Annotated in this window: 54 protein-coding genes (2 of these 54 running past the window's edge); 29 read left to right on the top strand and 25 right to left on the bottom strand. The window is 65.2% G+C overall.

Going from position 1 to position 56,197, the window contains the following annotated elements; translation table 11 throughout:
• On the top strand, nt 1–1,010 hold the end of the coding sequence (locus GEV02_RS20460) for a TonB-dependent receptor (RefSeq protein ID WP_174999197.1). Its footprint begins 1,744 nt before the window's first position; only the last 1,010 of its 2,754 coding nucleotides appear in the window; the start codon falls outside the window, past its left edge; it ends in the stop codon at nt 1,008–1,010.
• Between the two features lie 66 nt (nt 1,011–1,076).
• Nucleotides 1,077–2,237, top strand: coding sequence for an o-succinylbenzoate synthase (menC, locus tag GEV02_RS20455; protein WP_152839812.1), 1,161 nt, complete (start codon nt 1,077–1,079; stop codon nt 2,235–2,237).
• A gap of 336 nt (nt 2,238–2,573) precedes the next feature.
• Here menC and GEV02_RS20450 read toward each other — a convergent pair whose 3' ends face one another.
• The 3 genes from GEV02_RS20450 to GEV02_RS20440 all read right to left on the bottom strand — a co-directional run bounded on the left by GEV02_RS20450 (nt 2,574) and on the right by GEV02_RS20440 (nt 8,075).
• Nucleotides 2,574–3,794, bottom strand: a complete 1,221-nt coding sequence (locus tag GEV02_RS20450; RefSeq protein ID WP_408014860.1) for a cyanophycinase — start codon at nt 3,792–3,794, stop codon at nt 2,574–2,576.
• 81 nt (nt 3,795–3,875) lie between these two features.
• Complete coding sequence (locus GEV02_RS20445) at nt 3,876–5,198, bottom strand: cyanophycinase (RefSeq protein WP_152839810.1); 1,323 nt, start codon at nt 5,196–5,198, stop codon at nt 3,876–3,878.
• 108 nt (nt 5,199–5,306) lie between these two features.
• Complete coding sequence (locus tag GEV02_RS20440; protein ID WP_152839809.1) at nt 5,307–8,075, bottom strand: TonB-dependent receptor; 2,769 nt, start codon at nt 8,073–8,075, stop codon at nt 5,307–5,309.
• Between the two features lie 159 nt (nt 8,076–8,234).
• On the opposite strand from GEV02_RS20440, the gene GEV02_RS20435 reads away from it, so the two are divergent.
• Nucleotides 8,235–9,374, top strand: a complete 1,140-nt coding sequence (locus GEV02_RS20435) for a succinylglutamate desuccinylase/aspartoacylase family protein (protein WP_152839808.1) — start codon at nt 8,235–8,237, stop codon at nt 9,372–9,374.
• An 11-nt stretch (nt 9,375–9,385) separates the two neighbouring features.
• Entirely contained in the window at nt 9,386–10,780 is a 1,395-nt protein-coding gene (locus tag GEV02_RS20430) for a YfcC family protein (RefSeq protein ID WP_235922849.1), read from the top strand.
• A gap of 76 nt (nt 10,781–10,856) precedes the next feature.
• Here GEV02_RS20430 and GEV02_RS20425 read toward each other — a convergent pair whose 3' ends face one another.
• Nucleotides 10,857–11,282 carry a GNAT family N-acetyltransferase gene (locus tag GEV02_RS20425; protein WP_152839806.1) on the bottom strand — a complete coding sequence of 142 codons (426 nt, stop codon included), beginning with the start codon at nt 11,280–11,282 and terminating at the stop codon, nt 10,857–10,859.
• A gap of 107 nt (nt 11,283–11,389) precedes the next feature.
• On the opposite strand from GEV02_RS20425, the gene argH reads away from it, so the two are divergent.
• The gene (gene argH / locus GEV02_RS20420; RefSeq protein WP_152839805.1) at nt 11,390–12,787 is read left to right on the top strand and encodes an argininosuccinate lyase; all 1,398 of its coding nucleotides are present in this window, start codon (nt 11,390–11,392) and stop codon (nt 12,785–12,787) included.
• A gap of 2 nt (nt 12,788–12,789) precedes the next feature.
• Entirely contained in the window at nt 12,790–13,446 is a 657-nt protein-coding gene (locus tag GEV02_RS20415; RefSeq protein WP_152839804.1) for a DUF6445 family protein, read from the top strand.
• A gap of 4 nt (nt 13,447–13,450) precedes the next feature.
• On the opposite strand, the gene GEV02_RS20410 is transcribed toward GEV02_RS20415, so the two are convergent.
• A complete protein-coding gene (locus GEV02_RS20410; protein ID WP_008452237.1) occupies nt 13,451–14,107 on the bottom strand; it encodes a hypothetical protein in 657 nt (218 codons plus the stop codon).
• A 771-nt stretch (nt 14,108–14,878) separates the two neighbouring features.
• Between GEV02_RS20410 and GEV02_RS20405 the strand changes: the two genes are divergently transcribed.
• The 12 genes from GEV02_RS20405 (at nt 14,879) to GEV02_RS20350 (ending at nt 29,050) form a co-directional block, all read left to right on the top strand.
• Nucleotides 14,879–17,419, top strand: coding sequence for a M4 family metallopeptidase (locus GEV02_RS20405; RefSeq protein WP_152839803.1), 2,541 nt, complete (start codon nt 14,879–14,881; stop codon nt 17,417–17,419).
• A 115-nt stretch (nt 17,420–17,534) separates the two neighbouring features.
• On the top strand, nt 17,535–18,737 hold the full coding sequence (locus tag GEV02_RS20400) for a type II secretion system F family protein (protein WP_152839802.1): 1,203 nt from the start codon (nt 17,535–17,537) through the stop codon (nt 18,735–18,737).
• A complete protein-coding gene (locus tag GEV02_RS20395) occupies nt 18,734–20,428 on the top strand; it encodes a GspE/PulE family protein (RefSeq protein WP_152839801.1) in 1,695 nt (564 codons plus the stop codon). Before GEV02_RS20400 ends, GEV02_RS20395 begins: the two co-directional genes overlap by 4 nt.
• Nucleotides 20,415–21,386, top strand: coding sequence for a hypothetical protein (locus GEV02_RS20390; RefSeq protein WP_328595876.1), 972 nt, complete (start codon nt 20,415–20,417; stop codon nt 21,384–21,386). Before GEV02_RS20395 ends, GEV02_RS20390 begins: the two co-directional genes overlap by 14 nt.
• Nucleotides 21,383–21,943 (top strand): hypothetical protein, encoded by a 561-nt coding sequence (locus GEV02_RS20385; RefSeq protein ID WP_152839800.1) that lies wholly within the window; start codon nt 21,383–21,385, stop codon nt 21,941–21,943. The genes GEV02_RS20390 and GEV02_RS20385 overlap by 4 nt, the downstream gene beginning before the upstream one ends.
• Nucleotides 21,931–22,527 carry a hypothetical protein gene (locus GEV02_RS20380; RefSeq protein ID WP_152839799.1) on the top strand — a complete coding sequence of 199 codons (597 nt, stop codon included), beginning with the start codon at nt 21,931–21,933 and terminating at the stop codon, nt 22,525–22,527. The genes GEV02_RS20385 and GEV02_RS20380 overlap by 13 nt, the downstream gene beginning before the upstream one ends.
• Nucleotides 22,524–23,081, top strand: coding sequence for a hypothetical protein (locus GEV02_RS20375; protein ID WP_152839798.1), 558 nt, complete (start codon nt 22,524–22,526; stop codon nt 23,079–23,081). The genes GEV02_RS20380 and GEV02_RS20375 overlap by 4 nt, the downstream gene beginning before the upstream one ends.
• Nucleotides 23,078–25,036 carry a secretin and TonB N-terminal domain-containing protein gene (locus GEV02_RS20370; protein WP_152839797.1) on the top strand — a complete coding sequence of 653 codons (1,959 nt, stop codon included), beginning with the start codon at nt 23,078–23,080 and terminating at the stop codon, nt 25,034–25,036. Before GEV02_RS20375 ends, GEV02_RS20370 begins: the two co-directional genes overlap by 4 nt.
• Nucleotides 25,037–25,038: 2 nt before the next feature.
• Nucleotides 25,039–25,539, top strand: coding sequence for a type II secretion system protein (locus GEV02_RS20365; RefSeq protein ID WP_152839796.1), 501 nt, complete (start codon nt 25,039–25,041; stop codon nt 25,537–25,539).
• Nucleotides 25,540–25,543: 4 nt separating this feature from the next.
• Entirely contained in the window at nt 25,544–25,918 is a 375-nt protein-coding gene (locus GEV02_RS20360; RefSeq protein WP_070272447.1) for a type II secretion system protein, read from the top strand.
• Entirely contained in the window at nt 25,893–26,396 is a 504-nt protein-coding gene (locus GEV02_RS20355) for a type II secretion system protein (RefSeq protein ID WP_152839795.1), read from the top strand. The genes GEV02_RS20360 and GEV02_RS20355 overlap by 26 nt, the downstream gene beginning before the upstream one ends.
• Nucleotides 26,397–26,524: 128 nt before the next feature.
• Nucleotides 26,525–29,050 (top strand): M4 family metallopeptidase, encoded by a 2,526-nt coding sequence (locus GEV02_RS20350; protein WP_152839794.1) that lies wholly within the window; start codon nt 26,525–26,527, stop codon nt 29,048–29,050.
• 10 nt (nt 29,051–29,060) lie between these two features.
• On the opposite strand, the gene GEV02_RS20345 is transcribed toward GEV02_RS20350, so the two are convergent.
• Nucleotides 29,061–30,689, bottom strand: coding sequence for a CehA/McbA family metallohydrolase domain-containing protein (locus GEV02_RS20345; protein WP_152839793.1), 1,629 nt, complete (start codon nt 30,687–30,689; stop codon nt 29,061–29,063).
• A gap of 155 nt (nt 30,690–30,844) precedes the next feature.
• Here GEV02_RS20345 and GEV02_RS20340 point away from each other — a divergent pair, with 155 nt between their 5' ends.
• The 3 genes from GEV02_RS20340 to GEV02_RS20330 all read left to right on the top strand — a co-directional run bounded on the left by GEV02_RS20340 (nt 30,845) and on the right by GEV02_RS20330 (nt 32,770).
• Nucleotides 30,845–32,074, top strand: coding sequence for a M24 family metallopeptidase (locus tag GEV02_RS20340; protein ID WP_152839791.1), 1,230 nt, complete (start codon nt 30,845–30,847; stop codon nt 32,072–32,074).
• An 85-nt stretch (nt 32,075–32,159) separates the two neighbouring features.
• Nucleotides 32,160–32,414, top strand: coding sequence for an AbrB/MazE/SpoVT family DNA-binding domain-containing protein (locus GEV02_RS20335; protein WP_152839790.1), 255 nt, complete (start codon nt 32,160–32,162; stop codon nt 32,412–32,414).
• Nucleotides 32,411–32,770, top strand: a complete 360-nt coding sequence (locus GEV02_RS20330; protein ID WP_152839789.1) for a type II toxin-antitoxin system PemK/MazF family toxin — start codon at nt 32,411–32,413, stop codon at nt 32,768–32,770. The genes GEV02_RS20335 and GEV02_RS20330 overlap by 4 nt, the downstream gene beginning before the upstream one ends.
• 8 nt (nt 32,771–32,778) lie before the next feature.
• On the opposite strand, the gene GEV02_RS20325 is transcribed toward GEV02_RS20330, so the two are convergent.
• The 3 genes from GEV02_RS20325 to GEV02_RS20315 form a co-directional block, all read right to left on the bottom strand.
• Nucleotides 32,779–33,207, bottom strand: a complete 429-nt coding sequence (locus GEV02_RS20325; protein ID WP_152839787.1) for a hypothetical protein — start codon at nt 33,205–33,207, stop codon at nt 32,779–32,781.
• Between the two features lie 92 nt (nt 33,208–33,299).
• Nucleotides 33,300–33,911: a nitroreductase family protein gene (locus GEV02_RS20320; protein ID WP_152839786.1), complete on the bottom strand. Its 612-nt coding sequence runs from the start codon at nt 33,909–33,911 to the stop codon at nt 33,300–33,302.
• A gap of 34 nt (nt 33,912–33,945) precedes the next feature.
• The gene (locus tag GEV02_RS20315; protein WP_152839784.1) at nt 33,946–34,818 is read right to left on the bottom strand and encodes an EamA family transporter; all 873 of its coding nucleotides are present in this window, start codon (nt 34,816–34,818) and stop codon (nt 33,946–33,948) included.
• 78 nt (nt 34,819–34,896) lie between these two features.
• Between GEV02_RS20315 and GEV02_RS20310 the strand changes: the two genes are divergently transcribed.
• Nucleotides 34,897–35,409: a MarR family winged helix-turn-helix transcriptional regulator gene (locus GEV02_RS20310; protein WP_152839782.1), complete on the top strand. Its 513-nt coding sequence runs from the start codon at nt 34,897–34,899 to the stop codon at nt 35,407–35,409.
• A gap of 16 nt (nt 35,410–35,425) precedes the next feature.
• On the opposite strand, the gene paaZ is transcribed toward GEV02_RS20310, so the two are convergent.
• The 12 genes from paaZ to paaA all read right to left on the bottom strand — a co-directional run bounded on the left by paaZ (nt 35,426) and on the right by paaA (nt 47,366).
• On the bottom strand, nt 35,426–37,471 hold the full coding sequence (gene paaZ, locus GEV02_RS20305) for a phenylacetic acid degradation bifunctional protein PaaZ (RefSeq protein WP_152839780.1): 2,046 nt from the start codon (nt 37,469–37,471) through the stop codon (nt 35,426–35,428).
• Between the two features lie 20 nt (nt 37,472–37,491).
• On the bottom strand, nt 37,492–38,103 hold the full coding sequence (gene paaY, locus GEV02_RS20300) for a phenylacetic acid degradation protein PaaY (RefSeq protein WP_152806901.1): 612 nt from the start codon (nt 38,101–38,103) through the stop codon (nt 37,492–37,494).
• Nucleotides 38,104–38,115: 12 nt separating this feature from the next.
• On the bottom strand, nt 38,116–39,321 hold the full coding sequence (pcaF, locus tag GEV02_RS20295; protein ID WP_328595875.1) for a 3-oxoadipyl-CoA thiolase: 1,206 nt from the start codon (nt 39,319–39,321) through the stop codon (nt 38,116–38,118).
• 9 nt (nt 39,322–39,330) lie between these two features.
• A complete protein-coding gene (paaK, locus tag GEV02_RS20290) occupies nt 39,331–40,641 on the bottom strand; it encodes a phenylacetate--CoA ligase PaaK (RefSeq protein ID WP_152839778.1) in 1,311 nt (436 codons plus the stop codon).
• 13 nt (nt 40,642–40,654) lie between these two features.
• Nucleotides 40,655–41,050 carry a hydroxyphenylacetyl-CoA thioesterase PaaI gene (gene paaI, locus GEV02_RS20285; RefSeq protein WP_235922859.1) on the bottom strand — a complete coding sequence of 132 codons (396 nt, stop codon included), beginning with the start codon at nt 41,048–41,050 and terminating at the stop codon, nt 40,655–40,657.
• Nucleotides 41,051–41,132: 82 nt separating this feature from the next.
• Nucleotides 41,133–42,725 (bottom strand): 3-hydroxyacyl-CoA dehydrogenase PaaH, encoded by a 1,593-nt coding sequence (gene paaH / locus GEV02_RS20280; RefSeq protein WP_152839774.1) that lies wholly within the window; start codon nt 42,723–42,725, stop codon nt 41,133–41,135.
• Between the two features lies 1 nt (nt 42,726).
• On the bottom strand, nt 42,727–43,518 hold the full coding sequence (gene paaG / locus GEV02_RS20275) for a 2-(1,2-epoxy-1,2-dihydrophenyl)acetyl-CoA isomerase PaaG (protein ID WP_152839772.1): 792 nt from the start codon (nt 43,516–43,518) through the stop codon (nt 42,727–42,729).
• Between the two features lie 22 nt (nt 43,519–43,540).
• Nucleotides 43,541–44,620 carry a 1,2-phenylacetyl-CoA epoxidase subunit PaaE gene (paaE, locus tag GEV02_RS20270; RefSeq protein ID WP_152839770.1) on the bottom strand — a complete coding sequence of 360 codons (1,080 nt, stop codon included), beginning with the start codon at nt 44,618–44,620 and terminating at the stop codon, nt 43,541–43,543.
• A 7-nt stretch (nt 44,621–44,627) separates the two neighbouring features.
• Nucleotides 44,628–45,218, bottom strand: a complete 591-nt coding sequence (gene paaD / locus GEV02_RS20265) for a 1,2-phenylacetyl-CoA epoxidase subunit PaaD (RefSeq protein WP_152839768.1) — start codon at nt 45,216–45,218, stop codon at nt 44,628–44,630.
• Between the two features lie 13 nt (nt 45,219–45,231).
• Nucleotides 45,232–45,984 carry a 1,2-phenylacetyl-CoA epoxidase subunit PaaC gene (paaC, locus tag GEV02_RS20260; protein WP_328595874.1) on the bottom strand — a complete coding sequence of 251 codons (753 nt, stop codon included), beginning with the start codon at nt 45,982–45,984 and terminating at the stop codon, nt 45,232–45,234.
• Nucleotides 45,985–45,996: 12 nt separating this feature from the next.
• Nucleotides 45,997–46,281, bottom strand: coding sequence for a 1,2-phenylacetyl-CoA epoxidase subunit PaaB (paaB, locus tag GEV02_RS20255; RefSeq protein WP_008452288.1), 285 nt, complete (start codon nt 46,279–46,281; stop codon nt 45,997–45,999).
• A gap of 98 nt (nt 46,282–46,379) precedes the next feature.
• Complete coding sequence (gene paaA, locus GEV02_RS20250; protein WP_070359752.1) at nt 46,380–47,366, bottom strand: 1,2-phenylacetyl-CoA epoxidase subunit PaaA; 987 nt, start codon at nt 47,364–47,366, stop codon at nt 46,380–46,382.
• A 177-nt stretch (nt 47,367–47,543) separates the two neighbouring features.
• On the opposite strand from paaA, the gene paaX reads away from it, so the two are divergent.
• A complete protein-coding gene (paaX, locus tag GEV02_RS20245; protein WP_152839766.1) occupies nt 47,544–48,473 on the top strand; it encodes a phenylacetic acid degradation operon negative regulatory protein PaaX in 930 nt (309 codons plus the stop codon).
• Here the strand turns inward: paaX and GEV02_RS20240 are convergent.
• Nucleotides 48,470–48,754, bottom strand: a complete 285-nt coding sequence (locus GEV02_RS20240) for a DUF2442 domain-containing protein (protein ID WP_152839764.1) — start codon at nt 48,752–48,754, stop codon at nt 48,470–48,472. The genes paaX and GEV02_RS20240 overlap by 4 nt on opposite strands.
• Nucleotides 48,726–48,965, bottom strand: coding sequence for a DUF4160 domain-containing protein (locus GEV02_RS20235; protein ID WP_152839762.1), 240 nt, complete (start codon nt 48,963–48,965; stop codon nt 48,726–48,728). Before GEV02_RS20235 ends, GEV02_RS20240 begins: the two co-directional genes overlap by 29 nt.
• A gap of 152 nt (nt 48,966–49,117) precedes the next feature.
• Here GEV02_RS20235 and GEV02_RS20230 point away from each other — a divergent pair, with 152 nt between their 5' ends.
• The 3 genes from GEV02_RS20230 to GEV02_RS20220 all read left to right on the top strand — a co-directional run bounded on the left by GEV02_RS20230 (nt 49,118) and on the right by GEV02_RS20220 (nt 52,698).
• Nucleotides 49,118–50,248, top strand: a complete 1,131-nt coding sequence (locus GEV02_RS20230; RefSeq protein WP_152839760.1) for a M14 family metallopeptidase — start codon at nt 49,118–49,120, stop codon at nt 50,246–50,248.
• A gap of 97 nt (nt 50,249–50,345) precedes the next feature.
• The gene (locus GEV02_RS20225) at nt 50,346–51,458 is read left to right on the top strand and encodes a hypothetical protein (RefSeq protein ID WP_152839758.1); all 1,113 of its coding nucleotides are present in this window, start codon (nt 50,346–50,348) and stop codon (nt 51,456–51,458) included.
• Nucleotides 51,459–51,546: 88 nt separating this feature from the next.
• A complete protein-coding gene (locus GEV02_RS20220; RefSeq protein WP_152839756.1) occupies nt 51,547–52,698 on the top strand; it encodes an NHL repeat-containing protein in 1,152 nt (383 codons plus the stop codon).
• A 53-nt stretch (nt 52,699–52,751) separates the two neighbouring features.
• Here GEV02_RS20220 and pmbA read toward each other — a convergent pair whose 3' ends face one another.
• Nucleotides 52,752–54,104: a metalloprotease PmbA gene (gene pmbA, locus GEV02_RS20215; protein WP_152839754.1), complete on the bottom strand. Its 1,353-nt coding sequence runs from the start codon at nt 54,102–54,104 to the stop codon at nt 52,752–52,754.
• Between the two features lie 94 nt (nt 54,105–54,198).
• On the opposite strand from pmbA, the gene yjgA reads away from it, so the two are divergent.
• The 3 genes from yjgA to GEV02_RS20200 are packed head-to-tail and all read left to right on the top strand — an operon-like array spanning nt 54,199 to nt 56,082.
• A complete protein-coding gene (yjgA, locus tag GEV02_RS20210) occupies nt 54,199–54,807 on the top strand; it encodes a ribosome biogenesis factor YjgA (RefSeq protein ID WP_152839752.1) in 609 nt (202 codons plus the stop codon).
• A complete protein-coding gene (mog, locus tag GEV02_RS20205) occupies nt 54,797–55,405 on the top strand; it encodes a molybdopterin adenylyltransferase (protein ID WP_152839750.1) in 609 nt (202 codons plus the stop codon). Before yjgA ends, mog begins: the two co-directional genes overlap by 11 nt.
• A gap of 8 nt (nt 55,406–55,413) precedes the next feature.
• On the top strand, nt 55,414–56,082 hold the full coding sequence (locus tag GEV02_RS20200; protein ID WP_152839748.1) for an alpha/beta hydrolase: 669 nt from the start codon (nt 55,414–55,416) through the stop codon (nt 56,080–56,082).
• On the opposite strand, the gene GEV02_RS20195 is transcribed toward GEV02_RS20200, so the two are convergent.
• On the bottom strand, nt 56,079–56,197 hold the 3' portion of the coding sequence (locus GEV02_RS20195) for a serine hydrolase domain-containing protein (RefSeq protein WP_152839747.1). The gene runs 883 nt beyond the window's last position; 119 of the gene's 1,002 nt are visible here — the last part of the coding sequence; its start codon lies beyond the right edge, outside the window; its stop codon occupies nt 56,079–56,081. The two genes, GEV02_RS20200 and GEV02_RS20195, sit on opposite strands and share 4 nt — an antisense overlap.

Genomic DNA, 56,197 nt, shown 5'->3' with positions numbered 1-56,197 from the left:
TCGCCATCCGCCACGACCGCTACAAGGGCGTGCATGATCCGCTGACCGGCATCACCACGCCGGAACTGAAAACCACCAATCCGAAGATCGCCGTCAGCTATCGCCCGAGCAAGGAGCTGCTGGGCCGCGCTTCCTACGGCACCGGCTTCCGCGCACCGTCGATCGGCGAGCTGTTCCTGCCGGTCCGTTCCGGCACCACGGCCAGCTTCGTCAAGGATCCGGTGTCGGGCGAGATCGCCCAGTTCGATCTGGACCGCTATGGCAACCCGCTGCTCAAGCCGGAGAAATCCAAGCAGTTCTCAGCCGGTCTGGTGATTCAACCCAACAAGAACTGGAACGGCAGCCTGGACTACTGGATCATCCACAAGACCGACATCATTTCCGAAATCGGCGAGCAGACCGTGTTCGACAATCCGATCTACTACAACGATCCGAACATCGTCGTGCGGGACAGCGACGGCGCCGTTTCCTATCTCCAGTTCAAAAAAGAGAACCGGGGCAAGCTCAACACATCCGGCCTGGATATCGCGATCAACTGGCAGGGCGATACGGGTTCGTGGGGCCGCTTCAGCGCCAGCCTGTCCGGCACCCTGATCACCGAGTACAAGTTCCAGTCGGATCCGAACTCGCCGATGACCAATGGCCTTGGCGTCTTCCGCGACGACAAGGCGGTACAGCGCTGGCGCCACAAGCTCAATGTCGATTGGACCCAGGGTCCGGTCAATCTGAGCCTGGGCAACACCTTCCTCTCCAGCTATCGCGACCAGAACATTCCGGGGCTGGCCGATCAGGGCTGGAACGACCGCGATGTCAAAGCCTATTCGCTGTGGGACTTGACGGGCAGCTATGCGTTCACCAAGAGCCTCAAGCTGCGCGCCGGCGTCATCAACCTGTTCGATACGGCGCCGCCGTTCACCAACCAGTCGCGCTACTTCGAAGTCACCTGGGATCCAACCTATGGCGATCCGCGTGGCCGCTCGATGTTCGCCAACCTGCAATACAAATTCTAGTCTTGCCCGCTGCGCTCAGCCCCCGTTGGCTGAGCGCCGGGGCGGCATCACTTTGACTGCGACTCCATGGACCATCAATACCTGCATAGCGCCGTTCCCATTTCGCCTGCGGCGCAGGCACGCATCCCCGCGCTGCAAAGGATAGACCTGATTACGGTGCGCCTCCCATATCTGCGGCCGTTTTCCACCAGCGTGCACACCTGGGCGGCCAAGGAAGCCTTGCTGCTGCGCGTGGAAGCGGACGGCGTGGTGGGCTGGGGCGAATGCGTGGCCGACCCCGATCCCTTCTACGCCAGCGAAACCACGCAGACGGTAAGGCATGTGTTCAAACAGTTTCTGCTTCCGCTGGTGCAGCCGGGTCTGACGCTGGGCGAACTGCTGCATAGCTGGAGTCCCGTGCGGGGCCACGGCATGGCCAAGGCCATGGTGGAAAACGCCCTGCTGGACCTGATCGCGCGCCAGCAAGGCCTGCCGCTGCATCGGTTGCTGGGTTTGGCGGCGCGCCCCATCCAGTCGGGCGTCGCGCTGGGCATACAGCCGTCCATCCCTGCGCTGCTGGACGCCGTGGCCGACGCCATGAGCCGGCCGTACCATCGCGTCAAACTGAAGATCATGCAGGGCAAGGATGTCGAATGGGTGGCGGCCGTGCGCGAGGCTTTTCCGGATCTGGCGCTGATGGCCGACGCCAACGGCGACTACCGGCTCGAACACGCGCCCATCCTGCGCGCACTCGACGCCTTCAATCTGAGCATGATCGAACAGCCGCTGTCGTATAGCGACATCGTCCAGCATGCGGCGCTGCAAAGCCAGCTGGCGACGCCGCTGTGTCTCGATGAATCGATCCATGATCTGGACGACGCGCGTTCGGCGCTGGCCCTGAAGGCTGCGCGCATCATCAACATCAAGCAAGGACGGGTGGGCGGCATGATCGAATCGCTGCGCATCGCCGCGCTGTGCGAGCAGGCCGGCATCGGTGTCTGGTCCGGCGGCATGGACGAAACAGGCATAGGCCGCGCCTTCAATATGCAGTTGCAGGCAGCGCCAGGCTTCACCCTGCCCGGCGACACAGCGGAAACGTCGCGCTACTTCAAAGAGGACATCGTCGATCAAGCAGTGGTACTGGGCGACGATGGCTATATAGCGATGCCCGGCGGGCCTGGCATCGGCGTTACCGTACTGGAGGAGCGAGTGACCCGCTACACGCTGAACCGCGAGCGCATCCTCTGAGATGGCCCCCACGGGCTTGGGTATTCCAAATTACAACTTAGTCTAATTCAGTTTGATGCTTTACCGAACAACAGCAAAGGCGCGCAATCAAAGAGGTTGATGCATCCGAATTGGTCTAAACCGTCTTGGCGGAGAGTCTAATTCGGTCCAGAGATTGCTTTGCAGAGTCGATTTCAGTCTAACGAATTTGGCATCCAGTCGATTTCAGTCTAAAGAACTGGACCTCCCACCGATTTTTAGACTCCACTAGACTGAATTAGCGCGGTTTTGACCGAATTAGACTTTATAGCCAAAAAGAATACCCGCCCCTCCGGGTGCGGGCTTACCTTGAAGTACCTAATTCTTCTGCGTCAGCGACTGGCCGATATCGAGCGGGCGGATATCGAGCCGCATGTTCAGTATCGAATAGCTTTGCGGCGCGGCTGATGCGTAGCCAACGCTGTCGCGCGTTTTGCTGAAGGTGAACTGGAAGCCCAGCTCCGGCAGCGCCGTATTGCGCCCGCTGGTGGCGATGCCGATCGCCTCGCTGCGGCGGTTGTTCATCAGACTCTCCATCAACTCCACCACCGCGTTCTTGCCCAGGATATCAGCCGAGAACACCGGATCGCGCAGCACCGCCGCATGCGCCTTCAACTTGCCCGACGCCTTGGACTCCGAAGGTGTGAAGGTATGCGTACCCAGATCGTACTTGTCGCCCCGGTCCAGATAGCTGATGACCGCATTGGAGACATTGAAGCCGCCGCTGGCAGGATCGGTAGTCGCGCGCGACAGGTCGATCAACAGCGCGCCCTTGTGGCCGACGATCTCCACCCTGCGCCGGCTATCAACCACCATCGCCGTATTCTCATCGATGCCCAGCCCGAACTTGTAGCCCTTCTTGAGCATGGCCGGTATCATGCGCGCAAAGCGGCCGCGCACCAGCAGGTGCTGGTCGACGAACACGTCGTCGCCGATGAAGCCCAGCCCCGGCGCGATCTCCCTGCCCTCCGTGACGCCGCCGCGCAAGGTGGCGAACACCGTATTCGGCGCATAGAACATGGTGCTGCTCATGATGGCCGCGCCGGCGCTGCTGCCCGCCACCACGCCGCCGTTGCGGTACAAATCCCACACCGCATCCAGCACCGCGCTGCGGCTGCCGTCCTCGCGCACCAGCGCCTGCGTGATGCGGGCCTGGTCGCCGCCGACGAAGAACACGCCGCCGGCGCCGCGCACCGCCGCCGCCAGCTCCGGATCGTCAGCCACCTTGCGGAAATCGCTGTCGGCCAGCTTGACGGCCAGCGGCACCAGGAAGGCGTCCGCGCCGTACTCCTTGAGCCGGGCGACGATGGCCTCGCCCACCGGCGCCGGATCGGCGGCGGCCGACGGCAGCACCGCCACCCGCGAGCCCGGCCCGCCCGCCAGCAGCACGATGCGCTGCCAGACATCGGCATTGTCAGCCCGCAGATTGCCGCCGATGATGACCAAAGAACCTTTGGGCGCAGGCGTGGCCGCCAGCGCCCCGCCCAGCGGCACCGCCAGCATCAGCGCCGCCTGTAGGCAGTGCTTCAAGATTGACATCCGCATAACCGCTCCCGCAATGAAAAATGGGATGGCGCCCGAGGCACCATCCCATCCAATATACCTGATTTCCTGCCGCCGCTAGCGGTAGCGGTAGAGCGGCTGCTGCAGCTGTATCGGGCGGATATCCATGCGCAACTTGAGCACCGAATACGCCTCGACTTCGGTCGAGCTGTAGCCGACGCTGTTGATGGTTTTACTGAAGCGGAACTCGAAGCCAAGATCAGGATAGGCGTCGCGCGGATTGCCGAAGGCGATGCCGATGGCTTCCTGCTGCGCGTTGTCGATCAGGTTGACCATCAGGTCCAGCACCGCGTTGTTCCCCAGGATGTCGTTGGTGAACACCGGCTCGCGCGTGTCGGGCTGGTTGGGATCGAGCTTGTTGTCCGCCTTGTCGGCCGACGGCGTGAACTCACGCGACACCAGATTGAACTTGTCGCCCCGGTCCAGATAGCTGATGGTGGCGTTGCTGATGTTGAAGCCCTTGATGCCGCGATCCGTGATCGCCGCCGACAGGTCCAGCAGCAGCGCGCCGCTGTAGCCGATGATCTCCACATCACGCTTGGCGTTGACCACCATCGCACTGTTCTCATCGATGCCCAGGCCGATCTGATAGCCCTTCTTCAGCATCACCGGGATCATGCGCGCGAAGCGGCCGCGCACCAGCAGGTGCTGGTCGACGAACACGTCGTCGCCGATGAAGCCCAGGCCCGAAGCGATTTCATGGCCGTCGTTGACGCCCTGCTTGAGCATGTCCAGCGTCGGCTTGGCGTCGTAGAACATGGTGGTGCTCATGATGGCCGCGCCGGCGCTGCTGCCCGCCACCACGCCGCCGTCGCGGTACACGTCCCACACCGCGTCCAGCGCCGCCGTGTGCTTGCCGTCCGGGCGCACCAGCGCCTTGGTGATGCGCGCCTGGTCGCCGCCGGTGAAGTAGATGCCGGTGGCCGAATGGATGGCCGCCACCACTTCCGGATCCTCGGCCGCCTTGCGATAGTCGCTATTGGGCAGCGTTACGCCCAGCGGAATGAAGAAAGCCTGCGCGCCATACTGATTGAGCTTGTTGACGGTGTTCTGGGCCGATTTCTCGGGATTGATCGAGGCCGATCCGAACACGCCGATGCGCGCGCCCTTGCCGCCGGCCAGCATGACGATGCGCTGCCAGACTTCGGCGTTGTCGGCGCGCAGGCCGCCGCCGATGATGACCAGGTTGCCCGCCGGCGGCGCCAGCACGGGCTTGGGAGGCGGCACCGCCTTGGCCGGTTTGCTGGACTTGACCAGCACCTGCGGCGTCTTGCCGGCCGGCGTGGAAACCGCCACCTGCGCCGCGCACACGCCGCCGCCGACGAATACCAGCAGCCATAGCATGACGAGACGCCGCAGCGTAAAACCTGTTAATTTCATGTTGCCCTTCCGATGAAAACCGGCGCCAGGGCTCTCGCCCGGCGCCGTCGATAATGCAGATGATACCAATCTATTACTGAATACGGCTTAAACCATCATTACGTTACATTACTTGAAGGCGTAATTGGCGCTGGCGTAGAAGCGGCGGCCGCGCGGATCGGTGTAGGTCGGATCATAGCCGGAGATGAAGAACTTGGCCTGGTTCGAGTACGGCGGCGCGGTGTTGAACAGGTTCTGCACCCCGGCGCGCAGCTTGAAAGCCTTGCTGACCTGCCAGGCGCCCGACATGTCCCACAGCGAATACGCCTTCACGCGGTTGGGCGCCACCACCGTGCCGCCGGTGGTGTCGATCGCCGAGTTCTGGTCTTCATAGCCGGCCGACCAGGTGTTCGACAGGCTGGCCGAGTACGGGCCACGATCCCAGTCGAAAGTGACGGTATGGCGCCAGCGCGGCACCACGCCGTCGGTGACGAAGCGTCCCAGATTGCTCACATAGGGATCGCCGACCACGTTCTGGATCTTCGAATTGAGCACATAAGTGCCCGACAGGTGGCCGCCGAAGCTGCCGGCCCAGGTGTTCACGCCGCGGAAATCCAGCACCAGGTCCAGGCCGGAGGCCAGCTGGGCGCCGCGGTTTTCCTTGTGCATTTCGATGTAGTCGATCTGGCCGTTGTCCAGGCGGTGCACCAGATTGCCGTACTTGGCCAGGTTACCCAGGATGATATCGTCGCCGATCTCGCTGATCAGGTCCGTGCGCTTGATGTTCCAGTAGTCCAGCGTCATCGACGCCTGCTTGGTCGGCTCGATCACCATGCCCACCGAGTACTGGCGGCTGTGCTCAGGCTTCAGGTTGGCGTTGGAATAGCGGTGGGTTTCCCAGGCATCGGCGCAATCGGCGTAGTTGTTGTCCACCGTGGCGCAGTAGGCCGGATCGGGCAGCGTGGCGGTGCTGCTGACCTGCGTTGGGCGGTACAGGTCCGACATCGACGGCGCGCGGAAGCCGCGGCCGGCCGAGGCGCGGAACAGCATGGTCTTGACCGGCGTGTAGGTGATGCCCACTTTCGGACTGGCCGCGCCGCCAACCACCTGATAGTGATCGTAGCGCGCCGACAGCTGCGCTTCCCACTGCTTGGTGAACGGCAGCAGCAGCTCGCCGTACACCGCTTGCACGGTGCGTTTGTCGCTGGTCGGACGGCCGCCGTCGGGCGCGCCGTCATTGTTGATGTTATCGCTCAGCAGCAGCGCCGACGGCGTGAAGTCGGTGCGCTCGTGGCGCACCTCGCCGCCCACCGCCAGCGCCGCCTCGCCGCCGGCCAGCGTGCCGACCGCGTGCGAGACCTTGAAGTCGATCGAATCCATCACGCCGCGCGCATGGCGCACGTCGTCGTTGACCTGGATGCTGTCGAGCAGCGCGCGGCCGGCCGCGTCGGACGGGCCGAAGGGATTGATCACGCCGTCGTAGATGCCCTTCACCAGCTTGTCGTACAGCAGATAGCCGTGGGTGTCCTTGTCCTTGATGGTGTTGACGCTGTGGTTCAAGCCGACGTCGTAGTCGAAGCCGTTGGCGCTGCCGGTCAGGCCGACCACGTAGCGCTGGCTTTCGCTGGTCAACTCGCTGGTGCGGCGGCCGCCGTCGTTGAGGCGGACGCGCAGCGTGACGTCGCCGACCACGTCGTCATCGGCGCTGGCCTCGTCCGAATCCAGGTTGTATTTGGCCAGCGCCGGAATCTTCTTGTAATTGATCTTCGCCTGCACCCGCGCCGACGAGGCCACATAGGAAGTCTTCGAGCGGCTCAGCGCCACCTCGGCGAACAGCTGGTTGTTGGCGTTCAGTTGCAGCACGCCGCGGCTCAGCAGGTTGGCCTTGTCCGACTTCGGATACAGCTCGGTGTCGCCCATGTAGTTGTAGGTGCAGGCGTCCGAGCCGCCTACGCCTGTCGGCAAATACAGGTTGGCCGGCGCCGAGCAGCCCGGCACCGACGGATTGATGGTGCGGCTGGTGATAGGCTTGCCGTTGATGGTGAAGCCCTGTTCCTGCAGATAGTCGCGCTGGGCGCCGGTCAGGCGGATGTTGGCCGGCGATACGTAGCCGGACAGCAGGTGCGGCAGGCGCTCGGGGATGTGCAGGTTGTCGATGAACTTGCGCTGCGAGGTGCTCAGCGCGTCGGTGCGCTGCAGGTCCACCACCGCGAACACGTTGTAGCCATCCTTGGCCACGTCGCCGGTGCCGGCGGTCAGCGTGGCGGTGCGCTTGCCGGCGCCGCCCTCCTTGGTCTTGCTGCCGTAGGCGTTCAGCTCCACGCCCTGGAAGTCCTTGCGGGTGATGAAGTTGATTACGCCGCCGATGGCGTCGGTGCCGTACAGCGCCGAGGCGCCGTCCAGCAGCACTTCGACGCGCTGGATGGCGGCGGCCGGGATGTTGTTCAAGTCGACGCCGGTGTCGTCGCCGGGCGAGGCGAAGTTGGCCATGCGGCGGCCGTTGAGCAGCACCAGCGTGGACGAGGTGCCGATGCCGCGCAGGTTGGCGCTGTTGAAGCCGCGCTGGTCATGGCCGTCGGTGATGCTGGCGCCGTCGGTCAGGCCGCCGACGTTGGCCGACACGCGCGCCATCAGTTCCGAGGCGGTGGTGACGCCGGCCTTCTCGATCTCCTCGCGGGTGATGACCTGCACCGGCAATGCGGTTTCCGATTCGATGCGGCGGATCGCCGAGCCGGTGATCTCCACCTTCGGTATAGTCGCGGCGCTGGTGGCGGCCGGCGCATCCTGCGCCACTGCCGGCTGGGCCAGCGCCAGCAAACCCGTCACCGCGCCCACGCTCAAGGCCAGTCGCACCGATTGCGCCATCGTCGTTACCCGCATGCTGTCTACTTCACCCATAATTTTCTCTCTGGCGGTTATGTAAATAATTCTATTAAACTAACTGTACGCACATCGCCGCGAAAACTCAAGAAACCGGGCCCCCTTTCGCCGCCCAGCGATTTACTTTGTGAAAATAGTGCTACATACTCAATCTTTGTCGAAAAAGTCCGCCCCGCCATGCAAGTACACAAACATCCCCTCTCCGGCCCGCACAGCAACGCCGCCTTCGAACTGACCAGCCTACACTTCGGCGCCGCGGGCGCCGGCAAGAAGGTCTACATCCAGGCCTCGCTGCACGCCGACGAAGTGCCCGGCATGCTGGTGGCGCAGTATCTGCGCAAGACGCTGACGGCGCTGGAAGCGGCCGGCCGCATCACCGGCGAAGTGATACTGGTGCCGGCCGCGAATCCTATCGGCCTGGCGCAAGCCATCCACGGCGCCGCCTTCGGCCGCTTCGACCTTACCACCGGCATCAACTTCAACCGCTCGTACAAGCACGTGGCGGACGACCTGAAACAATCGCTGGCCGGCCTGCTGGGACAGGACGCCGACGCCAACGTGCGCCTGATCCGCGAACACGCGCGCGCCTCGATCGCCGCGTGGCAGCCGTCCACCGACGCCGACACGCTGAAGAAAACTCTGATGACGCTGGCGGTCGACGCCGACATCGTGCTCGATCTGCATTGCGACAACGAGGCCGTGCTGCACATCTACGCCGGCACGCCGCTGGCCGAAGGCATCGCGCCGCTGTCGGCCATCATGGGCGCGCACGCGCTGCTGCTGGCCTACCAGGCCGGCGGCGAGCCGTTCGACGAAGCCTGCAGCCGCCTGTGGTGGGACCTGGACCAGCACTTCGAAGGCCGCTACCCAATACCGGCAGCCTGCCTGTCGACCACCATCGAACTGCGCGGCGAAATGGAAGTGAGCTATGCGCTGGCCGAGCGCGACGCCGCGGGCCTGATCCAGTTCCTGACGCTGAACGGCGTGCTGCAGGCGGAAGACGCCGCAGCCGCGGCGGCGGCCGCCGTGCTGCCCGCGCCGCTGTGCGCGGCCACGCCGCTGGAAGGCGTCGAGCCGCTGTACGCGCCGCACGCCGGCATCCTGGTCTACACCCGCGAGCTGGGCGCGCACGTGGCGCCGGGCGACGCCGTGGCCGACCTGATCGACCCAGTCAGCGGCGAGACCACGACCATACGCGCCGGCGTGGCCGGCGTGTTCTTCGCCCGCAGCGCACACCGCCACGTCATCCGTGGCATGAACGTCGGCAAAGTCGCCGGCGCCCAGGCATACCGCGCCGGCGATCTGCTGAGCCAATGACATCGACTCCCATGACCACTAAAAAATTCAAGCTGCCGCACACCTTCGTCCTGCTGTTCATCATTCTGGCATTGATCGCGGCGGCCACCTGGCTGGTCCCCGGCGGCAAGTACGACACCCACCTGGTCAACGGCAAGCAGCTGATCGATCCGTCCAGCTTCCACTACATCGCCAGCGCGCCGCAGGGCCTGACGGCGCTGATGAAGGCGCCGATCAAGGGCTTCGTCGACGCCGCGCTGATCATCGGCTTCGTGCTGATCGTCGGCGGCGCCTTCTCCGTGCTGCAGAAGACCGAGGCGGTCGACGCGATGATCAAGTCGCTGGCGCGCGCGCACGAAAGCTCGGTGTTCATCCAGAAGGCGTTGATACCGGTGTTCGTCACCATGTTCTCGATCGGCGGCGCCACCTTCGGCATGAATGAAGAAGCCATACCGTTTATATTGATTTTCGTGCCGCTGGCGCTGGCGCTGGGCTACGACACCGTCACCGGCGTATCGATTCCATTCCTCGGTTCGCAGGTCGGTTTTTCGGCCGCGTTCCTGAATCCTTTCAACGTCGGCATCGCCCAGGGCATCGCCGGCGTGCCGGTGTTCTCGGGCTGGGCCTACCGGCTGATCGTGTGGGTCATCGCCACCGCCATTACCATCGCGTTCCTGATGTGGTACGCCGCGCGCGTGAAGAAGACGCCGGAGCTGAGCCCGACCTACGCGCTGGACCTGGAAAAGCGCCGCGAGCAGCCGCACGGCCTGGGCGAGTTCCACGGCATGACGGGCAACCACAAGCTGGTGCTGGCGATCTTCGTCGGCTCGCTGGCGATCATGGTGGGCGGCGTGGTCGGTTACGACTGGTACATCGACGAGATCGCCGCGCTGTTCCTGACGATGGGCATCGTCATCGGCCTGGTGGGCAAGCTTGATTCGACGCAGATCGTCGAAGCCTTCATCCAGGGCGCGCGCGACCTGGTGGGCACGGCGCTGGTGATCGCGCTGGCGCGCGGCACCATGATTTTGGCGCGCGACGCCCATATCATCGACACCATGCTGCACGCGCTGATGCCGCTGGTGCAGTCGTCCAGCCCCGTGTTCGCGGCGTGGAAGATGTTCGGCATCCAGACCGTGATCAACTTCTTCATCCACTCCGGCAGCGGCCAGGCCGCGCTGACCATGCCGATCATGGCGCCGCTGGCGGACCTGGTGGGCGTGACGCGCCAGACCGCGATCCTGGCCTTCCAGTTCGGCGAGTTCACCACGCCGATGATCCCGACCTCCGGCATCACCGTCGGCGTGCTCGCGCTGGCGCGCATCCCCTGGATCACCTGGGCCAAGTGGATGGTGCCGCTGCAGCTGATCTACGCGGCGCTGGCGCTGGCGCTGCTGGTGCCGCCCTGCCTGATGAACTGGCAATAACGTCGCTCCCGCGAAAGCGGGAGTCCATACTGAGCCAGCGTTCCATGGACTCCCGCCTGCGCGGGAGTGACAGCGGTCAGTTAGCGTAAATATTCGGGAAGTAGCGCTCCATCAGCGTCCCCGGCCGGGACGGCGGCGTAAAGCCGAATTTCTCGTACAGGCCGTGGGCGTCGCCGGTCGCCAGCGTGAAGCGGCGCAGGCCCTGCAAATCGGGATGCGCCAGCACCGTCTCCATCAACTGCTTGCTGTAACCCCGCCCGCGAAACTCCGGCAGCACGAACACGTCGACCAGGTTGGCGAAGGTGGCGCAATCCGTCACCACGCGCGCGAAGCCGATCTGCCGTCCCTCCAGATACGCGCCGAAGCACAGCGAATTGTCGATCGCCCGCTCCAGCACCGGCAGCGGCATGCCGATCGCCCACGTCGACTGCTCGCTGATAAATTGATGAATCAGCGGCACGTCCAGGTCCGCCTTGTTAGTGCTGATGTGCAGAGTCGTCATGATTTCGATAATCAAAAAGCTAATGTTGACATATTTTTGAGCAGCTTGCGGTTTATAATCGCTGCTGACATTACTCATATCACTCACGCGCACAAGCCTTCCCCACTATGACTGCACAACTTTCCAAAAAAAGCGAAGCCTGGTCGGCCCGTTTTAACGAACCCGTTTCGGACCTGGTCAAACGCTACACCGCCTCCGTTTTCTTCGACAAGCGCCTGGCCAAGGCCGACATCCAGGGCTCGCTGGCCCACGCCGAAATGCTGGCCGCGCAAGGCATCATCAGCGCCGCCGACCGCGCCGAGATCGAGCGCGGCATGGCGCAGATCTCGTCCGAGATCGAAGCCGGCCAGTTCGAATGGCTGCTGGATCTGGAAGATGTGCACCTGAATATCGAAAAACGCCTGACCGAACTGGTAGGCGACGCCGGCAAGCGCCTGCACACCGGCCGCTCCCGCAACGACCAGGTGGCCACCGACATCCGCCTGTACGTGCGCGCCGCCATCGACGACGTGGTCGAGCTGCTGGGCGCCCTGCGCGGCGCCCTGACCGACCTGGCCGAGAAAAACGCCGACACCATCATGCCGGGCTTCACCCACATGCAGGTGGCGCAGCCGATCACCTTCGGCCACCACATGCTGGCCTATGTCGAAATGTTCGGCCGCGACGCCGAGCGCATGGCCGACTGCCGCAAGCGCGTCAACCGCCTGCCGCTGGGCGCCGCCGCGCTGGCCGGCACCACCTTCCCGATCGACCGCGTGCGTGTCGCCAAGACGCTGGGCTTCGACGATGTCTGCCACAACTCGCTGGACGCCGTCTCCGACCGCGACTTCGCGATCGAGTTCACCGCCGCCGCCTCGCTCATCATGACCCACGTGTCGCGCATGTCGGAAGAACTGGTGATCTGGATGAGCCCACGCGTTGGCTTCATCGACATCGCCGACCGCTTCTGCACCGGCTCGTCGATCATGCCGCAAAAGAAAAACCCGGACGTGCCGGAACTGGCGCGCGGTAAAACGGGCCGCGTGTACGGCCACCTGATGGGCCTCCTGACCCTGATGAAGGGCCAGCCGCTGGCCTACAACAAGGACAACCAGGAAGACAAGGAACCGCTGTTCGACACCGTCGACACCGTGGTCGACACGCTGCGCATCTTCGCCGACATGGCCGGCGGCATCAGCGTCAAGCCGGAAGCGATGCGCGCCGCCGCGCTGCAGGGCTACGCCACCGCGACCGACCTGGCCGACTACCTGGTCAAGAAAGGCCTGCCGTTCCGCGACGCCCACGAAGCCGTGGCCCACGCCGTGCGCGCCTGCGACGACCTGAAGATCGACCTGGCCGAAATGTCGCTGGACCAGCTGCGCGCCTACTCGACGCTGATCGAGGACGACGTCTTCGCCGTGCTGACGCTGGAAGGCTCGGTCGCCGCGCGCGACCACGTCGGCGGCACCGCACCCAACCAGGTGCGCAAGGCCATCGCCCGCGTGCGCGAACAACTCGCCAAGTAAGCATGGCGCGCCCTACGCTCACCTATCGCAAACCGCAGCTGGGGCGCGATTACTGGGTCATGGATAACATCCTGCCGAACGCGGAGGAAGTGGCCCAGCGCTGCTTCGCCCGCGAGGACTGGGAGCTCGGCGCGCCGCACCGCCCGGAACCATGGCCCGGCATGCGCAGCAAGGGCGCGCTGCTGCCGGACGAACTGGCGCAGGTGGAAGCCTGGGTCAAGAAAGTCACCGGCGCGAAAAAGCTGTGGCAGGAAGCCACGCCGTCGGGCAGCACGCTCAATCACAACTACGTGCAGCTGGTGGGCGGCATCGAGTCCGGCCCGCGTCCGCATACCGATTCGCTCAAGCTGTGCCGCTACGCGGCGGTGATCTACCTGTCGCCCGAGCCGCTGCCGGAGGCCGGCACCTCGTTCTACCGCCTGCGCTATCCGGACGGCACGCTGGGCGGCAATTACTGCAGCCCGCCGCACGCCAACCTGCGCGAAGCGCTGGGCGTCACCAGCCTGCCGCCGCAGGCCTGGCATGAAGAACACCGCGTCGACAACCGCTTCAACCGCATGCTGCTGTACCGCGCCAACATGGTGCACTCGGCCAGCGGCTACTTCGGCTGCGACCATGACGACAAGCGCATGACCGCAGTCTTCTTCTGGATGGCCTGAGCCCTTACTGCGTCACGATCTTCGACAGCACCGTGAAAGCGGCGCCGGTCTGGTTCTGCTCCAGCAGGATGGTCAGCTCGGTGTAGGTGCAGATCATGTTGACCAGGTTGATCTTGTCCCACGCCAGCTGCTTGAGGATTGCATGATAGATGCCGGGCGTGCGGCTGGTGTCCGGATTCAGATGCAGCGTCACCGCGTTCAGGTTGTCCTGCCGCGCCAATAGCCGCTCGTTGGCGAACACCTCCTCCACCATCCCCGTCAGCACCCGGCTGCAAATCACCATCACCTCATTGACGCCGCGCGTGACGGTGACGAAGGCGCCGCGCATCGGCTCCGCCTTGGACAGCAGCTGGCGGTGGCATTCGTTGATGCTGTCCGAATAGCGGTAGGTGTACTCGGTCAGCTCGGTGCGCGTGGTCAGTTCGCCGGTCTTCTGCGCCAGCGCCATTTCGTGGCGGCTCACCTCCGGCAGGCGCTCGGCCACGCGGCGCAGCGCCATCACCACCGCCGCCTGGCCGACCGGTTTCCACATATCGCTTTCAAGCTGCGGCTGCAGCTGGCGCGCCAGTTCCGACAGGTTGATCAAATTGCGCCGCAACCCTTCCGTGAGAAAGGACGACTCCATGACGATGCGTTCTACTTTGGTAGCAATCGACAGCATACAAGCTCCCCCTGTCCGCGCGCCGGCGGACAAAAACAAAACAGATAGCAGGCGCTGGGCCGTGCAGCACGCCGTGGTCGGCGGCGGCGCGGCGACGCGATCCCCGGCCGCCGTCCCGGGTGGGGTGCGGCGGCTGACTGGATGCGGCAAGCGGTGTTAAATGGAGACTAGGCTAAAGCGGGGGCGGCGCCGTGGTGTGAGCGGCGCGCAGTGCGCGGGCGGAACTGACGTTGTGCGTTGGGTGTGCGGTCATTTTCTTCTTCCTGTGGTTCCCGTTGCGCTTATTACCAAGGGTCGTGCCCTGCGCTTTTTATATGCCAGTCACGAATGTTATTTGCGCTGGCGTCAACTAGTTTAATTCGCAATATTAGAACTCTGCAACCACGATTTGCTGAATTTTTGGGCATTGTGTTGTGAAGCCACCGAAAATAGAGCTCAGCATCTACTTCGTTGTTGATATAAGACAAACCCCGTCTATCGTGCGCGTTGTAGCCGCGCGCATCTGGTATGCAGCGCGATTTTTGCTCCCCTTGCGCATCGTTCGGTGCCTCGTGGAATTGTCTAAATTCGGACATTTTTTTATTCCGTGACTAATTTTCCAAGTTTTTTGACTTCGTGATCTCGACAGGAATAGTGTCGCCCCTACTCGCCGTTTTGCCTCAAAAAAAACGCTGTCCGGTCATCGCCGGCACGGCGCTGGGAACGCCGGGTTGGCCACTATCCCGGCCAAGGCTGCACCACGCGAAAACACACAGACCCCATGGAGAAGAGATGACTTTACGTAAGACCCTACTTGCTGCTTCCATCGTCGCCGCACTGCCGATGATGGCGTCCAACGCAGCCCAAGCGGCGGCACAGCTGATGTCCGCACCGGTGGCCCAGGCCTCTCCACAAGAGAGCGCCGGGCTGGTGGCCAAACTCGCCGCACTGGACAACCAGCGCGGCCTGAGCGCAGACCACAGCTTCCGCATCGCCAGCCAGCATCCCGGCGTGATCGGCGAGAAGATCACCCGCGCCAACCACACGTACAAAGGCTTGCGCGTGTTCGGTTCGGAATCGGTGGTCGTCACCAACGACGCCGGCGACATCGTCAGCGAATCGGTGGCGGACCGCCGCGCCAAGCTGGACGCGCCTGCCGCATCGGCTGGCGGCCGCACGAGCACCATCGCACAAGCCGACTGGACCCCGACGCTGAGCACCACCGACGCCATCGCGCAAGTGGTCAAGGCCGTCGCGCCGACCGGCACCCACCGCTGGGAGCCGAAAGCCGAACTGCTGATCTATCCGGTGATGAAATCGGTGCGCGTGGCCTCGGCCCTGAACAAGTCCGAATCGGCGCTCAACGCCACGGACCTGGAAGAAGTGGTCGACCACTATGAGCTGGCCTACTACGTGCAGACCCGCATGGCCGACAAGGGCAAGCTGGTCTACTTCGACACCATGGTCAACGCCAAGACCGGCGCCGTGATCGCCCAGTGGAAGGCGCTGCAAACCGTGGTCGGCACCGGCAACAGCCAGTACAACGGCGCCGTGCCTATCCAGACCTCGCAGTCGGGCAGCACCTACAAAATGCTGGACTCCACGCGCGGCACCGGCGGCACCTACGGCGGCATGGCGATCACCAACGCCAACCACAGCTCGGCCAACAACCCGAACGCCGGCAGCATCTACACCAACACCACCAACACCTGGGGCGACGGCCAGCAGTACATCAACGGCGGCAGCACCACCAACGCCAACGGCCAGACCGCCGCGGTCAACGCGCTGTGGGGCTTGATGAACACCTACGACGCGCTGAAAAACGTGCTGGGCTGGCAGTCGCTGGACGGTAACAACACCGCCACCTACATCGCTGCCCACGTCGACACCCAGTACGACAACGCCTTCTTCGAACCTGGCTGCAAGTGCATGTACATCGGCGACGGCTCCAGCTTCTACAGCCTCGGTTCGATCGACGTGATCGGCCACGAGATGTCGCACGGCGTCACCGACGCCACCTCCAACCTGACCTACTCCGGCGAATCGGGCGGCTTGAACGAATCGAACTCGGACATCGGCGGCGAGATGGTGGAAGCCTACGCCCGCAACGGCGGCACCGGCAACGTGATCCCGGCATCGGGCAACGACTGGATGATGGGCAAGGAGATCAGCAAGTCCGGCCAGCCGCTGCGCTGGATGTACAAGCCGAGCAAGGACGGCGGCAGCCCGGACGCATGGAGCAGCACGATCAAGAACCTCGACGTGCACTACTCCAGCGGCCCTAACAACCGCATGTTCTACTTCCTGTCGCAAGGTTCGAACGCCAGCTCGTCGAGCGACTACTACTCGAAATACCTGGTCAAGAGCCCTGCCGCCATGACCGGTATCGGCAACGACAAGGCGTTCCGCATCTGGTTCAAGGCGCTGACCACCAAGTTCACCTCATCGACCAACTACGCCGATGCCCGCACCAAGGTACTGGCCTCGGCGACGGAGCTGTATGGCGCCGGTTCGAAAGAAGTCATCGCCGTGACGCGCGCTTATGCGGCCATCAACGTCGGCGCCGACGTCGACGAAGCACCGGCACCGGGCGGCGTGTCGATCACGACCCAGCCGGCCAACGTCACCGTGGCGGCCGGCGCGACCGCGTCGTTCAGCGTGGGCGCCACCGGCGGCACCGCACCTTACAGCTACAAGTGGTACCGTAACGGCGCCGCCATCTCCGGCGCCACCTCGGCCACCTACTCGCTGACGGCGCAAACCGCCGACAACGGCGCGGTGTTCAACGCCGTGGTCAGCGACTCGTCGTCGCCGGTCAAAACCGCCACTTCGGGCAACGCCACGCTGACCGTCGGCTCCGGCGGCGGCGGCACCGAGCGCGTCACCAACGGCGGCTTCGAATCGGGCGCCACCGGCTGGAGCGGCACCACCGGCGTGATCGGCAACTACAGCGGCCAGACCGCCTACGAAGGCAGCAAGTTCGCCTGGCTGGGCGGGAACGGCACCACCGCCAGCGAAACCATCACCCAGGCTGTGACGATCCCTTCGACCGCCACCTCGGCCACGCTGACCTTCGCGCTGCACATCGACACCGCTGAAACCGATCCTACCGCTTACGACAAGCTGGTGGTCACGGTGAAGAACAGCGCCGGTTCGGTGCTGAGCACCCTGGCCACGTACAGCAACGTGAACGCCGCCAGCGGCTATCAGGTGCGCACCTTCAACCTGAGCGCGTACAAAGGCCAGACCGTGACGCTGTCGTTCGCAATGACGGAAGACTCGTCGCTGCAAACCTCGTTCGTGGTGGACAAGGTCAGCCTGATCACCCAGTAAGCTGAAGTAACGCAGCCCCGCCTGACCCGACGGGGCTGTTTTTTTACGGGGGCGGCAGCCCGTCTGCCGCCTCGTTTTTTTTGGCTGATCGAATGTTTAAGGCAGTACGCATGCAATGCAGTTCCATCTCCAAGTGCAGGGTGGGCCGTCCGGCCCGCAAACCATAGCGATAGACGCCGCCAGCGAGGCCGAAGCGATCCGCCAGGCGGCGCGCAACGGCTGGCGCGTGCTGGCCATCGGCAGTACCGAATCCACCGGTGCGGGGGCGAGCGCGCCCACGCGCCTGAGCAAGCAGCCCTTCCCGCTGCTGCAATTCAGCCAGGAGCTACTGGCCCTGCTCGAAGCAGGCCTGAACCTGAGCGAGGCCACCGCCACCTTGCTGAACAAGGAAACCCGCAGCGGCGCGCGCGCCACGCTGGCCGCCATCCAGCGCTCGCTGCAACAGGGGAAAAGCTTCTCCGACACGCTGGCCGACTTCCCCGCCGTCTTCCCCGATCTGTATGTCGCCACCGTGCACGCGGCCGAGCGCTCGGGCAATCTGCCGGAGGCGCTGGCGCGCTTCGTCGGCTACCAGTTGCAGTTCGACGCCATCCGCAAGAAGCTGGTCTCGGCCGCCATTTATCCGACCATGCTGCTGGTGGTGGGCACGCTGGTCACGCTGTTCCTGATGGGCTATGTGGTGCCCAAGTTCAGCGTGGTGTACGAAAGCTCGGGGCGCGAAATCCCTTGGGCCTCGCAGCTGCTGCTGTCCTTCGGCCAGACGCTGGCCGCGCATCCGTGGCTGTGCGCCGGCGCGCTGGGCGCGGTGGTGCTGGGCGTGGTGCTCGGCCTCGGTAACGCCGCCATGCGCAAGCGCCTGGTGCTGGCCATCCTGCGCCTGCCGGTGCTGTCGGCCAAGGCTGCCGAATTCCGCCTGGCGCGTTTCTACCGCGCGCTGTCGCTGCTGCTGCATGCGGGCATACCGCTGTCGAAGGCGCTGGCGATGACCAACGCCATGCTGCTGCCCGAGCAGCAGGTGCAACTGGTGCAGACGCGCCGCGCGGTCGAACAGGGCCTGCCGTTTTCCACCGCGCTGGAACAGAACGCGCTGGCCACGCCGGTGGCGCAATCGCTGCTCAAGGTCGGCGAGAACACCGGCCGCCTGGGCGACATGCTTGAGCGCTCAGCCAAATTCCACGACGAAGAATTCGCCCGCTGGGTGGACTGGGCCTCGCGCCTGCTCGAACCTGTGTTGATGACGCTGATCGGCGTAGTGATCGGCGGCGTTGTCGTATTGATGTACATGCCGATCTTCGAATTGGCGGGGAGCCTGTCATGAACGCACGCGAACCGGCTGTGCTCAGCCCCGAGATGCTGCACGGCGCGCGCAGCGCCGCGCTGGCGCAGGGCCGCCCGACGATGGCGGTGCTGCAGGAAGCCAGCGGCCTGACGCCGGAAGAGCTGACGCGCCAGCTGGCCGCCCTGTTCTGCTATCCGGCCTGGCCGATGAGCAAACTGCAGGCGGCGCTGCCGGCCTTCGACCTGCTGTCCTACACCGACTGCGCGCAGCGCGACTGCGTGCTGCTGCGCGACGCCGACGGCGCCGACGCCGGTACTGCGGTGCTGGTCATCGGCAATCCCTTCGCCGAGGATACGCTGCAATGGGCCGGCTACGCGATCGGCTGCGCCTACACGGTGGCGCTGGCGCATCCCGACGACCTGACCGCCTACCTGGTGCAGCAGGAGAGCGTGCAGCAAGCCATGCAGGACATGATGGAGGACGGCAGCCACGGCGAGCTGGCGGACCTGGACCAGACCATCGAGGACATCTCGCTGATACGCATCAGCGAAGACAGCAGCCCGGTGGTCAAGCTGGTCAACTCGACCATCTACGACGCGCTGAAGTTCCAGGCCAGCGACATCCACCTCGAATGCGACGCCGCCAGCCTGGTCATCAAGTACCGCGTGGACGGCGTGCTGGTACAAGCCGGCACGGTGCAGGGCCTGCAGATGGCGGAGCAGATCATCTCGCGCATCAAGGTGCTGGCGGAACTGGACATCGCCGAGCGCCGCGTGCCGCAGGACGGCCGCTTCAAGGTGCGAGTCAAGGGTAGCGAGATCGACTTCCGCGTCTCGATCATGCCCAACATCTTCGGCGAGGATGCGGTGCTGCGGCTGCTGGACCGGCGCGCGCTGACCGAGGCCGCCGCCGCGCTGCGCCTGGAAAGCCTGGGCCTGAACGACGACGCCATCGTGCAGATACGCCGGCTGGCCGCCAAGCCGCACGGCATGCTGCTCGTCACCGGGCCTACCGGCTCCGGCAAGACCACCACGCTGTACGCCGCCATCACCGAGATCAACACGGGCCGCGACAAGATCGTCACCATCGAAGACCCGGTCGAATACCGGCTGCCACGCGTGCTGCAAATTCCCGTCAACGAAAAGAAGGGCCTGACCTTCGCGCGCGGGCTGCGCTCCATCCTGCGCCACGATCCGGACAAGATCATGATCGGCGAAATCCGCGACGACGAAACCGCGCAGATCGCGGTGCAGGCTTCGCTGACGGGGCACCTGGTGTTCACCACCGTCCACGCCAACAACGTGTTCGACGTGGTGGGCCGCTTCCTGCACATGGGCGTGGACCCGTACAGCTTTGCGGCGGCGCTGAACGGCATCGTGGCCCAGCGCCTGCTGCGCCTCAACTGCGAGCATTGCGCGGTGGACGTGGCGCCTGACCCGCAAGACCTGGCCGACAGCAGTCTGACCGCCGACGCCGTGCGCGACTGGCGCTTCAAGGCAGGCAGCGGCTGCGGCCATTGCCGGGGCACCGGCTACAAGGGCCGCAAGGCCGTGGCCGAGGTGCTGATGCTGAACGACGCGATGCGCGAAATGATCTGCACCCGTGCGCCGGTGAGCCGCATGAAAGAGGAAGCCGCGACCATGGGCTTCCGGCTGGCGCGCAGCGCCGGGCTGGATCTGGTGCGGCAGGGAGAAACGACTTTACTGGAGCTCAATCGTGTCACTTACTGAACGCTTTGCCCCGCTGGCCAAACTGGCATCACTGGCCGCGCAGGCGCCGCTGACTCAGCGCCGCCTGCGCGTGCTGCTGTCGCCGCAGCAGCTCTTGTGCGTGGTCCGTCACGGCAAGCGGCTGGTCGAAGGCAGCGCGCAGCAGATCGCCGTTGCCGGCGCAGGCGCGGGCGGCCACTGGCAGGCCAGCCTCGATGCGCTGCGCACGCTGTTGCAGCAGCCGGCCATCGCTGCCGCCAGGCTGCCACTGGAAATCAGCCTGTCGGGTCGCTGGAGCCAGCTGGTGCTGGCACCGTGGAGCGACGCGCTGCTATCCGAAGCATCGGCCGGCCGCTTCCTGCAAACGCAGCTGGCGGCCCTGTACGGCGACAACACGCGCGGTTGGAGCGTGGTCGGCGACGACGCGCCCTACGGCCATACGCGCCTCGTCTGCGGCGTCGACAGCACGCTGCTGCAAGCCCTGAAGGACGTGGCGGCCGAATGCGGCCATGCGTGCCGCGTGATCGAGCCGCTGCTGGGCACAGCGCTGCGCACGATGGAGGCTCAGCGGCAGCAAGGGTGGCGGCGGGCACGCAAGGACGGCAAGGGCGCGGATACGCCCTCCGGCGCGCTGGCGCTGGTCGAACCCGGCCGCATCACCATGGCGGCGTTGCGCGACCAGCGCATCGTCGCGATCCAGTCACAGCCCGCCAGCGACGCATGGCGGCTCGAACTGCCGCAAGCCTGGCAGCGCTGGACCTTGCGCGCACCGGAGCTGGCGGGCGTCGCGACCGTCGCAGTAACGGACCTGAGCGCGCTACCGCCTGCCTTGGCGCCGTCCGCCGCGCTGCATCTGGTGCCGGAGGCGCTGCCATCGCGCTTCGTGCTGACAACCAATCCGTTCGGCGAGCCCGCCATCGTCACCGGACCGGTAGCCCAACAGCCTGCGCCCGCAGCAGCGCCGGAGGTGGCAGCATGACGCGCCTGAACTTCCTGCCGCGCGCCGCGCAGCCCACCGGCTGGCGTCTTGCCCTGCTGGCCATCGGCGTGCTGATGCTGCTGCCGGCCGCAGGCAACTGGATCTCGCAACTGCAAACCGTACGCAGGTTGGAAGCACGGTTGGACGCCCAATCGGCCGCCGACCAACCTGCGCGGCTGACACGCCCCGCACTGGCGCCCGCACAACAGCACGAGCAGGACTTGCAAGTGAAGGCAGTAGCCGAAGCAGTCCGCCAGCTCAACCTTCCGGTAACGCGACTGATAAAAGCCATCGTCGCACCGGCCGACGTACGCGTCGCCCTGCTGGCCCTGGACCTCAACGGCCAACCACCACAGGACAGCGCCGAAACCACCACGCCCTCCGGCGCGCTGAAAATCGCAGCCGAAGCGGAGACCGCGCAAGACATGATCAACTACCTGGCCTTCCTCAACCAGCAGCCGATGTTCCGCTCCGTGTACCTGGTCAAGCACGAGATGGCGGCAGGCGCTGGTGACCGGCCCTATCACTTTCAGCTGGAGGCCCAATGGCGGCAATGAAATCCGGCGCGCTGCCCAAGCTGAAGCTCGCGCCCAACCTCGTCCCCAGGCTCGCGTGGCAAACGCGCCGCCTGCTGCGGCAGACCGGTCCCGGCGCGGTGGCAGGCATCGCCTGCGCGCTGCTGGCCGTGCTGGCGCAATGGCACGCAACGCAGCTCGACCAGCGCCAGGCAGCGCTGACGCAACAGCTCAACGCCGCCGCACGCGCAGCGGCCATGCCGCATCCGGTGGCACCGACCGCCGCCAATGGCGTAGCGGCCTTCTACTCCTATCTGCCCGCGCACGACCTGATTCCCGACCAACTCAAGGAACTTGTCCGAGTGGCACAGCAAAACGGTATCGCGCTTAACAAGGCTGAATACAAGCCCGAGATGGACAGCAAGGCCGGCTTCCTGCGCTACCGCATCACGCTGCCCGTCAAATCCGACTACGCGAGCGTACAAGGCTTCATCATCGGCGCGCTGCAAGCGCTGCCGACGCTGACGCTCGACTCGGTCGCCTTCAAGCGCGATCAGATCGAGTCCGGCGACATCGAGGCCCGCATCCAGTTCGTGCTGCTGGTGCGGCAGGAGACGCGTCGATGAGAAAAATCGTCATCGGCGCCGCTGCCGCCGCCACGCTGATCGCAGCGTGGTTCGCGCCCGACCAGGACGGCGGCGTAGTCGGCCCGGCAGCCGCCACCACGCGCGAAGCCGATCCGGTGCCCGCAACGCCCGCACCACAGGTCGCCGCCCCTGCCGCTCCCATCGCCATGGTCGCGCCACCAGCCAACGCGGATGGCATCGACCTGCAAATCCATCCCCGCGTGGCCGACGACGAGATGGGCAATGTCTTCGCCAAACAAAGCTGGGCGCCGGAAGCGCCGAAGAAAGTCATGCAGGAACAGGCGCCGCAGGTGGCGCAACAGGCCAGCGCCCCATCCGGCCCGCCAGCCCTGCCCTTCCAGTTCCTGGGCCGCTTCACGGACGAAGGCAAGACCGCCTACTTCCTGCAAATCGACGGCCAGAACGTCGTCGCCCGTCCCGGCGAAAAGGTCAACGACAGCTACCTGCTCGACAGCGTCAGCGGCAATACGATGAACTTCGTCTACCTGCCGCTCAATCAGAAACAAACCTTAGTCGTAGGGGACACCAATTGAAATCCACCGTACACCGCCTGCACATCCTGGCCGTCACGCTGCTGCTGACCGCCTGCGCCGGCAGCCAGACCTTCAAGGAAGGCAACGCCCTGCTGGACGCAGGCCAGGTCGACCTGGGCCTGTCCAAGCTGGAACAGGCATCGCGCGAGGATCCGCACAACGCCGAGTACCGCATCGTACTGCTGAACCGCAAACTCAAACTGGTCAACGCCATGAACAACCGCGCCGACGCGCTGCGCCTCAAAGGCATGGCCGCCGAAGCCGGCGCCCAGTACGAGCAGGCGCTGACCATCGATCCAGCCAACCAGGTGGCGCGCCAGGGCCTTGCAGCGCTGGCGCAGGACCAACGCCACCAGAAGGTCATGGGCGAGGCTGACGCATTGCTCCAGCGCGGCGGCGAAGCGAACCTGGCGCAGGCGCAGGAGATGCTGCGTCCATTGCTGGTGGAGCGCCCGAATCAGCGCGAACTGCTGCGGCTCAAAACCCAGATCAACGACGCCCAGACCCGCCTGCGCCCCGCTGCAGGAAGGCTCACGGCAGCCTACCGCAAGCCGGTAACGCTGGAGTTCCGCGACGCGCCCATGCGCGCCGTGTTCGATTTCATCAGCAAGGTATCGGGCCTGAACTTCGTGTTCGACCGCGACGTCGATCCCAACCTGCGCGCCACCATCTCGGTGCGCGACACCAGCATCGAAGAAGCCATCGGCATGCTGTTGAGCGCCAACCAGCTGGAGCAAAGCATCACCGGCGACCGCTCCATCACCATCTACCCGAACAACCCGCAGAAGCAGAAGGACTACCAACAGCTGCTGGTGCGCAGCTTCTTCCTCGCGAACTCCGACGTGAAGACGGTGGCCTTCTCGCTCAAGACACTGCTGAAGGCGCGCGACATCGTCACCGATGAACGCATCGGCACCATCATCATGCGCGACACACCGGAGATGATACGTATGGCCGAACGCATCATCGCCGTGCAGGACGTGGCCGACCCCGAAGTGATGCTGGAAGTGGAAGTGCTGGAAGTGAAGCGCTCGCGCATCCAGGAGCTGGGCGTCAGCTGGCCGGACAGCGTCGGCCTTACCCTGCTGGGCAACGGCGCGTACGGCGCGCTGAACGTGGGCGACCTGCGCAAGATCAACGGCGCCAATATCGGTCTGGGTTTCGGCAAAGTCACCATCAACGCCAACAAGAACGACACCGACAGCAATATCCTCGCCAATCCGCGCATCCGCGTGCGCAACAAGGACAAGGCCAAGGTGCTGATCGGCGACCGCGTGCCGGTCATCACCGTCACCACCAACAACGGCGTCAGCTCGGACAGCGTGAACTACGTGGACGTGGGCCTGAAGCTGGACGTGGAACCCAACGTCTACCTGGATGACGAAGTGGCGATCAAGATCAATCTGGAAGTCAGCAGCGTGGTCAAGGAGATCGTCAGCAAATCCGGCACCCAGGCCTACCAGATCGGCACCCGTAGCGCGGCGACCGTGCTGCGCCTGAAGGATGGCGAGACCCAGGTGCTGGCGGGACTCATCAACGACGAGGACCGCACCACCGCCAACAAGATACCCGGCGTGGGCGAGCTGCCGGTGCTGAGCCGCCTGTTCGGCAGCCAGAAGGACGATTCGACCCGCAGCGAGATCGTGCTGTCGATCACGCCGCGCGTGCTGCGTTCCATCCGCAGGCCGGAGCTGTCGGCGGCCGAGTTCAACTCCGGCACCGAGACCGACATCGGCGGCCGCAGCCAGATCGGCACGACGCTGGCGGCGGTTCCCGATACGGCTGCGGACATGGCGCCCACCCCGCGCGACACCGCGCCGGCGCTGGCTCCCGCGACATCGGCGATGAGCGGCGGTTCGGGCATGACCGGCGGCGGCGATGCGCCTCTCACGCCCCCCACCAAGCCTGAACCGGTCAATCCCAAGCCTTACACGCCGCCGAAGAAAGGCCAGTAACCATGCTGCGCAAGGCTCCACGCGGTTTCACCTTCATCGAGTTGATGATTACGCTGTCCATTCTCGCCACGCTGGCGATGGTGGCGGCGCCGATGGCGCAGGTGGCGCTGCAACGCGAGAAGGAGCACCAGCTACGCACCGCGCTGATCGAAATCCGCGAAGCCATCGACGCCTACAAGCGCGCCGCCGACAATGGCCGCATCAAGCTGTCCATGGGCGATTCCGGCTATCCAAAAAAACTGGAAGACCTGGTCACCGGTGTGCAGGACCAGCGCAGTCCGCGCAAGCAGAATATGTACTTCCTGCGCCGCATCCCACGCGATCCGTTTGCACCGGACGAAGGCAATGGCAACGGCTTCGCCAGCAGCGCCGCCAGCGGTGGCTGGGCTGTGCGCTCATATGCATCGCCGCCGGACAATCCATCCGAAGGCGAGGACGTATTCGATGTCAGCTCCCGCTCCGCCAAGCTGGGATTGAATGGCATCCCCCTCAAACAATGGTGACGCCATGAAGCACAACAAGGGATTCACGCTGGTCGAACTGCTGGTGGTGCTGGCGATAATCTCGCTGCTGCTCACCATCGCGCTGCCGCGCTATTTCAGCTCGGTCGACAAATCGAAGGAAGTCGCGCTGAGGGAGAACCTGCAAGTGCTCCGCAGCGGCATCGACAAGTACTACGCCGACAAGGGCGAGTACCCGGCGGCGCTGGCGGACCTGGTCGCGCAGCGCTACTTCCGCAAAGTGCCGCTGGACCCGGTGACGGAATCGGCAACCACCTGGCAGTTGCTGCCTTCCGCCGACGCCGAGAAACCTGGCGTGGCCGACATCCGCAGCGGCGCCAAAGGAAAGACCCGCGATGGCATCCCGTTCGAACAGCTCTAGGCGCCAGCGCGGCTTCGCCTACCTGTGGACACTGATGCTGGTGGCCTTCATGGGCGTGGGCCTGACCATCGCCGCAGGCCTGTACACGACCGCCATGCGGCGCGACAAGGAGCGCGAGCTGCTGTTCATCGGCCACGAGTTCCGTCACGCGCTGGAGAGCTACACCAAGGCCAATGGCGCCGGCCAGTATCCGCTGACGCTGGACGAGCTGCTGAAAGACCCGCGCTTCCCCGCCGCCAAACGCCACCTGCGCCGCCTGTACAACGACCCCGTCACCGGCAAGCCGGATTGGGTGCTGGTGCAGCAGCAGGGCCGCATCGTCGGCATCCGCTCGGCCTCCACGCAGCGCCCCGTCAAGCAGGATAACTTCGACGACGACGACGCCGGCCTGGCAAAGAAGACCCGTTACGCCGACTGGGTGTTCACCTACCCGTACGACCTGTTCGCGGTGCAGCTGACCGCCGAAGCGAAACGCTGACTTGTTGCCAACTTGTTGATATAAGACAGAACCTCCCACCCCTCCCCGCTCTAGCGTGATTCATCCGCCACGCGGAATCGGCGACATCATTCGATGCCAGCTGGAATGATCGAAATTGGGAGGACGAAATGATCCTGCGTACACGCCTGCTAACCGTCACCACCGCCGTCGCCGCAGCGACGTCAATGATGGCCGCCACCGCGACGCTCGCGGCAGACAAACTGATGGCCCCACCGGTCAACACGCTCTCGCCGCAGCAAAGCTCCGGACTGGTGGCCACGCTGACGGCGATGGACGCCGCGCACGGCCTGGCGCCGGATCTGAGCTTCCGCCTCAGCAGCCTGCATCCGGGCGTGGTGGGACAGAAGATCGTCCGCGCCCAGCATACCTACAAGGGCTTGCGCGTGTTCGGTTCGGAGTCGGTGATTGTCACCAACGCCGCCGGCAGCATCGTCAGCGTCTCGGCATCCGACCGGCGCAATAAACTGGGGACCGGCCTCGCGCCCTCCGCCGTCTCCGACCTGGTGCCGACGCTGAGCGCCAACGACGCCATCACCGTCGCGGTCAATTCCATCGCGCCGCGCGGCACGCATCGTTGGGAACCCACTGCGGAACTGCTGCTCTACCCCATCGTGAAAACGGAGCGGGTGCCGTCGGCGGCCGGCAAGCCGGAGTCGGAACTCAATGCGCTGGACCTGCAGGAAGTGGTGGAGCGCTACGAGCTGGCCTACTACGTCAAGCTGCGCCTGGCACTGGACGGCAAGCCGCTCTACTACGACACCGTCGTCAACGCCAAGGACGGCAACATCATCGCGCAGTGGCAGGCACTGAAAACGGTGGTCGGCACCGGCAACAGCCAGTACAACGGCGTGGTGCCGATCAATACGTCGCAGTCCGGCGGCGGCTACCAGATGCTGGACGATACGCGCGGCACGGGCGGCAAGTACGGCGGCATGGCGATCACCAACGCCAACCACAGCTCGGCCAACAATCCCGACCCGGGCAACATCTACACCAACAGCACCAACACCTGGGGCGACGGCCAGCAATACATCAACGGCGGCAGCACCACCAACGCCAACGGCCAGACCGCCGCGGTCAACGCGCTGTGGGGCCTGATGAACACCTACGACACCAACAAGAACGCGCTGGGCTGGCATTCGCTGGACGGGAACAACACCGCCACCTACATCGCCGCCCACGTCGACACCCAGTACGACAACGCCTTCTACGACGACAGCTGCAAGTGCATGTACATCGGCGACGGCGACAGCTTCTACAGCCTCGGCTCCATCGACGTAATCGGCCATGAGATGTCGCATGGCGTCACCGCATCGACGGCGGACCTGGTCTACTCCGGCGAATCCGGCGGTTTGAATGAATCGAACTCCGACATCGGCGGCGAGATGGTGGAAGCCTACGCGCGCAACGGCGGCACCGGTACCACGATCCCGGCCAGCGGCAACGATTGGATGATGGGCAAGGAGATCAGCAAGTCCGGCCAGCCGCTGCGCTGGCTGTACAAGCCGAGCAAGGATGGCCGCAGCCCCGACGCCTGGAGCAGCTCCATCAAGTACCTGGACGTGCACTATTCCAGCGGACCCAATAACCGCATGTTCTACTTCCTTTCGCAGGGTTCCAGCAGCGACCCTGGCTCCGACTACTACAGCAAATACCTGGTGAAGAGCCCCGCCGCGATGACGGGCATAGGCAGCGACAAGGCTTACCGCATCTGGTTCAAATCGCTGACCACCAAGTTCACCTCATCGACCAACTACGCTGATGCGCGCTCCAAGGTGCTGGCGTCGGCGCAGGAGCTGTATGGCGCCGGCTCGAAAGAAGTCATCGCCGTCACGCGTGCTTATGCGGCGATCAACGTCGGCGCGGACGTCGATGAATCCACCACCGGCGGCAGCGACGTCACGATCACCACGCAGCCGGCCAACGTCACCGTCGCGCCAGGCGCCACCGCATCGTTCAGCGTGGGCGCCAGCGGCGGCACGCAGCCTTACAGCTACAAGTGGTTCCGCGATGGATCGGAAATCGCCGGCGCCAACGCGCCTGCCTACTCGCTGACGGCGCAGGCCTCCGACAACGGCGCAACGTTCAACGCCGTCGTCAGCGACGCATCGTCGCCGGTCAAGAGCGCCACGTCGGCCAAGGCCATGCTCACCGTCAGGAGCGGCGGCGGCACCGATCTTGTCACCAACGGCGGCTTCGAGAACGGCACCACCGGCTGGCGCGGCACCACCGGCGTGATCGGCGACTTCGAAGGCCAGTCCCCGTACGAAGGCACGCGCTACGCCTGGCTAGGTGGCAATGGCCGCATCGCGGTCGAGACCCTGACCCAGTCCGTGACGATCCCCGCGAGCGCGGCGTCGGCAACGCTGACCTACGCGCTGCATATCGACACCGATGAGGTCAAGCCCTTCCCCTACGACAAACTGACGGTGACGGTGAGAAGCAGCACCGGCTCGGTGCTGCGCACACTGGCGACGTACACCAACCTGGATGCCGCCGACGGCTACCAGATCCGCACCTTCGACCTGTCCGCCTACAAGGGACGGACGGTGACGCTGTCGTTCATCATGCGGGAGGACCGCAGCAAGCAGACCTCCTTCGTTCTCGACAACGTCAGCCTGATTGCGCAGTAGGCGGTGGAGGTCAGCGCAGGCTGACGAACACCGGGTTCGAATAGAACCACAGGCTGCGGTAGTTGCGGTCGTTGATGTCGTTGAAGCGCGCCGTGTTATCGGCGGTGCCGGTGCGCTGGTCGGCCAGCGGTTCGCCGTCCTGGGTCAGGCCGGCGACATCGGTGCCGAGGTTGGTGCCGCGCAGGCGGTAGTACTGGTTCTTGCTGGCGGTGGTTTCGTAGCTGATGCTGAAGTAGCCGTCCGCATCGACCTTCCAGTCCGCGCTGGTGAAGCGCTTCACCACGCGCGTGCTGGCGTTGGTGGCGATGCTGTAGGCGGCGCTGCCCGGCGCGGCCTTGGCGCCCACGTCGCCGACGATCAGGTCGACGTGGTCGACCACCGGCTTGACGTTGGCGGCGGTGCCGCTGTCCACCGGCTTCTCGTAGTTGTTCCTGGCCGGCGACTTGAAGCGGATCGTGATCGTCACCTTGTCGCCGCTGACGACCTTCAGCTCCCCGCCCATCTCCTTGCGGTCATCCTTGCTGGCCAGGTTGAAGTCCAGCGCGTTGATCAGATCCCCGTAGACCGAGAACATTTTGCCGGAGCGCAGACCTTGCAGCAGATCCTTCGCGGCCGGCTTGCCCTGTGCGCCGTTGAAGACATAGTTCTTCGCATACTCGCCGGGGAAGTAGCCGCTGCTGCTGTTGCCGACGATTTTGAAGTGCGTGTCCGAATCGGTCAGGTTCCAGATGCGGCGCCCTTCGCCGAGCAGCGCATCCCACACGCCGCCCACCTTGGCGACGACGTAATCGACGCCGCCGTATGCACGCAGCGGCGCGTTCTCCGGCGTGTAGGCGGCCGTGTAACCGCCGCGATCCGGCTCCATCTGATTACCGACCATGCCTTCGATGGCGAACACGATATTCGGTGCGATGTCGTTGAAGCGACGGAAGTCGTCCACGGTGTAGCTGCCCTTGTTTCGCGACGGGTGGTTGACCACGGCGTAGCTGGTGTCCGGGTAATTGTCCTTCAGCCAGCTGATCGCCTTCAGCGCGTCATCGGCGGTGGCGTTGTAGCGGGAGGTTCCGTATTTGGACTTCCATGCGGCGACATCGGCGGCATCGAACAGCGCCGGGTCGCGGGTGGTGAACAGGTACTCGAACTCCTTCATGCCCCTGGTGCTGGAGGCCAGCTTGTCGCCGCCCTCGAACAGGCCGATGCCGATATGGTCGTGGGTCGGCATATCCCATTCGAAGCCGGAGAAGATCAGTTTGTCGGCGTAGCTGCCTGCCGCCTGCAAGGCCTGCACGCGCGGGATCTCGTAGCGCTCCACGCCGGTCGACAGCGGGATCGCCGCAGGAAGCGCCGCCCCCTTCTCGTCACGCGACGACAACCGCAGGTGGTTGCTGACGGCCATCCAGTCCAGGCCATAGGTGGTGAAGGCCTTGGTCAGCACCTTGTCCAGCGTCTGGGTGATGTCCGTGTCCGGCGACTGGGTGGTGTGGGTGTGCAGGTCGCCGGCGATCCAGCGGCCGCTTGGCACAGGTGGCACGACGACGGCTGCGGGCTGGTCGCCGCCGCAGGCGACAGCGGTCAGCGCGATGGCAATGGCGGTTGGAATCAGCAATTGGCGGGGGCGAAAAATAGGGGCAAACGACATGATAGACAAGTCCTGAAGTGGATGCAGAATTCGGCACACTAGCATCGGCGTATTACCTGTTTGTGACTTGGCCGCGCGGGCAAAACTGTTATGATCGTCGGCTAGCGCAGACACCAGATCCGTGCGGCCACGCAAATCAATTCAGGGATATAAAAATGACTATTGGCGGAAAAACCATAGAAGAGGCACTGGCCTCCTTGTCCAACATGACCGCAGGCGCGGTCCCTATCGGCAAGGACGAGCATCTCCAGCGCCTGGCGCGCGCGCAGGCTTACATGCGCGATCAGGGCATCGCCGCCATCTACGTCAACGCCGGTTCCAACATGACCTACTTCACCGGCACCAAGTGGCACGCCAGCGAACGCATGGTCGGCGCCATCCTGCCGGCCAGCGGCGCGGTCGAGTACATCGCTCCTGCTTTCGAAGAGAGCACGCTGAAGGACTTCATGGTGGTCGAGGGCAGCGTCAATACCTGGCATGAGCACGAGAGCCCGTACCAGCTGTTCGTCGATACGCTCAAGCGCATGGGCATCGCGCCTGCCGCAGCGGGCGGCGTAGCGCCGCGCATCGGCATTTGCGAAAGCGCGGCCTTCTTCATCTACGACGGCATCCGTCCGCTGGCCGAAGGCTACGCGCTGGAGAACGCGCGCCAGGTCACGGCGCACTGCCGCACCCGCAAGTCCGCCAATGAAATCGCGCTGATGCAGCGCGCCAAGGACATGACGCTGGCCGTGCATGTAGCCACCGCCAGCATGCTGCGCGAAGGGATCACCACGGTCGAAGTGGAAGAGTTCATCAACCGCGCGCACCGCAAGGTCGGCGCGTCCGGTTCGTACTTCGTGATCGTGCTGTTCGGCGAAGCGACCGCCTATCCGCACGGTGTGAGCTATGTGCAAACGTTGCAAGCCGGCGACACTGTGCTGATCGATACAGGCTGCAAACTGCACAACTACATTTCCGACATCACGCGCACCTATGTGTACGGCGAAATCAGCGAGCGTCAGCGCTCGGTGTGGAACAGCGAGAAGGCGGCGCAGCTGGCGGCGTTCGCAGCGGCGCAGCTGGGCGTGCCGTGCGAGCAGGTGGACATGGCCGCGCGCCGTTCGCTGGAGGCGGATGGTTTCGGTCCCGGCTACAAGCTGCCAGGCCTGCCGCACCGCACCGGCCACGGCATCGGTCTGGATATCCACGAGTGGCCGTATCTGGTCGGCGGTGACAAGACGCCGCTGGACGTGGGCATGTGCTTCTCGAACGAGCCGATGATCTGCATCCCCGGCGAATTCGGCGTGCGCCACGAGGACCATTTCTACATGACCGAGAACGGCCCGAAATGGTTCACCGAACCGGCGCACAGCATTGACGATCCGTTCGGCTTGCGCGCTTGATCCTTCGCAAGCAAGGTAATACTATGTTTGACGGCTGCTTTTCAGCGGCCTAGTCTTACATGGTATTACTTTGATTGGAGGAATCATGGAGACAGAAGCGACCATACGCCGACAGGGAAATTCCGTTGGAGTAGCTCTGCCGCCGGCCATATTGCGCCTCATGGGCTTCTCCGTGGGTCAGACCGTATCGCTGCAAGCGACACCGGACGGCTTGCTCATCAAGGCAAAACGCACGCGCCCGACGGCTGCGGAACTCAATGCCCAGTGCGATCTCAAAGCGCCCATGCCCGACGATCTTCAGGCATGGGAAAACATGCGTCCAACAGGTTCCGAGCGATGAAGCGGCGCTGCCCCAGGCAGGGCGAAATCTATTTGATTTCCATGGACCCGACGGTAGGAACGGAGATCCACGGTATGCGGCCGGCACTGGTGCTGTCCAATTCGGAATCCAACAAACAGGGCCGCGTTTTGATGGCGCCGATTACCCAAGGCGCCAACATCGACAGGGTTCGCGGATGGGCGACCAGCTTGATGGGTACAGGCACCAGAACACAAGGCGCAGCGATCGTCAACCAGGCGCGCTTTCTCGACTATGCTGCGCGCAAGGCCAGGTTCGTCGAGGACACGCCTGCGGAAGTGACGGAAGACGCCATGGCCAGGCTACAGGCGGCGCTGGAGGCAGAAACGGGAGATTGAGCGATTCCCTATTTCTGCGCGCGCTTGAGCCGCCGGTAGAAGTACAGCGGCGCGGTGACGTGCAGGACGTCGCCGGCGGAGCGGATCACGATGCGGTTGGAGTCCCAGCGCATCCAGCGTGGCCCCTTGTGGTGGAAGATGCGCCCTTCGCCGGTTTCGCCGGCAGGGATGAAGCCGAACTGCTGCACGCGGCCCATGAATGCCGTCTCGCCCGCCGCGCTCACGGTGCCGCGCACCGGAAGGCAGGTCAGCAACGACGGCAGTTGCCCAATGACGCTGCCGATGAGTATATGCCGCACCATCTCGTTCGGCATCCATCGGTTCAACAGCAGGCCGGCCGCCAGACATCCGGCCAATATGCACCCCCACACCGTCCAGTCGCGCGCGCTGAGCAGCGGGTTGTAGCCTATCGATTGCTTGTGAAAAGTCTGCGCCATGTCTGCTGCCCTGTCGTGAGAAGTAGCCAGCATTCTGCGCCGACGCGCCGGGAAAATCCAGTCCCCGGCGCCATTGTTATCTCAGCTGTGCTTCAGACGAATTCCATCACTTCCCGCAGCGGCTTGCGCACTTTCTGCGGCCAGTTGCCGGCGGCGGCGTAGCCGATCGACAGCAGCATGACCGGCACGTCGGCCTCTCCCAGGTTGAATTCGCGTTTCACGCCGACGGCATCGAATCCGCTCATGGCGCTGCTGGCCAGGCCCATGCCCTCGGCGGCCAGCATCATCGTCATCGCCGCCAGCGAACCGGAACGCAGCGCCTCGTCCCGCTGCAACTGCGGATTGCCGGGGTGCGTGTCTTGCGCCATGCCGACCCACACATCGGCGACCGTCTGCGGCATGATCCCGGCGTCGACCGATGGCTTCAATGCCTGCGGCAGGCCTTCGTGCGCGGCCAGTGTGCCGACGATGATGAAGGTGACCGGCGCATCGGCCACCTTCTGCTGGCCGAAGGCGACCGCCTTCAGGCGCTCCTTCGCCTGCGGCGTGCGCACCGCAATGAATTTCCAGTTCTGGAAATTGTAGGCCGACGGCGCCAGCGTCGCCATGCGCACCAGCTCGGAGATGTCGGCATCGCTCAGCGCACGGCCGGCGTCGAAGCGATTGGCGGAGATGCGCGATTCGATCAGGTGTTTGACGTTCATTTGGTTCTCTCCATGGTTGGTTGAGGTGTGCGTATCAGCGGCGCTGCGCGGAGGCCCGCTGCACCGCCAGGATGCTGGCCAGCACCGTGGCCAATCCGGCCAGCGACAGGCCGCTCATCGCCTGCCCGAGCAGGGCCCAGCCCAGCACCACCGCGACCAAAGGGCTCAATAGCCCCAGCGAGGACACCGCCACCGGCGACAAGCGGGCGATCCCGCGGAACCACAGGGCATAGGCCAGCAGCGCACCGGCCAACGACAGGTAGGCATAGCCCAGCACCTGCACCGCGCCGAGCGCCGGCAGCGGTGGATCGACCAGCACGGCCAGCGGCGCGAGCATCAGGCCACCAAGCAGCAGCTGCCAGCCGGTCAGGGCCAGCACCGGCAGTTCGCTGCGCCAGCGGCGCGTCAGATAAGTGCCGGCCGCCATGCAGGCCGCACCGGCCAGCGCCGCCACGATGCCGGCCGCGTCCCAGGCCGCGCCGGGCGAGAGCAGCAGCACCGCCATCCCCAGCACGCCCATCACGCCGGCGCCCACGGCCAGCCGCGCCGGCGGACGCCGCTCCAGCAGCCAGGCCAGGCCCATGACCAGCAGGGGCTGGATCGCGCCGACCACCGCCGCCAAGCCACCGGGCAGGCGGTAGGCCGCGATGAACAACAGCGCCTGGAAAAAGCCGATATTCAACGCCGACAGGACCACCAGCCGCCCCCATTCGGCGCGCGGCGGCAGGCGTCCAACAAAAATCAGCAGCAGCACGCCGGCCGGCAGGGTGCGCAGCAGCGCCGCGATGAAAGGCCGGTCCGGCGGCAGCAGCTGGGTAGTGACGATATAGGTCGATCCCCAGATGGCCGGCGCCAGCGCGGTGGTCAGCGTGGTGATCAGGGACGATGTCGTGCTTTTCTCGCTCATGGCATTTGTCTCGACTTCAAGATAAAATGGAAGTCTGATCAAAAACAATCTTGATGTCAAGATAAATTGGAGTGTGCGATGTCGAATGAAAGAGCGATGGATGCCGTGGACACCATCGTGGCGCAATGGCGCCGGGAGCGTCCCGACCTGGACGTGGCGAGCATGGCGACGATAGGACGGCTGAAGCGCTGCGCCGCGCTGCTGCAACGCAGGCTGGACGCGACCTTTGCCGAATTTGGAATGGGTGCGTGGGAATTCGATGTGCTGGCGACGCTCAGGCGCTCCGGTGCGCCCTACTGCCTGGCGCCGACCGCGCTGTTTTCGGCGATGATGATCACCTCCGGCACGATGACTCACCGGCTGCAGCGGCTGGAGGCGAGCGCGTTGGTCGAGCGGATGCCCAACCCCGCCGACGCCCGCAGCCTGCTGGTGCGGCTAACCCCGGCCGGGCTGGAACTGATCGAGCGCGCGGTGGCCGCGCACGTCGACAACGAACGCGAGATACTGTCGCCCCTGAACCCAGCAGAACTCGCGCTGCTGGACAGCGGACTGATTAAACTGCTGGCGGCGCTGGAACCGGCGAACCAGTAACCGCCAGCGACAGCTTTCAGGCGCGCTTCATCACCAGCGTCAGGATGTCGTAGCTGGCCACCAGTTCGTCGTTCTGGTTGGTCACTTGCACATCCCACGCGACCACGCCCTGGCCGACGCCTTTGTCGTCGGTGCGGTTGCGGTCCACTTTGCGCTTGCAGGTCAGGCGCGCGCGGATGGTGTCGCCGATGGCCACCGGCGTGATGAAACGCAGGTTGTCCAGGCCGTAGTTGGCCAGCACCGGACCAGGCGCCGGCGAGACGAACAGCCCCGCCGCTGCCGACAGCACGAAGTAGCCGTGCGCGATGCGCTTGCCGAACTGCGTGTCCTTGGCGGCGATATCGTCGAAGTGCATGTAGAAGTAGTCGCCGGAGACGCCGCCGAAGTTGACGATGTCCGCCTCGGTCACGGTGCGGCGGTGCGTCAGCAGCGAGTCGCCCATCTTCAGGTCCTCGAAGTAGCGGCGGAACGGGTGCACTTCACTTTCCTGCACCTTGGCGCCGCGCACGTACTCGCCGGTGACGGCGGCCAGCATCGTCGGCGAGCCTTGTACCGCAGCGCGTTGCAGGAAGTGGCGCACCGCGCGGATACCGCCCAGTTCTTCGCCACCGCCTGCGCGGCCAGGGCCGCCGTGCTTCAGCTGCGGCAGCGGCGAGCCGTGGCCGGTGGAGTCGACCGAAGCTTCGCGCTCCAGTATCAGCACGCGGCCATGCGAGGCGGCCGCCATCGGCACCGCGTAGGCGGCGGTGGCCGGATCCTTCGTCACCAGCGTTGAGACCAGCGAGCCTTTGCCGCGCGCGGCCAGGGCCAGCGCTTCGTCGATGCCGTTGTAGCTGATGATGGTGCTGACCGGGCCGAAGGCTTCGATGTCGTGCACGGCGTCGTTGCGCATGCCGTCGCGGCACAGCAGCAGCGTCGGCGAGAAGAAGGAGCCGTTGGCGACGCCGTCGCCAATCAGCTTGAAGCCGTCGCGCTCACTGAACAGCACCTCGTTGCCGCGCGCGAGCAGTTCGACCCGCTCCGCCACATCGCGCTGCTGGTCCTTGGAGGCCAGCGCGCCCATGCGCACGCCCTCCACCGACGGATCGCCGACGCTGACCTTGGCCAGGCGCTCGCGCAGGCGCGTGCCGACGGCGTCCACCATATTTTCCGGCACGATGATGCGGCGGATGGCAGTGCATTTCTGGCCGGCCTTGCCGGTCATCTCGCGCGCCACCTCCTTGACGAACAGGTCGAATTCGACATCATCCGGCGTGACATCCGGCGCCAGGATGGCGCAGTTGAGCGAGTCCGCTTCGGCGGTGAACGGCACCGAGTTGGCGATCAGGTTGCGGTTGGTGCGCAGCTTGGCGGCGGTGTCGGCGGAACCGGTGAAGGTGACGACGTCGGCGCCGCCCAGGCGGTCCAACAGGTCGCCGGTACTGCCGATGACCAGTTGCAGCGCGCCTTCCGGCAGCAGGCCGGAATCGTGCATCATGCGTACCACGGCTTCAGTCAGGTAGCTGGTGGCGGATGCCGGCTTGCCGATGCATGGCATGGCGGCCAGGAAGCTGGGGGCGAACTTCTCCAGCAGGCCCCAGATCGGGAAGTTGAAGGCGTTGATGTGCACCGCCAGACCGCCGCGCGGCACCAGGATGTGGGTGCCGGAGAAGCCGCCGTTCTTACCCAGCGCCATGGCCGGGCCTTCGTGCAGCACGTTGGACGACGGCAGCTCGCGGCTGCCCATGCTGGCGTAAGCGAACAGCGTGCCGGTGCCGCCTTCGATGTCGACCCAGCTGTCGGCGCGGGTGGCGCCGGTCAGGTGCGAGATCGCGTACAGCTCTTCCTTGCGGCTGGCCAGGTACAACGCCAGCGCCTTCAGGCGCGCGGCGCGCTGCTGGAAGTCCAGCTTCATCAGCGCCGGCACGCCGGTCTTGCGGGCGTAGGTGACGGCTTCGTCGAAGTCGATCTTCTCGGCGTGGGTGTGGTAGATCACCGAGTTGTTCAAGGCGCTGTGAAGCGGCGCCGATGCTTCGGCGCCTATCCATCGGCCGCCGATCCAGCTTTGCAGGGTTGATGCCATCTTTATCTCCGTTCGATTCGTTATGCTTGGGCGTTTTTATGCAGGTGCAGCGGCAGCGAGCTTTCCCACTCGACGCGCTTGCGGTCCGGTTCCACTGCGGTCAGCGCTTCCACTTCGCGCATGGTGTTCATGGAGCGCACCGCCAGTTCCTGATACTGGCCGGTGCCCTCGGTCTTCCATTTGATCTCGTCGTCGCGCAGTTCGCGCGCCACCTTGGCCGGCGTGCCGACCACCAGACTGCGCGGCGGTACTTCCATGCCGGCGCGGACGAAGCTCATCGCGGCGACGATGCTGTCGGCGCCGATGACGGCGTTGTCCATCACCACGCTGTTCATGCCGACCAGCGCGTTGCGGCCAATGCGGCAGCCGTGCAGCACCGCGCCATGGCCGATATGGCCGTCGCGTTCGACCACCGTGTCGGCGCCGGGGAAGCCGTGCATGACGCAGGTGTCTTGCAGGTTCGCGCCCTCTTCCAGGATCAGCCGGCCGAAGTCGCCGCGCAGCGCGGCCAGCGGACCGATATAGCAGCGCGGGCCGACGATGACGTCGCCGATCAGCACCGCGCTGGGATGCACGTAGGCGGTCGGGTGGACCACCGGGGTGACGCCGTTGATTTCGTAGACCTTGACCATGATGGTGCCCGCTTACACGCGTTCGATGACGAGGGCGATGCCCTGGCCGACGCCGATGCACATGGTGCACAGCGCGTAGCGGCCGCCGGTACGCTCCAACTGGTTCAGCGCCGCCAGCACCAGCCGCGCGCCGGATGCGCCCAGCGGATGGCCGATGGCGATGGCGCCGCCGTTCGGGTTGACGTGCGCCGCGTCGTCGGCCAGGCCGAGATCACGCGTGACGGCCAGGCCCTGTGCCGCAAAGGCTTCATTCAATTCGATCACGTCCATCTGCTCGATGCTCAGGCCGACCTGCGCCAGCACCTTCTTCGACGCCGGCGATGGACCGAAGCCCATGATGCGCGGCGCCAGGCCGGCGGTGGCCATGCCCAGCACGCGGGCGCGCTTGCGCAGGCCGTACTGCTCGGCGGCGGCGGCAGACGCCAGCAGGATCGCGCACGCGCCGTCGTTGACGCCCGAGGCGTTACCGGCGGTGACGCTGCCATCCGGCTTGACCACGCCTTTCAGCTTGGCCAGCATCTCGACCGTGGTGTCCGGACGCGGATGCTCGTCGGTATCGACGATCTTCGGATCGCCTTTTTTTTGCACCAACGTGACCGGCACGATTTCATCCTTGAACACGCCGGCCGCATGGGCGGTGGCCCAGCGCTGCTGGCTGCGCACCGCGAACGCATCCTGGTCGGCGCGACTGATGCCGAATTCCTGGGCGACGTTTTCGGCCGTCTCCGGCATGCTGTCGATGCCGTACTTGGCCTTCATCAGCGGGTTGACGAAGCGCCAGCCGATGGTGGTGTCCTCGATCTTGGCGGCACGCGAGAACGCGCTGTCGGCCTTACCCATGACGAAGGGAGCGCGGGTCATGCTTTCAACGCCGCCTGCTATCACCAGCTGCGCTTCGCCGGCCTTGATGGAGCGCGCGGCGATGCCGACGGCGTCCAGGCTGGAGCCGCACAGGCGGTTGATGGTGTTGGCGGGTACATCGACCGGCAGGCCGGCCAGCAGCGCCGCCATGCGGCCGACGTTGCGGTTGTCTTCACCGGCGCCGTTGGCGCAGCCGTAATAGACGTCATCGACCTTGGCCCAGTCCACGCCGGGATTGCGGGCGATCAGCGCGGCGATGGGCAGCGCTGCCAGGTCGTCGGCGCGCACGCCGCCGAGGGCTCCGCCGTAGCGGCCGAATGGGGTGCGGATGGCGTCACAGATGAAAGCGTCGTTCACGGAATCTCCTTAAGTTTTAGGGCGCTGGTCCACCACACGGCGGGCCTTGCCCGTCAATGTGCGCTCGATGCCGTTGGGGGCCAGCAGGCGCACCTTGGTGGTGACGCCGACATAGGTTTTGATGTGGTGTTCCAGTTCGCGTGCCAGTGCCTCGGTTTCGCTGGCAGGCGTTTCGGGCCGCAGCTCAGCCAGCACGTCCAGCTTGTCGAGATGGCCGTCGCGCGAGATAACCAGCTGGTATTGCGGCGCCAGCTTCGGCATCTTGCAGATCAGTTCTTCGATCTGCGTCGGGAAGACGTTCACACCGCGGATGATGAGCATGTCGTCCGAGCGGCCGGTGATCTTGCCAATGCGGCGCATGGAGCGCGACGTGGCCGGCAGCAGCCGCGTGAGGTCACGCGTGCGGTAGCGGATGATGGGCAGCGCTTCCTTGCTCAGCGAGGTGAATACCAGCTCGCCCTCTTCCCCGTCGGGCAGCACTTCGCCGGTGTCTGGGTCGATGATCTCGGGGTAGAAATGGTCTTCCCAGATGACCGGGCCATCCTTGCTCTCGATGCACTCGCTGGCGACGCCCGGCCCCATCACTTCGGACAGGCCGTAGATATCGACCGCGTCGATGCCAGCGCGTTGTTCGATTTCCTTGCGCATGGCATCAGTCCACGGCTCGGCGCCGAAGATGCCGACCTTGAGCGAACTGGCGGCAGGGTCCAGGCCCTGGCGATGGAATTCCTCGATGATGTTCAACATGTACGACGGCGTGACCATGATGATGGACGGCTTGAAGTCCTGGATCAGCTGCACCTGCTTTTCGGTCTGGCCGCCCGACATCGGGATCACCGTGCAGCCCAAACGCTCGGCGCCGTAGTGCGCACCGAGGCCGCCGGTGAACAGGCCGTAGCCGTAGGAGATGTGGACCATGTCGCCACGGCGGCCACCCGCGGCGCGGATCGAGCGCGCCACCACGTTGGCCCAGGTGTCGATGTCGTTCTGCGTGTAGCCCACCACGGTCGGCTTGCCGGTGGTTCCGCTGGAGGCGTGCACGCGCACCACGCGGTCCTGAGGCACGGCGAACATGCCGAAGGGGTAGTTGTCGCGCAGCTCCTTCTTGCCGGTGAAGGGGAACTTGGCCAGGTCGGCCAGCGTATGCAGGTCGTCGGGATGGACACCGGCGGCGTCGAAGGCGGCGCGGTAGTGCGGCACGTTGTCGTAGGCGTGCTTAAGCGACCATTTCATGCGTTGCAGTTGCAGTGCTTGCAGCTCGTCCTTGCTGGCGCGTTCGATCGGCTCCAGATCGGACGGCTCCGGGATGCGTTGGACCATCGGTGTCTCCTCTTTACTCGGCTTGCGGCGGTACGATATGGCCGCTGACGCGGTGCGACTTACCTCGGAACAGGGCGACCACGCGGCCGTCCTGGTTGCTGACCTTGACGTCGTAGATGCCGCTCTTGCCGGCCAGCGCCTGCTCCTGCGCGACGGCGGTCAGCACGTCGTGCAGGCGGCCGGGCGCGAGGTAGTCGATGGTGCAGCCCGCGCCCACGGTGGTCATATTGTGGCTGTTGCAGGCGAAGGCGAAGGCGCTGTCGGCCAGCGCGAAGATGAAGCCGCCGTGGCAGCTGCCATGGCCGTTCAACATGTCCGCGCGCACCGGCATCGACATGCTGGCGTAGCCGGGCGCGATGGCGTCGATCTTGATGCCCAGGCCTTGCGAGGCAGGGTCGTTCGCATACATGGCCGCACCGACGGCCTGCGCCAACGCCAGTGCTTCTTCGGCGCTGTGCTGCGGCGCCAGCGCGGCGGCCAGCGTTGCGGCCTTAGTCATGGAAGCGCCCTCCCGCTGCCAGCTTGCGGCGCAGCAGCGGCGACACGCGGTAGCGGTCCTCGCCATAACCGGCGGCCAGGTTGGACAGCACGGCGACGATCTGGCCGATGCCCACCGCGTCGGCCCAGGCCAGCGGCCCACGCGGATAGTTGACGCCCTTCTGCATGGCGAGGTCGGCGCCGGCCGCGCTGCAAACGCCTTGATTGACGGCGTCCGCCGCCTCATTGGCCAGCATGGCGACGGTACGCATGACAGCCATGCCGGGCACGTCGTCCAGGCGGGTGACGGTGAAGCCGGCCGACTGGAACAGGCCGACCACTGAGTTGTAAGCCTCTGCCGAGCACTGGTCCGAGCGGCTGACGGCGATGCGCTTGGCGGTCGCGTAGTCCAGCGCCAGGTCGAACAGCACCGTGTCCGCATGATGGCTGTCGACCGCGCGCTGGGTGGCGCTGCGGCCGTCGGTCAGATAGACGGCGGCGCCGTTGCAGTGGAAGGCCGGCGCATCGTCGTTGCCCGGAGCGTGGCTGCGCGCTTCCGGCGTCTTGCGGTGCGAGACGTTGATGCCGGACGCGCGCAGGCGTGCCGCCAGCGCATCGCTGACGGCGCCGCCGATGGCGTGCGACGGCCCGACCGCAGCACCCGGTTCAATGGTGTAGCTGGCGAATTCCGGCTTCGGCTGCGCGGCTTCGGCTTGCGGCTGCGGCGCTGCGGCGGCGGCATCGTCGTAGCGGTAAAAACCACGGCCCGATTTGCGGCCGAGGAAACCAGCGTTGACCATCTCCTGTTGCAGCACCGACGGCGTAAAGCGCGGATCGTTGAAATACGCGCCGAACACCGATTGCGTCACCGAGAAATTGACATCGTGGCCGATCAGGTCCATCAGCTCGAATGGCCCCATGCGGAAGCCGCCGCAGTCGCGCATGACGGCGTCGATGGTGGCGGCGTCGGCGGCCTGCTCGTTCAGCAGACGCCAGCCTTCGGCGTAGAACGGCCGCGCCACCCGGTTGACGATGAAGCCCGGCGTGGACTTGGCATGCACCGGCTGCTTGCCCCAGGCGGCGGCGGTGTCGTACACGGTCTGCGCGACGGCGGCATCGGTGGCCAGGCCGCTGATCACTTCCACCAGCGCCATCAAAGGCACCGGATTGAAGAAGTGCATGCCGACCAGCCGCGCCGGCACGCGCAGCCTGGCGGCGATGGCGGTGACGGAGATCGATGAGGTATTGGTGGCGAGGATGCAGTCGTCGGCCACTATGGCTTCCAGATCGGCGAACAGGCCGCGCTTGACGTCGAGGTTCTCGACGATGGCTTCCACCACCAGCGCAGCATCGGCGACATCGCTCAGCGCGACAGCCGCCTGCAGCCGGGCGATGGCGGCGGCGCAATCGATGGCGCTCATGCGCTCCTTGGCCACCAGCTTGTTCAGCGCAGCGGCGATGTCGGAGATGGCCTTGGCCACGGCTTCCGGACGCGTGTCGAGCAGCTTGACGGTGTAGCCGGCGACGGCTGCCACCTGCGCGATGCCCGCGCCCATGGCGCCGCTGCCGATGACGGCGATGGCGCGGTCGGTGTGGAGTGCGGCCATCTTATTTCCCCTTGAACTGCGGTGCGCGTTTTTCCATGAACGCGGCCACGCCTTCGCGATAGTCGTCGCTGCGACCCAGTTCGCTCATCATTTCGCATTCCAGCGCCAGTTGCTGTTGCAGCGAGTGGTGCGGACTGCAATGCAAGGCTTGTTTGGTGAAGGCCAGGCCCTTGGTCGGCGCGGTGGCGAAGTGGCGGGCCATGGCCTGCGTTTCGGCGGCCAGTTCCTCGTCCGGCACAGCCTTCCAGATCAGGCCCCAGGATTCGGCCTTCTCCGCGCTGAGCTTATCGCCCAGCATGGCCAGGCCCATGGCGCGCGCGCTGCCCACCAGGCGTGGCAGGAAGTAGGTGCCACCGGTGTCGGGGATCAGGCCCAGTTTGCAGAACACTTCGACGAAGGATGCGGATTTTGCGGCCAGCACGATGTCGCAAGCCAGCGCGATGTTGGCGCCCGCGCCGGCGGCCACGCCGTTGACGGCGCAGATCACCGGCATCGGCAAGGCGCGCAGCGCCAGCACCAGCGGGGCGTAGTTCTTTTCCACCGAGTCGCCCAGGTCGACCGGACGGGCGCCCGGCTCCACCGCGCGGTCCGACAGATCCTGGCCGGCGCAGAAGCCGCGGCCGGCGCCGGTCAGCACCATCACGCGCACGCTCTTGTCGTGGCTGATCTTGTGCATGGCGTGGCGCACTTCGTCGTGCATGGCCTGGGTGAAGCTGTTGAGTTTATCGGGGCGGTTCAGCGTCAGCGTGGCAACGCCGTCGGTGATGTCGAAGAGGATGTTCTCGTAGTTCATGGCGTCTCCGGTGGGATGTTTTTTATTCGGCCTGGTCGAAATCGATGACGACCTTGTCGGTGATGGGGAAGCTCTGGCAGCTCAGCACATAGCCGCGTGCGATCTCGTAGTCTTCCAGCGCGTAGTTGACGTCCATGTCGACCTGGCCTTCGAGCAGCTTGCAGCGGCAGGTCGAGCATACGCCGCCCTTGCAGGAGTAGCGCATGTCGATGCCGGCTTTGAGGCCGGCGTCGAGCAGCGATTCCTTGTCCTGGTCCATGGTGAAGCTGGTGGCGTTGCCGTCCATGATGACGGTGACTTCGGTTTCGTGGCGGCCCGCCTGCGGATCAACGGCGCGCGGCTTGTGCTGGTGCTTGGGGATGCTGGCGGCGAACAACTCGATCTTGATCTGCGACTTCGCCACGCCGGCTTCCTGCAACGCTTCGGAGACGCCGTGCATCATGTCTTCCGGGCCGCAGATGAAGGCGACGTCGATGTCTTCGGGGCGCACCCAGTACTTGAGGAACTGCGCCGCCTTGTCCTTGGTGATGCGGCCGTTGAACAGCTCGATGTCCTGCTGCTCGCGGCTCATCACGTAGGCCAGCTTGAGGCGCTCCATGTAGGTGTCCTTCAGGTCGGACAGTTCGTCCTTGAAGATCACCGACGACGAGGCGCGGTTGCCGTAGAAGAGCGTGAAGCGGCTGTGCGGCTCGGCCGCCAGCGTGGTCTTGATGATGGACAGGATGGGCGTGATGCCGCTGCCGGCGGCGAAGGCCAGGTAGTGCTTGCGGTTGGCGGCGTCCAGCGGCACGTTGAAGTGGCCCATCGGCGGCATCACCTCCAGCGTGACGCCGGGTTTGATGGTGTCGTTGGCCCAGCTGGAGAACAGGCCGCCCTGCGTGCGCTTGATGGCCACGCGCAGCGCGCCGTCGTGCACGGCGGAGCAGATCGAGTACGAGCGGCGCACGTCTTCGTCGCCGATCTGTGCGCGCAGCGTCAGGTGCTGGCCTTGCTGGAAGGTGAAGCTGTCTTGCAGCTCGGGCGGCACGGCGAAGGTGACGGCGATGGTGTCGCGCGTTTCGTTGCGCACTTGCGAGACGGTCAGCGGGTGGAATTTGCTCATGATCTTTTTAGTGGCACTTGAAGTAGTCGAAGGGCTCGCGGCAATCCAGGCATTTGTACAAGGCCTTGCACGGAGTGGAGCCAAACTGGCTGGTGATTTCGGTGTGGCGCGAGCCGCAGTTGGGGCATGCCACCGTCAGGCGCGGCTGGGCGCGGCGGGAGATGGCGGCCAGTGCGCCGTCCGCGCCAACGCCGGCCCGCAGGCCGCTGATGTCGATCACCTGCTGCGCCGGCGGGGCGATGCCGTAGCCTTGCAGCTTGGCCTTGCCCGCTTCGCTCATCCAGTCGGTGGTCCAGGCTGGGGAGAGCTGGTTTTGCAGGCGCACGTCTTGCAGGCCGTGTGCGTGCAGCGCGTCGGTGATGGCGTCGGCGATGACCTGCATGGCTGGGCAGCCGGAATAGGTCGGCGTGATGGTGACGGTGCACGCGCCATCGGCAGCCAGCTGCACGTCGCGCACGATGCCCAGGTCGACGATGGAGATGACCGGGATTTCGGGGTCGGAGACCTCGCCCAGCCAGGCCCAGATTTGCTCGGCATGGATTCCCGCTTTCGCGGGAATGACGGTTTCGCGGCTGGGGGTGATGGCGGAGGCTGTCATGGCGGGCTCGCTGTTACCAGGTGGCGCCGGGATAGGCGCGCTGCAGGAACTGCATCTCGGCCAGGATGTAGCCCAGGTGCTCGCTGTGGCGGCCTTGCTTGCCGCCCTTCTGCATCCAGGCGTCGGCTGGCGGCATGGTTAGCGTGGCTTCGGCCAGGATCTCGGCCACATGCGCCAGCCATTGCGTGCGCAGGCCGTCGGCGGCCGGGGCTACGCCTTCGGCCACCATCGCATCGTCGACCGCGTCGTAGGCGAACACTTCGCCGCTGTACATCCACAGTTCGTTGACGGCGGCCTGGGTCTTGGCGTGGCTGACTTCCGTGCCGTCGCCCAGACGCACGATCAAGTCGCCGCTGCGACGCAGGTGGTAGGTCACTTCCTTCAGCGATTTCTCGGCGATGGCGGCGATGCGGGCATCGCTGCTGCGCGTCAGGCCGACGATCAGGAAGTAGTGCCAGGCGTCGAAGAAGAACTGGCGCACCATGGTGTCGGCGTAGTTGCCGTTCGGTTGCTCCATCAGCAGGCAGTTCTTGAAGTCGTGGGCGTCGCGGTGGTAGGCCAGCTTGTCTTCATCGCGGCCTGCGCCTTCCAGCTCGCCCGCGTACTCGTACCACAGGCGGGTCTGGCCCAGCAGGTCCAGCGCGACGTTGGTCAGCGCCATGTCCTCTTCCAGCGCCGGCCCTCTGCCGCACAGCTGCGACAGCTGCTGGCTCAGGATCAGGGCGTTGTCGCCCAAGCGCAGTAAATAATTTACCTTGTTTTGCACGGTGTGCTCCGCTTACAGGTTCTTGACTTCTTCCGGCATCGGGAAGAAGGTCGGATGGCGATACACCTTGCTGTTGGCAGGCTCGAACAGCGCGCCCTTGTCGCCAGGGCTGCTGGCGACGATGTCCGCCGCGCGCACCACCCAGATGCTGACGCCTTCATTGCGGCGGGTGTAGACATCGCGCGCGTTGTTGACCGCCATTTCGGCGTCCGGCGCGTGCAGGCTGCCGACGTGTTTGTGCGCCAGCCCGTGCTGGCTGCGGATGAAGACTTCCCACAGTGGCCATTCTTTGCTCATATCATCTCCTTGTCGTTCCCGCGCAGGCGGGAATCCATAGTACGCAGGCGGCTCGCAATCGGCATGGACTCCCGCTTGCGCGGGAGTGACGTCGATGGTCAGGCTGCCTTGGCGGTGGCGTGTTTGTCGGCATGCGCGACCAGCGCTTCGCGGAACCAGGCGCCGTCTTCCCAGGCCTTGACGCGGGTGCGCAGGCGCTCGCGGTTGCACGGGCCGTTGCCCTTCAATACGTTGTGGAACTCGCTCCAGTCGATGGCGCCGAATTCGTAGTGGCCGGTTTCTGCGTTGAACTTCAGATCCGGATCGGGCACGGTCAGGCCCAGGTACTCGGCCTGCGGCACGGTCTGGTCGACCATGCGCTGGCGCAGCTCGTCGTTGGAGAACAGCTTGATGCGCCACTGCGCCGACTGTGCGCTGTTGACCGATTCCGCGTCGGACGGGCCGAACATCATCAGTGACGGCCACCACCAGCGGTTCAGCGCATCCTGGGCCATGGCCTTCTGCTCGGGCGTGCCTTTGGCCAGCGCCATCATGATGTCGTAGCCCTGGCGGGCGTGGAAGGATTCTTCCTTGCAGACGCGGATCATGGCGCGCGCGTAGGGGCCGTAGGAGCAGCGGCACAGCGGGATCTGGTTGATGATGGCCGAGCCGTCCACCAGCCAGCCGATCGCGCCCATGTCGGCCCACGACAACGTTGGATAGTTGAAGATGCTGGAGTACTTGGCCTTGCCGCTGTGCAGGGCGGCCAGCAGCTCGTCGCGGGAGACGCCCAGCGTTTCGGCGGCGCTGTACAGGTACAGGCCGTGGCCGGCCTCGTCCTGGATCTTGGCCAGCAGGATGGATTTGCGCTTCAGCGTCGGCGCGCGCGTGACCCAGTTCCCCTCGGGCAGCTGGCCAACGATTTCCGAGTGGGCGTGCTGGGAGATCTGCCGTATCAGCGTCTTGCGATAGGCGTCCGGCATCCAGTCCTTGGCCTCGATCTTGACGCCATCATCGATGCGGGCCTGGAAGGCGCGCTCGTCGGCGGCCATGTCGTCCGCCGTGCGGACCGTGCTCAGGCCCGTGTCCACCATTTGTGCATACATCGCTGTCTCCTCATCGCTAGTTGATGGATAATACGATACATATTTTTGTTTGACTACGTTTTTTTTGACTCAGATCATAAAACAGTATCCCATCGGCAAGAGTCACGAAATAAATGCTGCGCCGATGGTCAGGCAAAGTAAACTCTTGTTTGTGTGTATAGAAAGAGATTCCTGCTCATGAATTGCAACGACTGGATAGCCGATTTCCTGGCCAGCGACCCGCCCCGTTCGAAGTCGCTGGTGGTGACGATCTTCGGTGACGCCATCGTGCCGCACGGCGGCATGGTGTGGCTGGGCAGCCTGATCGAGTTGCTGGCGCCGTTCGGCGTCAACGACCGGCTGCTGCGCACCGCCGTGTTCCGGCTGGCGCAGGAGGGCTGGCTGGGCGCCCAGCGCGACGGCCGCCGCAGTTCGTATGCGATCACGCCGCCGGCGATGGCGCGCTTCGTACACGCCTACCGCCGCATCTACGCGCCGCTCAATGTGCACTGGGATGGCAGCTGGACGCTGATCCTCAACGGCGACGGCGCGCTCGACGCGGCCGAGCGCAGCGCGGTGCGCAAGGAGTTGCTATGGGAAGGCTATAGCGTGATCGCGCCCGGCATCATGGGCCATCCGGCGGCCGACGGGCCGGCGCTGGACGAGCTGCTCAAACGGCTGGGGGTGGCGGGCAAGCTGTTCGTGGTGCAGGGCAAGACCATGCGCCAGGTATGCGGACGGCCGCTGAGCGAGCTGGTGGCCGACGGCTGGGACGTGAGCGGCGTGGCCCAGGGCTATGACCAGTTCATCGCGCAGTTCGAGCCGCTGCTGGCGGCGCTGAAGTCGGCCGCTTCGAGTAATGACGCGGTGACGCCGCAGCAAGCCTTCGTGGTGCGGACCTTGCTGATCCACGCTTACCGCCGGGTGCAGCTGCACGATCCGCAACTGCCGGTCGAGCTGCTGCCGACGCCGTGGCCGGGCGCGCTGGCCTACGAGCTGGCGCGCAGCATCTACCTGGCCGTCTACGCCGCGGCAGAACAACACATCGACGCCACCCTGCGCCGCGAAGACCCCGCCGCCCCCGCCGCCGAACCCGCCTTCTTCGACCGCTTCGGCGGCCTGACCTAGGGCCTGGCAGGCATCACTGTGGCGACTAGCGGGAACGCCGCAGGATCGCGCAGCGAGGCGACCGACAGATCGATATCCAGCGTCGGCCAGTACAGGTGATCGGTGCTGGGACGTTGCACATCGTTCAGTTGCGCCAGCGTGGCGCCGGCGAACCAGGGAAAATCCGCGTAGGCGACATACAGCTTTTCGTTACCCAGATCGACCCAGAAGCCGTGCGCGGCGATGTCGATGATACGAACCTCGAACGGACGCTCAACGCGTGAAATAGGTGCGCCAGACATTTTGCATCTCCTGTTGGTGCGCGGCGACGAAGCGAGCCGCCGTATGCAGCTGTTGCGCGGACAAGCCTGTGTGCCATGCCAGCGCGACCTCCGGCTCCAGCCAGAATTTCGCCGTGCCATCCGGGTGAGACACGTGAACGTGCATCCGGGTTTCCTCGCGCGAGAAAAAGAAGTACCGAAAGCCGGCCTGGCGAAACAGCGTGGGGGTCATGGGGATTGTACTCCTGCGGCAGCCTCCTCAACTTAGCAAAGCCGGCATGGCGGGCATTGCGCTGGCGCAGGCTGGCCGCGAGCCTGTATCATGTCGGCACTGCGCCACAAGTGCACACCAACTTCTCACATAGAATTTACCGGGATTCCGCCATGTCTATCAAAATCAGCCAGCAATTCGACGCCGGTGCCATCGAGGTCTTGCGTGCCGACGATCCGGCCGCCATCGACCTGAACATCCGTAAGGACTCGCACGCCGACATCACCCAATGGTTTTACTTCCGCGTCCAGGGCGCGCAAGGCACGCCGCTGGCGCTGCGCTTCCTCAACGCCGGCACCGCCGCCTATCCGGATGGCTGGAAAGACTACCAGGCCGTCGCCAGCTACGACCGCGACAACTGGTTCCGCGTGCCGACCACCTATGACGGCAAGGTGATGACCATCAACCACACGCCGGAATACGACAGCGTCTACTACGCCTATTTCGAGCCGTACTCGTGGGAACGCCACCTGTCGCTGCTGGACAACGCTCAACTGTCGCCGCTGGTCAAGCTGGTCGACCTGGGCAATACCATCGATGGCCGCGACCTGAACATGCTGGTCATCGGCGATCCTGAAGCGGAACAGAAAGTCTGGGTCATCGCCCGCCAGCACCCGGGCGAGACGATGGCCGAATGGTTTGTTGAAGGCATGGTCGAAGCGCTGCTGGACCCGGCCAATCCCTTCGGCCGCCAGTGCCTGAAGGAAGCCGTGTTCTACGTCGTGCCGAACATGAACCCGGACGGCTCGGTACGCGGCAACCTGCGCACCAACGCCGCCGGCGCCAACCTGAACCGCGAGTGGCTGAACCCAACCATGGAACGCAGCCCGGAAGTGTTCCTGGTCAAGAACAAGATGCTGGAAATCGGCTGCGATCTGTGCCTGGACATCCACGGCGACGAAGGCTTGCCGTACGTGTTCGTGGCAGGCAGCGAATCGCTGCCGACCTTCACGCCGGACCAGGAAGAAGCGCAGCAATACTTCATCGACAATTTCCTGATCGCCAGCCCGGACTTCCAGGATGACTACGGCTACGGCGAAACGCCGTACACCGACGAAACCCTGACCATGGGCTCGCCGCACATCACCCACGCCTTCGGCTGCCTGTCGCTGACGCTGGAGATGCCGTTCAAGGACAACGCCAACGATCCGGACCCGGACACCGGCTGGAACGGCGCCCGCAGCGCCGAGCTGGGCAAGGCGGTGTTGCAGCCAGTTCTGCAATCGCTGCTGGCACAGCAATAAGCTGAACCCTTCCCTGCGGCGCGACAATATCGCCGCCGCAGGGAAAAATACACTGGACCTCACCGGCGCACCCACGCGCCGCTTCCGGAGGTTCAGCATGCATACCCTGACTTGGATACGCCGCGCACTGTTGCTGATTGTGCTGATGTTGTGCGCCTGTAGCACGCCCTATCGCCCGCCGCAGATGCTGGACGCGGGCACCACCTTCCCCGGCCTGATCGACCTGGCCGCCCGCGCCAACGGCAAGACCGCCGACGTGCTGCTGGTGCACGGCATCTGCACCCACGACGCCAGCTGGGCCGGCGTGGTGGTGGGCCAGCTGATGCAATCGCTGGGCGCCGCCGCCAGCCCTGCCACGCTCAAGGCCGCTGTCGGCCCGCAGGTGCAGATCGTCTCGTCCACCGCCGACACACCCGCCGGCCGGCTGCGTTTCGACGCGCTGATCTGGTCGCCGCTGACCACCGAGCTCAAGCGCCAGCTGTGCTACGACCAGACCAACAAATCGTCCATCTGCGACGGCGCGCCGCCGTTCACGCCCACCCGCGCCAGCCTCAACGCCCGCTTCAAGGATGGCCTGGTCGACGACTGCCTGTCCGACGCGCTGGTCTACCAGGGCGTGGCGCGCGACGACATGCAGCGCCGCATGCGCGACGCCATCCTGCAAGTGCTGGGCAACGGCGACAGCGCGCCCAACGTGCCGCTGGTGGTGATTTCGCACAGCATGGGCAGCAAGATCCTGTTCGACACCCTGCTGCGCATGTCGGCGGAAGCGCCCGGCTCGCGCGCGGCGCTGGTGGCGCAACAGGCGGTGGACCGCCTGCGCCTGCTGATGATGGCGTCCAACCAGATTCCCCTGCTGTCGCTGGCCGACCAGCAGATCGCCACGTCGCTGCTGGCGCCCGCCGCGCCGGACAGCCTGCAACAGCTGCTGCAACAGCGCTCGGCGCGCGAGGGAACGACGGCGGCCGACCAGCGCCTGACGCTGGTGGCGTTCACCGATCCCAGCGACCTGCTGTCGTACACGCTGCAGACGGAAAAATATGCGGCCCAGGGCGTCGCCGTCTACAACATCCTGGTCTCCAACGCGCCCACCTACTTCGGCCTGCTGGAGCGCCCCGACTACGCTCACGAGAACTACCTCACCAACCCGGATGTCGGCCGCCTGATCGCGTGTGGAGTGCCGTCGAGCACGCACTGTCGGGCTGAGTAAGGGGACGAAACCAGAAACATACTCAACATGCTAACATTGACGATTGGATAATCAACCCCACACCTCGACACACATGCGATCCCACCACTTGCTCCGACACTCCCGCCAACTGACCACCGTCTGGGCATTGGCCCTGCTAGGCGCTTGTGGTGGCGGGAGCGGAGGCAACGCCGGTACGCCGCCAACGCCAGCCGCGCCGCTGCTGCAAAACTTCGTCGGAACGCCCAGCACGGCGGCCAATGATCGCACCACCTTGTTTGACGCACCCGCCGCGATGGTGGCCGACGGCGCCGGCAACCTGTACGTGTCCGACCAAAAACGCGGCGTCATCCTGGCCATCAACGCCCAGGGCGTCACCAGCGTGTATGCCGGCCAACCCTATGTCATCGACAGCACCGACGGCGACGCCGCCCACGCCAGCTTCATCGGGCCAAGCTGGCTGGCGCTCGATGCCGCCGGCAATCTCTACGTCGCCGACCAGAACGAGCAGATCGGCCTGACCATCCGCAAAATCAGTCCGCAACGCCAGGTCAGCACGGTCATGCGCGCCGCCACGTGGAGCCGCAAGGCGCCAGGCGGCATCGACGGCCCGTCCGGCACGGCGACCTTCGCCTTCGGCAAGATTACCGGCCTGGCCGTCGCCAGCGACGGAACGCTGTACGCGGCGAGCGATCTGGCGCTGCGCCAGATTGGCGCCGATGGCCGTGTCACCACCGTCGCCGGCGGTTGCGACCTTACCGGCGAACACGACGGCGATCAGTTCTGCGCCCATGCCGCCAAGGACGGGCTGGGAACGAAAGCCCGCTTCGCCCGCCTCGGCGCCCTGCGTGCCGGCGCTGACGGCGCACTCTACGCCCTCGATGCCTACGCCGTGCGCCGCTATGCGCCGGGTGGCCAGGTCACCACGCTGGCGGGCCAGCCCGATAGCTCCGGACCGGCCGATGGCGCCAGCGCCGTGGCCCGCTTCGGCAAGGGCACGCCGAACTTTGGCGTCGGCATCACGACGCCTGCCGTTCCCGGCCGCCCCACCGATCTGATGCGCGCCGCCGACGGCAGCCTCTACGTGATCGACACCGCCAACGACGCCATCCGCAAAATCGATGGCAACGGCCAAGTCAGCACCTATGCCACCGGCGTCACGCTCAGCGGCACGGACGGCCTCTACGCCGGCGCCTTGCTGACGCCGTCCAGCCTGGCGCTGCTGTCGCACAATGCCGTGCAAAAACTGACGCTGAAATAAAAACGGCCGCCCTAAGGCGGCCGTTGCGGTAGCGGTCGGCAGCGCGGCAAGACTTAGCCGCCGGCCACCACCATGTTCTCGATCAGGATGGAGCCGGTCTGCTTGGTGCCGCGCACCAGCACGTCCGCGCCGACGGCGACGATCTGCGCCAGCATGTCCTTCATATTGCCGGCGATGGTGATCTCTTCCACCGGATACTGGATCACGCCGTTCTCGACCCAGTAGCCCGACGCGCCGCGCGAGTAATCGCCGGTCACATAGTTGGTGCCCTGGCCCATCAGCTCGGTCACCAGCAGGCCGGTGCCCATCTTGCGCAGCATGGCGGCGAAGTCGTCGCCCTTCCTGGTCAGCGACGACGTCAGCGACAGGTTGTGCGAGCCGCCGGCGTTGCCGGTGGTCTTCATGCCCAGCTTGCGGGCCGAATAGGTCGACAGGAAATAACCCTGCACCACGCCATCCTTGACCACATCGCGCTTGACGGTGCGCACGCCCTCTTCATCGAACGGCGCCGAGCCGACGCCGCCGACCACATGCGGGTCTTCCTTGATCTGTATATGTTTCGGCAGCACCTGCTTGCCCAGCGAATCGAGCAGGAAGCTGGACTTGCGGTACAGCGCGCCGCCCGAGGTCGCCTGCACGAAGGCGCCCAGCAGGCCGGCCGCCAGCGGCGCTTCGAACAGCACCGGGCAGGTGCGGGTGTCGATGGTGCGCGCGTTCAGGCGGGCCAGCGCGCGCTCGGCGGCGTAGCGCCCGATCGCTTCCGGCGACGACATCTTCTTGGCGTCGCGCACCGAGGTGTACCAGTCGTCGCGCTGCATCTTCGAACCCTTGCCGGCGATCATGGCCACCGACAGCGTGTGGCGCGAGTACGGATAGCCGCCGATGAAGCCGCGCGAGTTGGCCGACACGAAGTGCGACTGCTGCACATGCACGCCGGCGCCTTCGGAATTGGTCACGCGCGGGTCGACCTCGAAGCCGGCCGCCTCGGCGCGCTGGGCCAGCGCCACCGCGTCGGCGGTGCTGATGTCCCACGGATAAAACAGTTGCAGGTCGCGTGGCGCCAGTTCCAGCTGGTCGGCGTCGGCCAGGCCGGCGCAATCGTCGTCCGAGGTGAAGCGGGCGATGTTGTAGGCCGCTTCCACGGTCGCCTTCAGCGCGGCCGGCGAAAAGTCCGACGTGCTGGCGTTGCCGCGGCGCTGGCCGATGAACACCGTCACCCCCATGCCCTTGTCCTTGTTTTGCTCGATGGTCTCGATCTTGCTCTTGCGTACCGACACCGACAGGCCGCTGCCTTCGCTGATTTCGACGGCGCAATCGGTGCCGCCCTGCTCCTTGGCGAACGCCAGCACATCGCGTGCGAGCTGCTTCAACTGGTCCTGGGTGTGGGTAAAATGGGTATCGCTCATGGGCTGTAATCTTCGGGTGGCCGCTAAAACAGGTATCATAGCAGTCGTTTACAGTTTACAGGTGCGGCCACGCGCCTGACAGAGAGTTAATATTATGGTAAATCCCAATCGCGGCAGCGGCGGCGTCGGCTTCAGTTCCACCGAATTCGAACAAGAGTACGAGCGCCCGTCTAAAACCGAGCTCAAACGCCAGTCCGACGCCCTGCAGAAAATGGGCGAGACCCTGGTCGAGGCGCCGCGCGACCGCGTCAAGCGCGTGCCGATGCCGGAAGACGTGATGGACGCCATCCTCGCCTGCCAGAGCATCACCAACCACGAGGGCCGCCGCCGCCAGATGCAATTCGTCGGCAAGAAGATGCGTACCCTCGACGAGGCCGAAGTGGCCGTGATCCAGAAGACCATCGACAGCTGGAAAGGCGCTTCCAAGTCGGAAACGGCCGCCATGCATGCGCTGGAGCGTCGCCGCGACAAGCTGCTGACCGACGACAAGGCCCTGACCACCCTGCTGGAAGAAAACCCGGAACTGGACGTGCAGCAGCTGCGCACCCTGATCCGCAACGCCCGCAAGGAACAGGCCGAGAACAAGCCGCCTAAGGCTTACCGCGAGATCTTCCAGATCCTCAAGCAGGTCGACGCCAAGAAGAACAAGCCGGCCGCCGACGGCGACGAGCAAGACGAAGACAGCGAGTCCGATGACGAGTAACAGCGACACGCTGGTCATCGGCCTGGTGTCGGTCTCGGACCGCGCCAGCGGCGGCGTCTACCAGGACCTGGGCGTACCCGCCCTGCAGGACTGGCTGGCGCGCGCCCTGACCACCCCCTATCGCCTTGAAACCCGCCTGATCGCCGACGACCGGGCACAGATCGAAGCCACCCTGACCGAGCTGGTCGACACCGCCCGCTGCCACCTGGTGCTGACCACCGGCGGCACCGGCCCGGCCCGGCGCGATGTCACGCCGGAGGCGACCATCGCCGTCGGCACCCGCGAAATGCCCGGTTTCGGCGAACAGATGCGCCAGATCAGCCTGCACTTCGTGCCGACCGCCATCCTGTCGCGCCAGACCGCCGTGCTGCGCGAAATCGCCGACCACTCGGCGCTGATCCTGAACCTGCCGGGCCAGCCCAAGGCCATCGCCGAAACGCTGGGCGGCCTGAAGGACGCCGACGGCGCCACGCTGGTGGGCGGCATCTTCGCCGCCGTGCCGTATTGCGTCGACCTGATCGGCGGTCCCTACATGGAAACCGACCCGGCCGTGTGCAAGGCCTTCCGCCCCAAATCCGCGCTACGCCCCCAACCCTGAGGACGCCCATGAGCACCCTGTTGCAAACCATCGAAAAAGAAACCGGCGCCAACCCGAGCGTGGCCATCATCTGGATGCACGGCCTGGGCGCCGACGCCAACGACTTCGTGCCCATGCTGCACGAGCTGGACCTGCGCGGCCTGCCGGCGATCCGCTTCGTGTTCCCCAACGCCGACACCATGCCCGTGACCATCAACGGTGGCTATGTGATGCGCGCCTGGTACGACATCGTCGCCACCGACCTCGGTCGCCAGGAAGACGAAGCGGGCCTGCGCGCCTCGCAAGCCAAGGTGGAAGCGCTGATCGAGCGCGAGAAAGCACGCGGCATCCCGGCCGAGCGCATCATCCTGGCCGGCTTCTCGCAGGGTTGCGCGATGACGCTGCAAACCGGCTTGCGCCAGCAGGAAAAGCTGGCAGGCCTGATGTGCCTGTCCGGCTACGTGCCGATCGCCGACAAGGCCGCGGCCGAACACACGCCGGCCAGCCTGGCCACGCCGATCTTCATGGTGCACGGCCGCATGGATCCGGTGATTCCGGTGGCCCGCGCCGAACAGTCGCGCGACCTGCTCAAGCAACTGGGCTACAGCGTCGAATGGCACGACTACCCGATGCAGCACTCGCTGTGCCAGGAAGAAGTCGTCCACATCAGCGCCTGGCTGAAAAAAGTACTGGCCTAGGCCAGAGCCGCCGCGACCAACTGCTCCATATCCGGCTGCGTGGCATCCGAATTGGCCAGCTGGATCACCGACATGCGCCGCTGCGGCAGGCGCACAATCAGCGTATTGAAGCCCC

Origin of the sequence: Rugamonas aquatica (assembly GCF_009380215.1) — a bacterium.
Lineage (GTDB): Bacteria > Pseudomonadota > Gammaproteobacteria > Burkholderiales > Burkholderiaceae_D > Rugamonas > Rugamonas aquatica_B.
The sequence above is the reverse complement of the archived record's forward strand: the minus strand, read 5'-3'. Positions and strand labels throughout refer to the sequence as shown.

What these genes read in the sequence shown, in the direction of transcription:
- menC (WP_152839812.1), top strand. Translation starts at nt 1,077, where the DNA reads ATGGACCATCAATACCTGCATAGCGCCGTTCCCATTTCGCCTGCGGCG.
- GEV02_RS20450 (WP_408014860.1), bottom strand. Translation starts at nt 3,794, where the DNA reads ATGTCAATCTTGAAGCACTGCCTACAGGCGGCGCTGATGCTGGCGGTG.
- GEV02_RS20445 (WP_152839810.1), bottom strand. Translation starts at nt 5,198, where the DNA reads ATGAAATTAACAGGTTTTACGCTGCGGCGTCTCGTCATGCTATGGCTG.
- GEV02_RS20440 (WP_152839809.1), bottom strand. Translation starts at nt 8,075, where the DNA reads ATGGGTGAAGTAGACAGCATGCGGGTAACGACGATGGCGCAATCGGTG.
- GEV02_RS20435 (WP_152839808.1), top strand. Translation starts at nt 8,235, where the DNA reads ATGCAAGTACACAAACATCCCCTCTCCGGCCCGCACAGCAACGCCGCC.
- GEV02_RS20430 (WP_235922849.1), top strand. Translation starts at nt 9,386, where the DNA reads ATGACCACTAAAAAATTCAAGCTGCCGCACACCTTCGTCCTGCTGTTC.
- GEV02_RS20425 (WP_152839806.1), bottom strand. Translation starts at nt 11,282, where the DNA reads ATGACGACTCTGCACATCAGCACTAACAAGGCGGACCTGGACGTGCCG.
- argH (WP_152839805.1), top strand. Translation starts at nt 11,390, where the DNA reads ATGACTGCACAACTTTCCAAAAAAAGCGAAGCCTGGTCGGCCCGTTTT.
- GEV02_RS20415 (WP_152839804.1), top strand. Translation starts at nt 12,790, where the DNA reads ATGGCGCGCCCTACGCTCACCTATCGCAAACCGCAGCTGGGGCGCGAT.
- GEV02_RS20410 (WP_008452237.1), bottom strand. Translation starts at nt 14,107, where the DNA reads ATGCTGTCGATTGCTACCAAAGTAGAACGCATCGTCATGGAGTCGTCC.
- GEV02_RS20405 (WP_152839803.1), top strand. Translation starts at nt 14,879, where the DNA reads ATGACTTTACGTAAGACCCTACTTGCTGCTTCCATCGTCGCCGCACTG.
- GEV02_RS20400 (WP_152839802.1), top strand. Translation starts at nt 17,535, where the DNA reads ATGCAGTTCCATCTCCAAGTGCAGGGTGGGCCGTCCGGCCCGCAAACC.
- GEV02_RS20395 (WP_152839801.1), top strand. Translation starts at nt 18,734, where the DNA reads ATGAACGCACGCGAACCGGCTGTGCTCAGCCCCGAGATGCTGCACGGC.
- GEV02_RS20385 (WP_152839800.1), top strand. Translation starts at nt 21,383, where the DNA reads ATGACGCGCCTGAACTTCCTGCCGCGCGCCGCGCAGCCCACCGGCTGG.
- GEV02_RS20380 (WP_152839799.1), top strand. Translation starts at nt 21,931, where the DNA reads ATGGCGGCAATGAAATCCGGCGCGCTGCCCAAGCTGAAGCTCGCGCCC.
- GEV02_RS20375 (WP_152839798.1), top strand. Translation starts at nt 22,524, where the DNA reads ATGAGAAAAATCGTCATCGGCGCCGCTGCCGCCGCCACGCTGATCGCA.
- GEV02_RS20365 (WP_152839796.1), top strand. Translation starts at nt 25,039, where the DNA reads ATGCTGCGCAAGGCTCCACGCGGTTTCACCTTCATCGAGTTGATGATT.
- GEV02_RS20360 (WP_070272447.1), top strand. Translation starts at nt 25,544, where the DNA reads ATGAAGCACAACAAGGGATTCACGCTGGTCGAACTGCTGGTGGTGCTG.
- GEV02_RS20355 (WP_152839795.1), top strand. Translation starts at nt 25,893, where the DNA reads ATGGCATCCCGTTCGAACAGCTCTAGGCGCCAGCGCGGCTTCGCCTAC.
- GEV02_RS20350 (WP_152839794.1), top strand. Translation starts at nt 26,525, where the DNA reads ATGATCCTGCGTACACGCCTGCTAACCGTCACCACCGCCGTCGCCGCA.
- GEV02_RS20345 (WP_152839793.1), bottom strand. Translation starts at nt 30,689, where the DNA reads ATGTCGTTTGCCCCTATTTTTCGCCCCCGCCAATTGCTGATTCCAACC.
- GEV02_RS20340 (WP_152839791.1), top strand. Translation starts at nt 30,845, where the DNA reads ATGACTATTGGCGGAAAAACCATAGAAGAGGCACTGGCCTCCTTGTCC.
- GEV02_RS20335 (WP_152839790.1), top strand. Translation starts at nt 32,160, where the DNA reads ATGGAGACAGAAGCGACCATACGCCGACAGGGAAATTCCGTTGGAGTA.
- GEV02_RS20330 (WP_152839789.1), top strand. Translation starts at nt 32,411, where the DNA reads ATGAAGCGGCGCTGCCCCAGGCAGGGCGAAATCTATTTGATTTCCATG.
- GEV02_RS20325 (WP_152839787.1), bottom strand. Translation starts at nt 33,207, where the DNA reads ATGGCGCAGACTTTTCACAAGCAATCGATAGGCTACAACCCGCTGCTC.
- GEV02_RS20320 (WP_152839786.1), bottom strand. Translation starts at nt 33,911, where the DNA reads ATGAACGTCAAACACCTGATCGAATCGCGCATCTCCGCCAATCGCTTC.
- GEV02_RS20315 (WP_152839784.1), bottom strand. Translation starts at nt 34,818, where the DNA reads ATGAGCGAGAAAAGCACGACATCGTCCCTGATCACCACGCTGACCACC.
- GEV02_RS20310 (WP_152839782.1), top strand. Translation starts at nt 34,897, where the DNA reads ATGTCGAATGAAAGAGCGATGGATGCCGTGGACACCATCGTGGCGCAA.
- paaZ (WP_152839780.1), bottom strand. Translation starts at nt 37,471, where the DNA reads ATGGCATCAACCCTGCAAAGCTGGATCGGCGGCCGATGGATAGGCGCC.
- paaY (WP_152806901.1), bottom strand. Translation starts at nt 38,103, where the DNA reads ATGGTCAAGGTCTACGAAATCAACGGCGTCACCCCGGTGGTCCACCCG.
- paaK (WP_152839778.1), bottom strand. Translation starts at nt 40,641, where the DNA reads ATGGTCCAACGCATCCCGGAGCCGTCCGATCTGGAGCCGATCGAACGC.
- paaI (WP_235922859.1), bottom strand. Translation starts at nt 41,050, where the DNA reads ATGTATGCGAACGACCCTGCCTCGCAAGGCCTGGGCATCAAGATCGAC.
- paaH (WP_152839774.1), bottom strand. Translation starts at nt 42,725, where the DNA reads ATGGCCGCACTCCACACCGACCGCGCCATCGCCGTCATCGGCAGCGGC.
- paaG (WP_152839772.1), bottom strand. Translation starts at nt 43,518, where the DNA reads ATGAACTACGAGAACATCCTCTTCGACATCACCGACGGCGTTGCCACG.
- paaE (WP_152839770.1), bottom strand. Translation starts at nt 44,620, where the DNA reads ATGAGCAAATTCCACCCGCTGACCGTCTCGCAAGTGCGCAACGAAACG.
- paaD (WP_152839768.1), bottom strand. Translation starts at nt 45,218, where the DNA reads ATGACAGCCTCCGCCATCACCCCCAGCCGCGAAACCGTCATTCCCGCG.
- paaB (WP_008452288.1), bottom strand. Translation starts at nt 46,281, where the DNA reads ATGAGCAAAGAATGGCCACTGTGGGAAGTCTTCATCCGCAGCCAGCAC.
- paaA (WP_070359752.1), bottom strand. Translation starts at nt 47,366, where the DNA reads ATGTATGCACAAATGGTGGACACGGGCCTGAGCACGGTCCGCACGGCG.
- paaX (WP_152839766.1), top strand. Translation starts at nt 47,544, where the DNA reads ATGAATTGCAACGACTGGATAGCCGATTTCCTGGCCAGCGACCCGCCC.
- GEV02_RS20240 (WP_152839764.1), bottom strand. Translation starts at nt 48,754, where the DNA reads ATGTCTGGCGCACCTATTTCACGCGTTGAGCGTCCGTTCGAGGTTCGT.
- GEV02_RS20235 (WP_152839762.1), bottom strand. Translation starts at nt 48,965, where the DNA reads ATGACCCCCACGCTGTTTCGCCAGGCCGGCTTTCGGTACTTCTTTTTC.
- GEV02_RS20230 (WP_152839760.1), top strand. Translation starts at nt 49,118, where the DNA reads ATGTCTATCAAAATCAGCCAGCAATTCGACGCCGGTGCCATCGAGGTC.
- GEV02_RS20225 (WP_152839758.1), top strand. Translation starts at nt 50,346, where the DNA reads ATGCATACCCTGACTTGGATACGCCGCGCACTGTTGCTGATTGTGCTG.
- pmbA (WP_152839754.1), bottom strand. Translation starts at nt 54,104, where the DNA reads ATGAGCGATACCCATTTTACCCACACCCAGGACCAGTTGAAGCAGCTC.
- yjgA (WP_152839752.1), top strand. Translation starts at nt 54,199, where the DNA reads ATGGTAAATCCCAATCGCGGCAGCGGCGGCGTCGGCTTCAGTTCCACC.
- mog (WP_152839750.1), top strand. Translation starts at nt 54,797, where the DNA reads ATGACGAGTAACAGCGACACGCTGGTCATCGGCCTGGTGTCGGTCTCG.
- GEV02_RS20200 (WP_152839748.1), top strand. Translation starts at nt 55,414, where the DNA reads ATGAGCACCCTGTTGCAAACCATCGAAAAAGAAACCGGCGCCAACCCG.